Here is a 56,834-nt window from a genome sequence, read left to right as displayed (position 1 = left end):
GCGGCTGGCATAGGCGATCAGTTCGCTGATGGCGAAGAGACCGGTGACGAATGTCACCAGCGGCAGCCCATCCCACAGGTAGTCGCTGCCATAGGTGAACCGGAAGCTACCGGTCATATCGTCATATCCGACCAGCGAGATCATTATGCCGATGCCACCGCCGGCGAGCCCCTTGATCATGTTGCCCCGCGCCGCAAATGCGATCATCACCATACCGAAAGCGACCAGCCAGAAGAACTCGGGTGGGCCGAAGGCGTAGACGATTGGCTTGACGACGGGAAGCAGCGCCAGGGTAACAATCACGCCTCCAAGCGACCCTGCAAAACAGGACGCGGACGAAATGGCCAGGGCACGTGCCCCCTCCCCTCGGCGCGCCATCGGGTAACCGTCGAAACAGGTAGCGGCATTCGGTGGCGTCCCCGGCGTATTGAGCAGGATGGCGGGAACCGAGCCGCCAAAGGTGACGCTCGACATGATGCCGGCGTAGAGCAGCATGGCCAGCATCGGATCCATACCGAAGGTAAAGGGAAGAACCAGTGCCAGTGCAATCACGCTGCCCAGCCCGGGCAACGCGCCAAAGGTCACACCGATCATGGTTCCGATGAGGATAGTGCTGACGGCATCAAGAGCCGCAAGCCGCGCCAGGGCGGCCGTCATTGCTTCCAGCATGTGGGCCTGTTTTCCGTTTTGCTACCCGAATGCACAGTCGGGATCTGCCGGATTATTCCTTACCCGGCAGATCGGCTTGTCAGAGCGCCTACCCCTCGACGTCGAGGTCCAAGCCCTTGTAAAGGCTACAGATCGCATCGGCCTGCTCATAGGCATCCGCAGGCTCGCCAGGTGTGATCTGAGTGGTATTGGCCTTCGCCCACTCCTTGAAACCGTCATCCTCGACGGCCGCACGGAACGCCTCTCGCAAGGTTTCCAGTTTGGCTTCGTCCGTTCCGGGAGGAGCCGAGAAAATGTGGATGCCGCCCAGGAGCGCCGTGTCTGGATAACCAAGCTCCGCCGCCGTCGGCACGTCCGGGTATTCCGGGTTCCGCTCGCCGCCGAGATAGACCAGGGGGCGGACATCGTCACGCATTCCGCCGAAGTGCGGGATTCCCCCTATGGATGCATCAACATCGCCACGAGCCACGGCCAGGTTCGCCTCGCCCAACGTTTTGTATCCGCCAACAAAGGCCGGCTCGAAGCCGGTCAGAGAACCGAGCACATTGCCGCCGACCCAGGCCGATGACCCGATACCGGTGGTCGAGAACCGTACCGGCCCGTCCGAACCGGCCATGCCTTCAAGCGTTTCGATATCGCTGTCCGCCTTGACGATAAGAAAGTGCGAGTCGTGCGTCGTGCGGTAGATCACGTCGAACTCGTGGATATCGATGGCGGGTTCCTTACTCAGCACACATTCATCGGTGAGGAATGGAACGAAGTAGCTGAGACCGATGGTATAACCATCATTGTCGGATCGCATGAGTTCTATCGACCCCCTGCGCCCCCCTGCGCCGGGCGTATTGCGTATCGCCAGCGGTACCCCGAGCTTCTCTTCCAGAACGGGTTGCAAAGCACGTACCATCTGGTCAAAGCCACCGCCGGCCCCGAATGGTACGATCACGTTGATTGCTTTCGTCGGATAGTCTTCCTGCGCCGCCGCAGGGATTGCCGCCAATGCGCCAAGCCCCAAGGACGCCGCAAGAACAGTCCTGCGTACGAGTTTCATGATTTCCTCCCTTTTGACGTCCGTCCGCTTTGGTTCCGCTATTTTGACAGACGAATTGCGCCGGCCGGATCACCGCGACGCATGATTGAACGGTAATGATGGAGCGATGTTGCAGCTAATGCTTTTTGGGCATCATCGTTAGCAGCCGTCATCTTATCGATAGAGCCTCCGCGAAGCAGGTGATGACGAAACGGTATCGCTTTTGTCCCGGTTTTTCCTTGCCGCCCCGATGTGCTTGTTGAAGTCTTTGGCGCAACAACAAGCGTCCGCCCTGCTGGCAAGGACGCTATGACTTCGGGTCGTTCGGGTATCCGCCCTACGGACGGGGTGACAGCTAGGGAGGATTCAAATGGCTGAAATTGTCATGGGTATCGGTGCGTCGCACAGCCCGCTTCTGAACAGCCCGGCGGAAGATTACGCCAAGCATGCCGAAAAAGATGTGGACCGGCCATTGCTGGACAAAGAGGGCAACAAGTCCACCTATGCCGAACTCCTGACAAAGGCGGATCCATCGATCAAGGATCAGATCACTCCCGAGGTCTTGGAGGAACGCGCCGCGGCTTGTACCCGCGATATCGAGTACCTGGACGAGGCAATCCATGCGGCAAAGCTCGATGCGCTGATCATCATCGGAGACGATCAGAACGAGCAGTACAGCGACGACAACATGCCGGCGATCCTGATTTATCGTGGCGAAACCATCGTGAACAATCCGCTGAACCTGCCGGACGCTCCGGAGTTCTGGAAACGGGCAAGATCCCAGTTCCATACCAAGGATGGCCCCATCGAGTATCCCGTCGCGCATGAACTTGCCGCGCACATGATCGACACTCTGATGGATGCGGAGTTCGACATCGCCCAGGCTAACCGTCTGTCCGACCCCCACGGCGAAGGGCACGCGTTCGGATATGTTCACCAGCGCCTTATGACCAAAAGCATCGTTCCGATCGTACCGGTGGCGCTGAACACATATTTCCCTCCGAACCAGCCGCGCCCAGCCCGATGCTACAAGCTCGGCCAGGAAATAGCCAAGGCCGTCCGGTCTTGGAACAGCGATGCGAGGGTCGGCATTTTGGGTTCCGGCGGACTAACGCATTTCGTCGTCGACGAACAACTCGACCGTATGGTGATGGACGCCTGCAAGAACAAGGATGCGGCGGCACTGAGTTCTATTGATCCAAACCTGATCAACTCCGGAACGTCGGAGATACGTAACTGGATCGTTGTCGCCGGCGCGTGCGAGCATCTCGAAACAGAATGGCAGGACTACATTCCCTGCTACCGCTCGGAGGCGGGAACGGGCTGCGGCATGGGTTTCGCGATCTGGAACTGATGCAAGTGTCGTTCCGACCGTGCGGCGGCGGGCAAGTGCAGCTCTCTGTCTTCGCCCAATTAGGCTATCATGGTGCCATCGGGACCGGGGACGGTCAGTAAGCCAAGATGGGACGCATGAAGCTTGATCATCTCGAAGGATTCGTCGGAGTTGCCAATGCCGGTACGTTCCGGAAGGCGGCCAAGGATTTGTGCATCGGTCAGCCGGCGCTCAGCCGAAAGATCCAGGCACTTGAATTCGAACTTGGCGTCCCACTGTTTCGGCGCAGCCCGGTTGGAGCCGAACTGACGCCAGCCGGGCAGTTCCTGCTGACCAGAACACACTCGCTTCTTACAGATCTGGAACGGGTCAAGCGAGACATGCGCATTTTTCGGGAAGACACCGGCTACGAACCGCAGGTGACCATCGCGATTGGCACGACCTACGCACTTGCCCAGGACCTGTTTCCGGTTGTTGCCCGGCGCCTCAAACAAATCGGTAGCACCAGTATCGACGTTCGCTTCCACGAACAGACGACCGAGCAGCTGAAGCGCCACGTAGATTCCGGCGCCCTGGACATTGCGTTGATGGGTGACTTCAAAGCGACATCGGATCACGACGTGATCTCTCTCGGCCAAGACCATCTGTGTCTGGTCTCGCCTGCTGAAGATCCTAACGACACGCAAGGCAGTATCGACATCGCGTCCCTCGCGAAGGTGCCGATCGTGACCTACTATCCGGGCCACGGACCGCGAATTGCGATGGATGCAGCGTTTCGCCGCGCAGATCTGATTCCGAGCATCGAAGCCGAGGCCGGCACGCTTTCGACGATCCTTTCGCACATTCGGCTCGGCACCGGCTACGGCATCGTACCGATGTCCTCGATGGCCGCTGCCGACCGTCGAGAGGGGTTTCGGATCACACCCGTAACTGCAATGTCCATCGACAGAAACCTCGTGATCCGCCGGAACCGCGCACCCGTGGAATGCGGGTTGGTCAAGCAAGTGGTACTCGAGGAAGCACAGAGGTTTCTTTACGGCACGCAACTGGCGGCAGAGTAAGTGTAGCCGCGCTGGACTGGCGGCAACGATACTGAAAACCGCTGCTATCCGGAGATAGACACATGGCGCACAACCCGCTGGCAGCTGGCGCGTTTCTTGAGGCACTCAGTGACAATGGCATTGACTATGTTTTCGGGAATGCCGGCACTGACTTCGCGCCGCTGATCGAGGCCTTCGCCCAGGCCGAGATCAGCGGGGCAACCGTGCCGATGCCTGTAACTGTTCCGCATGAGAACGTCGCGATCTGCATGGCGCAGGGTGTCTACCAGGCAAGTGGTCGGCCACAGGCGGTCATCCTTCACGTGAATGTCGGTACAGCCAACGCAATCTGCGGTCTCATCGATGCGTCACGCGAGCGGATCCCTGTGTTGCTCGCCGCCGGGCGCACACCGATCCTCGAGGAAGGGGAGCCTGGCAGCCGAACAGCATTTATCCATTGGGGGCAGGAAATGTTCGACCAGGCGGGGATGCTGCGCGAAATCGTCAAGTGGGACTATGAACTGCGCCACCCCGCACAGGCCGCACTCGCCGTGGATCGGGCGATGACGGTCGCCATGGCGGACCCGAAGGGCCCGGTTTACCTGACGCTTCCGCGCGAAGTTCTGGCCGCCGGGGCTCGCCCGGATGCACGCCGTGCCCCTCGTAGCGCAGCGGCGCCCGCGGCGCCGAATACCGCAGCAATGGAGCGCGTCAAAGAAAGGCTTGCCAAGGCGGAGCGCCCGATTCTCGTCTGCTCCAGCCTGGGCCGGACCGTGGCGGAATGGGACGCACTACAATCCTTCGCTGAAAGCCAGCAGGTCGGCGTCGTTAGTTATCGCACCCGTTATGCCGCGTTACCGACAGCACATCCCGCCAATCTCGGAGTCGAGGTCGGCCCATACCTGAAAGATGCCGACCTCGTTCTCGCCGTCGAATGTGATGTGCCTTGGATCCCTGCCAACCATGTGGTTTCCGAAGACACCTCAATCATCCACCTTGGAATCGAGCCGACTTTTGGCCGTTACCCAATGCGCAATTTCCGTGCCGAAGAGACGATTGCGGGGGATCCGGCAGTGGCGCTCAATGACCTGTCCGGCTCCGTCACCCCCGACGGCGTTCTTGTCAGGCGCCGGGAACGCCTGGAAAATGCACGTTCAAGGGCCGATGGCGCGCTGTGCGATTTCACCCACCCTGCCCCCGACGGTCCATCGAACCCGATCTGGGTAGCCCGCTGCCTGCGCTCAGTTCAAAGACCCGATGACCGGGTCGTGGTAGAGATACCCTTTCCCATCCAGCACATGGATTTCACCCGTCAGGGTAGCTTCTTCGCCACGCCGTCCGCGGGCGGGCTCGGCTGGGCACTTGGAGCGTCGCTCGGCGTCAAGCTTGCGGATCAGACACGCCGGGTAATCGCAGTTGTTGGCGACGGCAGCTACATGTTCGGCAATCCCACGCCCGCGCACCAGGTTGCCCGCGCGATGGATCTCCCGACACTGACCATCATACTGAACAACGCGATGTGGGCCGCAGTCAGACGGGCTACACTGGGCCTGTATCCCGATGGAGCAGCGGCAGCCAGCAATCGGGCGCCGCTGACCTACATCGATCCGTCGCCGGATTATGCACGCATCGTCGAGGCGTCCGGCGGGTATGGAGAACGCGTGGAACGCTCAGCTGACCTGCCGGAGGCCCTGGAAAGGGCGTTGAATATCGTCGACGAGGAGCGACGGCCCGCCGTTTTGGATGTCGCTACGGCTTATTCCGACCAGCAGGCCCGGACGGACGCCCGGACCTAAGCTACGAATTGGCTACTGATCCGACGCGACCATCCGGCTCGCGCCAGACAAGTCGCCGAGTTTTTCCCCTGCAACGATCCTGGGCCGGTTCCGTCCCATGCGGGACTGCACGGTTGTCGCGCGCTCCAACAGCGCATCAATTTCATCGGGCGGCACAACCAACACTCCGCAATTGTCGAGCAATACGAGGTCGCCGGGAAGGACAGGCACATTCCCGCAGGACACCGGCTTGTTCAGCGCGCCGCCCAGATCGTTGAGCCGTGACGTGATCGGAGAGATACCGCGGCAGAAGACCGGTAGGCCGACCTCGATAATCTCCTCGGCATCGGTGCACGGCCCGTCGAGTACGACCGCGATCGCGCCGGCGGTCTTGGCTGCAAAGGCTACTCCACCCCCAACACAGGCATGCCGGTCATCGCCTAACCGGTCAATGACCACCACATCGCCGGGCCGAACCACGGAAAGCGAATGATGAAGCATAGTAGAATCCGTGCCCGGGATCGCGACAGTGATTGCAGTCCCAGCAATCGTGCCTTCGACAGATGCAATGGGTCGAAGCGACTTGTTGACAAAGCCACGGTGACGAAAATGCCCGATTGTTGCGATCTCGATCCCCGTAAACCCCTCGATAATCGCGGGATCGATCCGTTCTGGCTCTTCGCCGATCTGATACTTCTGCATGATGTCTTCCTATCCGTTTTCCGCCCTGGCGACATGCTGCCAATCCCGACCGGGAACCGCTGCCAGCAATTCCTTCGTGTAATCCTGCTGCGGATCGACGAAGAGACGCGCAGGTTCCCCCTCCTCGACGATCTTTCCCTGACGCATCACCGCGATCCGGTCGCAGATCCGGCTGGCGACACGAAGATCGTGTGTGATGAACAGCATTCCGAACTGGTGGCGTTTTTGCATGTCCGCCAGCAGGTCGAGGATCTGAGCCTGTACCGAAACATCCAGAGCCGAAACGGACTCGTCGGCAATCAGAAGTTGAGGCTCCAAGGCAAGGGCGCGCGCGATGCAAATCCGTTGACGCTGACCGCCTGAAAACTCATGCGGGAAACGATCCGCCGCGGACGGTTCAAGCCCGACGGCGGCCAGAAGGTTCCGCGCCGTTGTCATAGCTTCCGACTTTTTTTTCCCATGAATTACTGGGCCTTCCGCGATTGCGTCACCGACCGATTGTCGTGGATCCAGGGCGGTGTAAGGATCCTGAAACACGATCTGCACGCGCCGGCGCGCTTCTCTCAGCGCATTGCCTTTCAATCCGCCGAAATTGCCGCCGGCGATGGTTATCGCGCCATCATCCGGATCGATCAACCGGATCACGCACTGGGCAAGGGTCGACTTCCCCGAACCGCTTTCGCCCACAAGACCCAAGGTCTCTCCACGCCGTAGCGTGACATCCACCTGATCAACAGCGTTGACCACCCGCTTTTTGCCAAGGAAACCCTGCCCCCGGAAAATCTTGCGTATTCCGCGCGCTTCCAGCACCGGTTCACCCAGGCCTTCACGTGAAGCGTGCGGGTCCAGTTTAGGAACCGCCGCCAGCAATTCTCGCGTGTAATCCGCCTGAGGATGGTTCAGCACCTGCTCTGCCGGCCCGATCTCGACCAGCCGACCATGACGCATCACCGCGACCCGGTCAGCGATCTCGGCCACGACACCGAAATCATGGGTGATGAACAGGATACCGGTATCGCGGTTCTCGCGAAGGTCCAGCATCAGCCGCAGGATCTGCGCCTGTGTGGTGACGTCCAGTGCGGTAGTCGGCTCGTCCGCGATGAGAATTGCCGGTTCCAGCGCCAGGGCCGTTGCGATCATCACCCGCTGGCATTGTCCACCGGACAATTGATGCGGGTAGGCACGAAGAATTTCCTCTGGGTTCGGAAGGCGAACCTCCCGGAACAGCGCGGTGACCTTTTCCCGGATCTCGGCCTTGCTGAGCCCGGTGTGGAGCTGGAAGGTTTCTCCAACCTGCTCGCCGATCCTGTAGACCGGATTCAGCACGGCCGCCGGTTCCTGAAAGATCATTGCTAACCGGCTGCCCGCCAGTTTCCGTCGCTCAGACGGCGGAAGCGCCAGCAGATTCCGACCTTCGAAGACTACCTCGCCGGTCGGCTTGGGCAGGTTTGTCGGCAAGAGGCCCATGGTCGCGAATGCGGACAGCGACTTGCCGGAGCCGGTTTCGCCGACGACGCAGAGGATTTCGCCTTTTTCGAGCGTCAGCGACAGATCCTCGACCGCGAATGGCCGGTCAGAGCCTGCGGGCAGCCCGACAGACAGATTCCGGATGGCGAGTAATGGCTCTGTCATGGCGGCGGGGCCTTGTCGATGTCGCGCGGATCGCATGTGCGGAAGTGTTCGATAAACCGCGCGCAGTAAGTCGTCAGATGATCGAAGATTGCCATGCCGATTTCGGGCGAAGACAGCTCCGGGTCGCCACCAAGCATGCCGTCGGCGTTCACTTCGTCAGCATCGACGGGCAGTTGCACGGGCATCTCTTCGAAAGTCACACCTGCTGTTCCCGCAATCGGCAATCCGAACGCATTGCCCCGAACGGAAGGCTTCGCCAGATCGGGTCTCATCGCGTCGGGCTTCAAATAGGCATAGACAGATGTAATCGGATCGCCACCATGACCACGCGCCTTGCCAGCATTTTCGCCATGCAGGTCTCGCCAAAGGCTGTCAGGGATCGCGCGCCAGAGGTTGATCGTTGGCACGGCCACTCCGCGCTCGCGGCGAATCTTGCGCAGTACCTGATCGATCAGTGCAGCATTCGTGGAGTGGCCGTTCAGGACGATCAGCCGCTCGACGCCATGGTCAAGGAATGCGCCTACGAAATCTTCAACCACCGCGCAGAAAGTTGAAGCTCGAAACTGGACACCGCCGGGAAATGGCCGAAAAAATTCGGCATAGCCGAATGGAACGCAAGGCGCGCTGATTGCGCCCGAAAGCTCGGCAGCCTTCAGCGCAATGGCATCGGTCAAGACATAATCGCCCATCGGCGCATGCGGCCCCTGCTCTTCCTGGCTGCCGAATGGCAATAGGATCACCGGCTCTTCGGAAAGACGGTCGCGGAACTCCGCGACCGTCATGTCTGCCAACGCGTGCTTCACGCCGGCAAAGTCAGGTATTCGCCGAACATCCGCATCTCTCCATCCGGGCGCGGGACCCAGGTGACGTCTGCGCGGTGCGCCCAGTTGTAAACCGACTTCCACAGGTACATGCACGGCGTGACTTCCTGCCAGGCGGCAGAAAGCTCGAGATAGGCTTCCTTGCGCTCCTCGAATTCGACCGCATTCAGGAATTTCTCGCCGGCGGCGAGGTACTCCGGCGTCGGCTCCCACGTTCTGGTGCGGGAATCTTCCCGTGCCCGGCCAGAGGCAGGACCCCAGTCTAGCCAGAGCGGCCGGTACGGGTCGCCCGGAATGAACGCCGTGGAGTTGGAGAAGTTCTGCATGTGCCAAGGGCGCTCGTAAACGAGCTGGAAGTTGTCCAGCACGTTTGCCTTCACGTTAAGCCCGACCTCGCGCCACATCTCGACCATGATCTCGGCCGCTGCTTCGTAGTTCGGGTAGAACTGCCGGGTGATGTGCCAGTCAAGCTCTTCTCCGTCATAGTCGGTCTCGGCGATGAGTGCCTTGGCCGCTTCCGGGTCGTACGGCAGCGGATTCGGCATGTCCGGATCGTAGAAAGGGCCGTATTCCGTCCAGTTGAACGGCACTTCCGGGTGATAGGTCAGTTCGCCGAACAGCGCGGTAACGATCGCATCCATATCGACGGACTGAACCAGCGCCTTACGAAGCCGAACATCGACAAGCGGGTTGTCTTCCGGATCGGGCAGGCAGTTGAAGCCAACCGCCGGGTAGTTGCCTGCCAGCGCATAGGCCACCGTTACGTTGTCGTAGCTTTCGAGCTGCGACATCTGGTCGGTCGGGATGTTGTACATGAAGTCGAACTCGCCCGAGACGACGCCCGCCATCCTCGCGGCGAATTCCGGTACGATCTTCCAGATCACCTTGGCCGCCGGCGGTGGGCCATCCCAGTATTCGTCGAAGGCTTCGATTTCCAGAACCTCGCCTGAGTCGAACTTGGTCACCTTGTAGGGGCCGGTGCCGATTGGCATCTGACCAAAAGCATCGACGCCCATCTCGAGATAAGCCGCCTTCGGCACGACAAAGCCGATATAACCGGTCAGTTTCCCGGGAATGTACGGATCGACCTTGTCAGTCTCGATCTCGACGGTCAGGTCATCGACAGCCTCGACGCGCACGAACCCCTCGGTAAAGGTCTTGCCGCGCGGTTCGAAGGGTTCGTCGCCCCACAGCCGTTCCGGCCCGAGGGTAAATGCGACGTCTTCCGCAGTCATGGTCGTTCCGTCGTGGAACTTCACGCCTTCACGCAGCTTGATGGTCCACACCTTGCCGTCACGCGACCACTCGGTCGCAAGGCCCGGCTTCAGCTGCACGCCGTTCGGATCGTTGATGTAATCCTGTTCGACCAGCAGGCTGTAAATGTTCGGGAAGAACCGCCTTGTCGAGGTGGAGATCCCGTTGATCGTGTTGATGTTGGCCCAAAGGTTATCCACAGCGATGGTCAGGGTCGGACGATCCTGCGCATAAAGCGGCTTCGCCCCGGCGGCCAGCGTCAGCGCGCCCGCTCCGGCCGAGTACTTGCCGAAATCGCGTCTGGTAATCATGGTCTGTCTCCTTGTTGGTTACAGGTTTCGTTCGTAGTCGCGGCCGTTGGGTCGAGCCGTCAGGTATTCCTTTGTTTTAGCATGGGATCGAGCCGGTCGCGCAGGGTGTCGCCGAGGATCGACATCGACAGGGTGATGATGAAGATCAGCATCCCGGGAAAGACCGAGATCCACCAGGCGGTCGACAGGTAGTCGCGACCGCTACCGAGGATCTGTCCCAGGCTCGTATTTGGCGACTGAATGCCCAGACCGAGGAAAGACAGCGACGTTTCGAGCAGGATGATCTGCGGAAAGGTCAGCGTCAGCTGGACGATCAGAGCCGAAGCCACGTTCGGCAGAATATGCTTCGTATAGAGGCGTATTGGGCGGGCCCCCAGGGCCACCACCGCCTTGGCATAGGGCTGCGCCGCCGCGGACAGCACGACACCACGTGCCAAGCGGGCATAGGTTTCCCATCCGAACAGCCCCATCAGGATGATGAACAGCGTCATGGAGTTGCCGAAGAAGGCCAGTAGCGTCAGCGCGATCAGGATGAACGGAAGCGACGCCTGGAAATCGACGATCATCATCAGGATCTCTTCCACAGCGCCGCGGAAATGCGCCGCGATGAAACCGATGGTGGTCCCAAAGATCGCCCCGATAGCCGTCCCGGCAAGAGCAACCAACAGTGACATCCTCAGCCCCGCGACCAGACGCGCAACCATGTCCCGCCCGATCCTGTCCGTGCCAAGCGGATACTCCTCGGGCCCGCCAAGAAACGCGGGAGGTTTCAGCCGTGCCAGCAGGTTCTGCTCGGTCACGCCATAGGGCGTGAAGACGTTGCCGATGATCGCGATGAAGATGATCACGCCAAGTACGGTGGCCGCGATGATCACGCTGACAGGCAGACGTTTTTTCATCGGGCGCCTCCCCGTATGCGCGGGTCGAGCAGGCCATAGACCAGATCGACGATCAGGTTCGCCATGACCATCGTGAACGCGATGACCAGCACCAGCCCCTGCACCACCGCAAGATCCCTTGATGACACCGCCGAAACCAGCAGCCTGCCGATCCCAGGCCAGGCAAAGACGGTCTCCACCACGATGGAACCGGCGATCAGCTGACCAAGGTTCAGGCCGATCACCGTCACGATCGGGATGGCAGCGTTGGGAAAGGCGTGCAGGTAGATGCGCTTCCACGCCGGTACACCCTTGGCCATCGCCGCGCGCATATACGGTTTCTCCAGTTGCTCCAGCATCGCGGATCTTGTGAACCGGGCAAGCGTACCCGCTGTCGCGGTCCCGAGCGTCAATACCGGCATGATCAGATGCCAGAAGGTCCCTGTTCCCGAGGAAGGAAGAACCTGCAGCATCAACGAAAATAACAGGATCAGACAGATCCCGAGAAAGAAGTTCGGCACAGCGAAACCAAACACCGCAAGCGCCATCAGCAGCCTGTCGACGGCTCCCCCGCGGCGCACCGCGGCAACTACGCCCGCAGGGATCCCGATTATGGCCGCCAGAGCGAATGACAAAAGACCTAGCAGGAGCGTCGCCGGCAGGCGGTCGAGTATGATCTCGATGACCGGCTGATGGGTTCGCAGCGACTCACCGAAGTTCCCGGTGAACATCTGGCCGACATAGCGCAGGTATTGAACGAACAGCGGCTGATCGAGCCCCCACTGCCGTCGGAACTGCTCGATTTCGTCGGGCAGTGCATCCGGGCTGAGCAATGCCATCATCGGATCGCCCGACGTGCGGAGAACGACGAAGGTGAAAGTGACGACGAACCACAACGTCAGAACGGTGCGCAGCACCTTAATGGACCAGAAACGTAGCATGAAGAGCGAGGCAAGCTCAGAGAGAGAGTGGGTTGGAACGATAAAACAAGGGCTTTTCCCCGCCCTCGCGGTATCATCTTGTAATCGTTACGCTATTCTAAGGGACGGTAGTGTAAATCCGACCGGCTGGCAAACAGCGCCAAGCGAGCGGCTAAGCCTGTTTTTTCACCATATATTCTGCAGCATGTCCGATTGCCGGGCGAAGAGCGAAAGGGCATTATCAGTGCCCTCGCGTCAGGCAACGACGTCCATTTCCGGTGGTTCGCGACCGTCAGCCACGGATTTGAAGTTCGTCATCATCCGGGTCACCGAAGGTGCGAATCCGTCTGTCGAAACAGCGGCAATATGCGGTGTCATGATCATATTGGGCAACGCCAGCAGCGGGTTGTCGCGAGCGATCGGCTCCATCGCGAATACGTCCGCAGCCGCGCCTAGCAGACGTCCTTCACGTAGCGCGGCAGCTAGATCCTCCTCAATCACAACGCCACCACGCGACGCGTTCACCAGCACAGCTGTCGGCTTCATTAGCGCAAGTGTATGTTTGTTGATTATACCGCGCGTCTGGTCGTTCAACTCGCAGTTCAGAGTCACCACGTCCGAATTCGCCAGTAATTCCTCGAGCGGTACGAAACGGGCATTCAGCGCCGCTTCTTCTTCTGCCGAAAGGGGTGTGCGTTTCGTGTAGAGGATGGGGCTGTCAAATCCGCTCAACAACTTGGCCAGTGCCTTGCCGATGTAGCCGAGTCCAATAATGCCCACAGTCTTGCCCGTCAGCCTGAACGACGTCTGCCCGAGCGTCCCTTTCAGCCATTCGCCATTCAGGACACCGGCATGACCGCGCGCGATGTTCCGGCTCACCGACAGGATCAGACCCAGGGTCGTTTCCGCTACGGCGATCGCGTTCGATCCGGTGGTCCGCATCACGCGGACCCCATTCGCCTTTGCGGCTACGCAGTCAATGTTGTCATAACCGACGCCCCATTTGTGCACTGCTTTCAGGCCGGGCACGGCCATCATCAGGGCCGACACGGGCACATCGCCGGTCACGGCAAAATCCGCTCCCTGGAGAGCCGCCAGCTGATCCTCTGGCGCGCGCGATGCTGCTACCCCAATTTCCCATCCGTCCGGCAGAAAGGGTCGAATGCGCTCCACCCGTTCAGGCCGCAACGGGTCCAGCATTACCACGCGCGTCATAGTCTTCTCCTTCAGATCTGGAACCGTGCGCCCTTGCGGGCAAGCCCGCCGCCAATGGCCATGACGGTGCCATCGGCCCGCCAGCAGGCCGCCCCGGTCATCACCCCGTCGTCGCCGAAGCCGATTGCATTCATCCCGCCACCGACCTGGCGCGCGGCGCGCACTTCATGACCCATCGCCTCCAGAGCCCCGGTCAACTCGGCATAGCCAGGCTCGAGGTCGATATGGTGTCCGCCGGTCCAAAGCCTTGGCGCTTCCACCGCTTCCTGCAGCGACATGCCGTGATCGATCAAATTTACGATTGCCTGCATCGCAGATGGGAAGATGCGTACACCGCCGGGAAGTCCAAGCGCAAAAGCAGGCTGCCCGTCCTTCAGGACAATCATCGGCGCCATCGATGTTGGCACCCGTTTGCCCGGAGCGACAGACCGCGCCTTACCCGGCCGGGGATCGTAATTCAGCATATAGTTATTCGGGATGATTCCGGTCCCCGGCACCATGAACCGCGCGCCGAAAAGACCGTTGATCGTGTGCGTGGCAGAGACGATGCCGCCATCCCGGTCGGCCACCGTCACATGGGTCGTATCCTGGCTTTCGTAGAGTTGTTCCGGCAGCGGCAATGCGCCTCCGACGTCTCGCATCCGGCTCCGCGCTTCGGCGGCGTAGGATTTAGATGTGTAAAGGTCCACCGGAACGTCTATGAAATCCGGATCGCCCGAGGCTGCGTTCCGGTCTTCGAAGGCAATGCGAATGACTTCGGACAGTAGATGCAGCGTCTCCGGTGTCCCGTAACGCATTCCACGGATGTCGTAGCCCTCGAGAATGTTCAGCATCTCGGTCACGTGCACGCCAGACGAGGCCGGCGGCGGTGGGCCGACAATGGTGTAGCCACGATAGGGCCCGAAGATGGCCTCGCGCTCGATAGCTCGATAGCCCTGTAGATCCTCAATAGACAGGAAACCCGCATCTTTACCGCCCGTCGCAATGCGATCCACCAGCGCCTGTCCGAGCGCGCCGCCGTAAAGGGCTTTCGGTCCGTCTTTCTGAAAAAGCCGTAGGCTCTCGGCGTAGTCGCCCCGCACCATCCGGCTGCCTACAGCGGCAGGTTCTCCATCCTGGAAAAGAAGGCTCGCAATTTCCGTATCTTTCCGCAGGTCGTCCGCATGTTCCCGGATCGTCCCGAACAGGTAGGGCGTCACGGTGAAACCGCGCTCGGCGATGCGGATCGCCGGATCGATGACGTCGGCAAACGGCAACCGCCCGTATTTCTCCTGCATCAGGCACCAGCCAGCCAGGTTACCCGGAACCGCCACCGCGGAGGGCCCGACCTCGTTGCGACGGTCGCGGGTATCCATGTAGTGATCGGGATCGTCGGAAACGGGCTCGAAGGTTTCCGGACCGGTCGCCGCGGGTGCGGTGGACAGCGCATCCACCACGACGTGCCGGCCATCGGGCAGCCGGAGATGCGATACGCCGCCGCCCGCGATGCCGACCATCATCGGTTCCGCCACGGTCAGCGCCAGCAGGGCCGCGACGGCGGCGTCCACCGCGTTTCCGCCCGCCGCGAGGATCTCGGCGCCGGCCGCGGTGCCGTTCGGGTTGTTGGTGACCACGACGCCTTCGGTGCCGCTGGCGGGGCGCTTGTCGCAGGTGAACTGGACGGCTGGGCCGGATTTCGGCATGGGGCACCTCGGTTGTGGCCTGGTATCTGACTGGCGCATCGCGGACAGCCGGGCGGATCGACGCCGGCGGCGAATGGCCTTTGCCCGCCAAGGGCTAGCCAACAAGGGTACGGAACGAAAGCTAAAATCGACCGGCAACGCGACGGCAGGCGGCGCGGTGCTTTGAATTTGGGCAGCGGCTGCGAAGCTCTGGGCGGCGGGGAATTCCGGGAGATCCGCAGTGGCGGCGGCAGGTTTGACTTGCCTGCCGCCTTGCCGGAGGGCAAGGGAATGGCATGGTTCAGACGCCCTGCCCCCCGCTATCCGATGCCGATTGGCCCGTTGAAATCGAAGACCTGAGGGAGGGCTTTGCCGGGGCGCTGAATGTCTACAGGACGATGGCGCATCATCCGGCGCTGGTGCGGGCGTGGGCGCCGCTGCGGCAGCATGTGGTGAAGGACAGCGCGCTGGGGGCTGAGCGGTCGGAGGTGGTGATCCTGCGGGTCGGGCACCGGATGGGGTCGGCCTATGAGTGGGCGCATCATGTGAGCCGGGCGCGGGCGCTGGGGTTTTCGGACGAGAGGATCCGGGCGATCGCGGGGGAGCCGGAGGGGGAGGACGGGCTCATCGCGGGGGCGGTGGATGCCCTGCTGGACCGGCGGCGGCTGAGCCTGGAGGAGGAGGCGGAGCTGGCGGCGGCGATCGGGCGGCTGGGGGTGATCGACCTGATGGCTACGGTGGGGTTCTATTCGACCCTGGGGTACCTTCTGATGACCTATGAGACGCCGGTGGATGAGGGGGTCGCGGCGGAGCTGGAGAGCCGCCCGATCTGAGCGTCCCCATGGGGACGGGGGGTCAAGTCATTGATTTCAGGCGTGTTAGCGCTAACCTATATTTGGGGACGGTCACGCAAACATCGCTTCCAATGAGACCGGCCGGCACCACTTTGACACGCCGAGGCCTACCCGTCCTCACTTCAGACAACAGGCACCGAGCCGGTCTGCCGTACTACTCCGCCGCGCGGGACACAGGCTGCGGCAGGAGATCCTGCCAGGCGTCGTAATGCGAGAGGTAGACCTTGCCGTTCAGCTCGGACAGGAAGTGTGAGGTCTTCAGCCGGTCCATCACCGGGCCCTTCACTTCTGACAGGTGGAAGCCGATGCCGAAATCCTTCAGGCGGTGGTTGATCGCCTCGAGGCTTTCCAGCGCGGAATAATCCACCTCGTTCACGGCCGGGCACATCAGGACCACGTTCTTCACCGCGCAGCCTTCGGCGATGCGGTCCTGTATCAGATCCTCGAGGAACCGCGCGTTGACGAAATAGAGGCTCTCGTCGATCCGGATCGACAGCAGCGACGGATCGGTTTCGACCTTGTGCCGGTTGATGTTGCGGAAATGGTGGGTTCCGGGAACGAGCCCGACCTCTGCCACATGCGGGCGCGACGTCTTGTAGAGATGCAGCCCGATGGACAGAAGCACGCCGGAAGCGACGCCGATCTCCACCCCCTGCCACAGCGTGAGGACGATGGTGGCCGCGACGGCGGCGAAGTCGGATTTAGAGTAGCCCCAGGTCTTTTTCAGGATCGAGAAGTCGACCAGCGACAGCACGGCGACGATGATCGTCGCCGCCAGTGTCGCCTTGGGCAGGAAGTAGACCAGCGGCGTCAGCGCGACGGCGGCGATGGCGAGGCCCACGGCAGTAAACGCGCCGGCGGCGGGCGTTTCCGCCCCCGCATCGAAGTTCACGACGGACCGGGCGAAGCCGCCGGTCACCGGGTAGCCGCCAGTGAAGGCGGCGCCGATATTGGCGGCGCCGAGGCCGATCAGTTCCTGATCGGGGTCTATGCGCTGCCGTTTCTTCGCGGCGAGGGTCTGCGCGACCGAGACGGATTCCACGAAGCCGATGATCGAGATCAGGATTGCCGGGATGGCCAGCTGGCGCAGCAGGTCAGGCGCGAGACCGGGCATGGTCAGGGGCGGCAGGCTTTGCGGCACGCTGCCGACGATCTTGACGCCCTGCCCGTCCAGGCCGAAGCCCCAGGTCAGGAGGGTCGTGACGACGACGGCGGCGACTGGGCCGGCCTTGGTCAGCACGTCGGCCATGCGTGGGCCAAGCCCGGCCCGGCGCAGAAGCGGTTTCAGCCCCTTGCGGACCCAGAACAGGAAGCCGGTGGCAGCGGCCCCGATGATCAGGGTGATCCAGTTGGTCTGGTTCAGGTGCGACAGGATGGAGCCGACCATTTCGACCAGTGTGTGCCCCTCTGCCTCTACCCCCAGCACGTGCTTGAGCTGGCTGGTGGCGATCAGGATCCCCGAAGCCGTGATGAAACCGGCGATGACCGGGTGGCTGAGGAAGTTCGCCAGAAAGCCGAGCCGGAACAGGCCAAGCGCCATCAGGAAACCGCCCGACATCAGCGCCAGCGTCAGGGCGGCCACGGCATAGCCCGCCGTCCCCTGTTCCGCCACCTGCCCCACGGCCGACGCGGTCAGCAGCGAGACCACCGCCACCGGGCCGACCGCCAGCGCCCGCGACGTGCCGAAGACCGCATAAAGCATGATCGGCACGATCGAGGCGTAGATACCGGCCTCTGGCGGCAGGCCTGCCAGCAGCGCGTAGGCGAGCGATTGCGGGATCAGCATGATTGTGACGATCACCGCCGCGATCAGGTCGTTCGACAGCGCATTGCGGTCGTAGGTCCGGCCCCAGTCGAGGATCGGCAGGTACTGGCGTAACAGGCGGGTCATCTCGGTACTCTCAAATAACGGATCGGGCAAAGCGGGACCCTTGCCCGATCCAAGTGCGCCCTGAGACAGGGAAGAGACAGAAGCGCACTTATTGCGTCTTGGCAGTCAGCGGTTCGGGCCGCGCGAGCCATTCGTGACCGCGCAGCATGGCTTTCCAGTAGATCGGCGGCAGCATCTTTTCCTTCAGCAGCCAGGCGGCGCGGGTAGGCTTGGTGCCGTCGATCAGGAATTTCGGGAAACTTGGCAGCAGCGTGCCGCCATAGCCGAATTCCGCTAGGACGATCTTGCCCTTTTCCACTGTCAGCGGACAGGAGCCGTAGCCATCGTATTGTGCCACGGGCGCCTTGCAGGCGATGTCGGCGGCGATGTTTTCGGCCACGACGGGCGCCTGCTTGCGCGCGGCTGCGGCGGTTTTCGCGTTCGGCGCGTTCATCACGTCGCCCAGCGACCAGATATTGTCGAAGGTCTTGTGGCGCAGCGTGGCCTGGTCGACATCGACCCAGCCCGTGGCGTCGGCGAGCGGCGACACGCGGATGAAGTCCGGCGCGGTCTGTGGCGGAACGACATGGATCATGTCGAATTCCATCTCGACCGTGGTCGGCTCGGTATCGGGTTTGCTGACCTTGAAGGTGGCCTTCTTCCCCGGACCGTCGATGGCGGTCAGGTTGTGGAAGAAGTTCAGCGTGACGCCGTACTTGTCGATGTATTTCTCGAGCGCGGGCACGTAGTCCTTGACGCCGAACAGCACGCCGCCGGCATTGTTGAACCGGATGTCGATGTCCTTGAGCACGCCCTGCCGGAACCAGTGGTCGCCGGAGAGGTACATCGCCTTCTGCGGCGCGCCGGCGCATTTGATCGGCATCGGCGGCTGCGTGAAGATGGCGCGGCCCTGCTTCATGTCTTGCACGAGCTGCCAGGTGTAAGGCGCGAGATCGTAACGGTAATTCGAGGTCACGCCGTTGCGGCCAAGGGTTTCCTCGAGCCCTTCGATGCCTTCCCAGTTCAGCTTGAGACCGGGCGTGACGACGAGGCGGTCGTATTTCACGACACGGCAGCCGTCGAGGATGATGGCGTTGTTCTTTGGCTCGAAGGCGGCGACTGCGGCCTTGATCCAGTGGACGCCGCGCGGAATGAGCGAGCCCATCGTCCGGGCGGTTTCCTGCGCCTCGAACACGCCGCCGCCGACCATTGTCCAGCCGGGCTGGTAATAATGGATATCGGCGGGGTCGATGAGCGCGATGGAGGCGTTGGTGCGCGACTGCAGGCTGGCGGCGACGGAGATGCCGCCGGCGCCCGCGCCGACGATGACGATGTCGAATTTCGCATCGCCGGTATCGGTGGGCGTCTTGCCGCCGTTTGCGATGCGCCTGGCGACGCCGTGCATGTCGTAGCCGGCCGCCTGGGAGGCGGCGAGGATTTCCGGCATGGCTTTCGTTCCGGCCTGTGACAGCGACCACAGCGTGGCGGAGCGCATGCCGGAGCGGCAATAGGCGAAGGTGGGTCCGGGGAGTTCGCGGAGGGCGGCGCCGAAGGTTTCGGCGTCGCTGTCCTCGACCTTGCCGGAGGTGACGGGGATGTAGCGGAATTCGAGGCCGTTCTCGGCCGCGGCACGCAGCATCTCTTCCGAGCTGGGCTGGTCGGCGCCTTCGCCGTCGGGACGGTTGCAGATCAGCGAGCGGAAGCCCTTGGCCTTCAGCTCTGCCACGTCAGCGGGCAGGATCTGCCCGCTGACTGCAAGTTCCGGCGATATGTGCCTGATTTCCATGCGCGTTTCCTTTTGAACCTAAGTACGGGTTACAGGCCGTTGACCGGCACCTTGAGCATCGGGTTGCCGTCGCGGTCCTTCGGCACTTCGCCCGCGCGCATGTTCACCTGCAGCGAGGGGATGATCAGCTTGGGCATGTCGAGAGTCGCGTCGCGCTCGGTGCGGAACTTGACGAATTCCTCGCGGGTCTTGCCCTGGCCGACATGGATGTTGTTGGCCTTTTCCTCGCCCACGGTGGTTTCCCACTGGATGTCGCGGCCGTTGGGACCGTAGTCGTGGCACATGAACAGGCGCATGTCGTCGGGGAGCTGCAGGAGCTTCTGGATCGAGTCGTAGAGGGTCGCTGCATCGCCGCCGGGGAAGTCGGCGCGGGCGGAGCCGCCATCGGGCATGAACAGGGTGTCGCCGACGAAGGTGGCGTCGCCGATGACGTGGGACATGCAGGCGGGGGTGTGGCCCGGCGTGTAGATCGCGAAGGCCTGCATGTTGCCGATGGTGTAGGTGTCGCCGTCCTCGAACAGCGCGTCGAACTGCGAGCCGTCGCGCTGGAATTCCGTGCCTTCGTTGAAGATCTTCCCGAAGGTGTTCTGCACGGTCATGATGTTGGCGCCGATGCCGATCTTGCCGCCCAGCTTGTCCTGGATGTAGGGCGCGGCGGAGAGGTGGTCGGCGTGGACGTGGGTCTCGATGATCCATTCGAGCTTGAGGCCGCGGTCCTGCACGTTCCTGATCAGGGTGTCGGCGTGATCGTAGGTGATGCGGCCGGCGGCGTAGTCGATGTCCATGACGCTGTCGACGATGGCGCAGGCGTTGGAGTCGGGGTCCTTCACGATGTAGCTGATCGTGTTGGTCGCCTCGTCGAAGAAGGCGTCGACCTCGGGTTTGACGGCCATGTTGACGGGATAGTCGGTCATTGCGGGGTCCTCCTCAGGAGCCGTTTTATCGTTTCACATTCCAATATAGGAATGTTTCTGCAAATTCCAGATGGCCGCATGAAAGATTCTCGCGGCAGGATGCCGCAGAGCCAAGCATAGCAGGTTTTAAGGAAGCCCTGTCAGTCGGGGAAAACGAGCTGACGGCCCTTCACTTCCGTTGTCTGGAACGGGGTATCGAAGAGCGAAGACAGGTTTTCGGCGGTCAACACCTCGGCTTTCGGGCCGGCCAGAAACAGGTGGCCGAACTTCAGCGCGATGACGTGGTCCGCGAAACCGGCGGCGGTGTTCAGGTCGTGCAGGACCACGACGACGGAGCGGCCATCGCCGCCGGGCGCGGACAGGTCGCGAAGCCGGGTCATAAGGTCCCGCGCATGGCGCGGGTCCAGCGCGTTCAGCGGCTCGTCGAGGAACAGCCATGGTGTCGACTGTGCCCAGGCCATGGCGACAAAGGCGCGCTGCCGCTGCCCGCCGGACAGCGTGTCGAGCAGGCGATCCGACAGGTCGGTCAGCGCGAATTCGGCGAGCGCTTCGGCGACGATGGCCGTGTCTTCCGGGCGCGGTCGGCCACGGTGATGCGGCCAGCGGCCGAAACTGACGAGGTCTTCAACGGTCAGCCGCCCGAGCATCGGCTGGTTCTGGGTGAGAATGGCGACAAGCCTGGCCCGGTCCTGCGGGCGGGCGCGCGCGATATCTGTCCCGTCGATGGTGACGGTACCGGACGCCGCGGATTGCAGACCTGCGATGGTGTGAAGCAGAGTGGACTTCCCTGCCCCGTTCGGTCCGATCACGGCGGTGATGCCACCCTTCGGGATCGTCACCGAGATGCCGTGGATGAGTTCTGACTGGGCGATGCTGACGCGGAGGTCTTTGGTCTCGATCATGCCGGACGCCTTTTGAGAACGAGGGCGAGGAACAGGAAGCCGCCGAAGAATTCGACGAGGACCGCGAGGGTCGATTGCAGGCCCAGCACACGCTCGAAGACGAACTGGCCCGCCACAAGGATCAGCGCGCCGATCAGGCCGGCGGCCGGGATCAGCACGGCGTGCCGGTGACTTTTCATCAGGCCGTGGGCGATGGATGCGGCCAGCAGGCCGAGGAAGGTGATCGGGCCGACAAGTGCGGTGGAAACCGCCACCATCGCGGCGACGAGGGCGAGCGCCGACAGGACGAGGCGGTCATGGTCGAGGCCCAGCGACCGTGCGCGGGTGCGGCCGAGCGCGGCGACATCCAACGACGCGGACATACGCCAGGCTAGGAATACGGCGACTGCGAGGACCGGCGCGGCGATCCAGAGCGCTTCTTTCTTCACGGCGCCGAAGCTGACGAACATGGCGCCCTGGACGACCGCGAATTCCGAAGGATCGAGAAGACGCTGGATCATCTCGGCCAGTCCGCGCAGCAGGACGCCGAGGATCACGCCGGTCAGGATCATTCGCGTGACATCCGTGGCGCCCTTGCGCAGCAGCGTGCCGAACAGCAGCATGGCGCAGGCCATCAGGATCACCGTCTCGATGCCGAAGGTCAGCATCCTGGGTAGCTGGGTATAGCCGGCGCCACCGAGCGTGAAGACCAGCAATGTCTGCAGGAAGATGAAGAGTGCATCGAAGCCGACGATGCCGGGCGTCAGCAGCCGGTTCATCGCGACGGTCTGGAACAGCACGGTGGCCGCTCCGGTCGCGATGCCGACGAGCACCAGCGCGGCGAGCTTGGTGGTGCGCAGGCCGAGGATGAATCCCACAGGCTGCCGCAGGTTCCAAAGCAGGAAAGCGGCGCAGGCCAGCAGCAGTGCCACCGCCAGCAGCAGCAGACGGCGTTCAGCCATGCACCCTGCCCTGTTTCGGTGCAGCATAAAGCAGCCAGAGGAAGATGCCCGCGCCAGCGACGGAAAAGACCGTGGCGGCGGGCACCTCGTAAGGGAAGCGGATGACCCGGCCGATCACATCTGCGGCCAGTACCATCGCCGCGCCGGAGAGCGCAATGAAGGGCAGATTGGCGCGCAGGTTGTCGCCGCGCCAGCGCGACACGATGTTGGGCACGACGAGGCCGACAAAGGGCATCGCACCGACCGTGACGACCACGACGGCCGAGATCGTGGCGACGACCCCGAGGCCGAGCGCCAGCGTCTGGCCGTAGTTCAGGCCGAGGGAACGCGCATAATCCTCTCCCAGTCCGAGGATAGTGATGCGGTCGGCGGCGGCATAGAGCAGCGCCGCGAGGGCGGCGATCAGCCACAGCATCTCGTACCGGCCCTGCAGGACACCAGAGAATTCCCCCAGCCGCCATATGCCGAGATATTGCACCAGGTCGGTGGTCCAGGCGATCCAGAGCCCCGCAGCACCGAGGATGCCACCGTAGATCAGGCCGACCAGCGGCAGCAGCATCGGGTCCTGCCGTGGCACGTGGCGGGACAGGAGAAGGAAACCCGCGGTTCCGATCAGCGCCGCGACGGCAGCGGCGGCCATTTTCCAGCCGATGGCAGCGCCGGGAGCGAGGAGCGTGATTGCGAGAAGGCCGAGCATGGCGGCTTCGGGTGTCCCGGTCAGGCCGGGCTCGACGAAGCGGTTGCGGACGGTGAGCTGGATGACGGTGCCCGCCAGAGCCAGCCCTGCCCCCGCCAGCATGGCGGCGGCGGTGCGGGGCATCCGGCTGACCATCATCAGCCAGCCGGCGCTGAAATCACCGTTCCAGAGGCTGGCCGCGCCGATGGAGAGGCTCGCCGCGATCAGCAGCACAAGGCCGATGGGCCAGGTGGCCCGCCAGATCGCGGCGCGCGTGGTCAAGGGTCAGCCGTTGAAGGCGGCGATGATCTCGTCGAGCGTGGTCGTCATCGAGGTGACGCCGCCGCCCGCGATGTAGATCGGGCCGGGGCTGAGATAGACGATCTGGCCCTGCTGTCCGGCGGTGGTGCCGGCGACGAGCGGATTGTCGAGGGTGGCTGCCGCCGCCTCGCCCGCCTGACCGATGGCGGCACCGCGGTCTATGACGAGGAGCCAGTCGGGGTTCACCTCGGCGATGAACTCGAACGAAATCGCCTCGCCATGGGTTTCGGCGGTGAGATCGGGGAAGGCCTCTGGCAGGCCGGTCGCCTGATGGATCCAGCCGAAGCGGCTGTCATCGCCATAGGCGGAGATCTTACCGCCGTTGGTGAGGACGATCATGCCGTTGCCCTTGCCGGAGACGGCGGCCCTGGCTTCCTCGATCTTGGCGTCGAGGGCTGCGTCGAGCTCGGCTGCCTTGTCCTCCAGCCCGAAGATGGCACCGTAGGCGTCGATGCGGTCCCTGGTCTGGTCGATCATGTTCTCGCCCCAGATCGTCATGTCGATTGTGGGCGCGATGGCGGAGAGCGCTTCGACCTGGGCCGACGACCGGCCGCCGGCGACGATCAGGCCGGGGGCCATGGTGGCGAGTTTTTCGAAATCGGGTTCGAAGAGGGTGCCGACGGTTTCGGCATTTGCGGCGACGTCGGCGAGGTAGTCGACGTAGTAAGGGTCAGGCAGACCGTCGATATTGGCGCCGAGGGCGGTGAGCGTGTCGGCCGCGGCAATGTCGAAGACGACGACTTTTTCCGGGTTGGCCGGCGCGGCGACCTCTCCGGCATAGCTGGAAACCGAAACGTCCTGGGAAAAGGCGGGGGCAGCAAGCGCGGCGGCCAGCGCGGCGCCGTAAAGAATGGGCTTCATGGCTGTCTCCTGACAATGGCGCTGGCTGTGGCTGGCTTGCGCGTATGGTCAGGTTCTATGCATGCCGGCAGGGGCGGCACAAGTGAAAAGCCGAGTGAAAAAGTCGGAAAACGGGGATGTGATGGAGCGGGTTCAATCGATCCGGACGGATGCGGCTGAGTTGCTGTTCTCGGACGAGAAATCGAGGGCTTCGAGGACGAAGTGTGCGCCGATTGCGATCACCACGATGGCGGCGAAGCCTGTGAGCATGGCTTTCATCTGCGTCATTCCTCCCGCGCGGTGGCGCTTTTCAGATAGGCGATCAGGTCGGCACGGTCACTGGCGCCGGCGATCACCTGCATCGGCATCTTTGAACCGGGAATATAGTGGTCGGGACCCTGTTCGAACAGGTCGTTGATGGTGCCTTCGGACCAGACGATGTCGGATCCGTCGAGGCGGGGGGAGTAGCGGTAGTCGGTTACCGTCCCTGCCCTTCGGCCGAAGACGCCATTGAGCGTGGGGCCGGCCTTGCGGGAAGGGCCCGGTTCGAGGGAGTGGCAGATCGAGCATTTCCGCATGAACTGGCGTTCGCCGTTGGGCATGGTTTCGGCGTCGCGGAGAAAGCTGCGTTCGTTGCCCATGGCGGGGTCGAACTGGTCGAGGGCGTCGACGGGCCAGGCGTAGGCGACGTCGTCGATGCCGCCGGCGTAGAGGGTGCGGCCGTCGGGGGAGAAGGCCAGCGCCCAGACGGGGCCTTCGCGGGCGGCACGGAAATCGCGGGTGATGGACCATTCTCCGGTATCGACGACCATGATGTAGCCCTGCCCGTCGCCGACCGCGAGCTGATCGGTGGTTTCGTGCCAGACCATCGCGAGGATCGGCCGGCGGTCGAGGGTGAAGTCGGCGATCTGTTCGGCTGTGACGGGGTCGATAATGCGGGTGCCACCGTCGACGGCGCCATAGGCAAGCCAGCCGGGGCCGACGACGATCTCGTTCACGCCGAAGCCGTGTTCGGTGAGGATGTCTGGATCGGTGCCTTCATCCAGGTCGTAGACGAGAAGCGTTCCGGCGGTGGTGCCGGTGTAGAGACGGCTTCCGTCCTCAGAGTAAGCTACCGTGTTTACACCGGCGCGCGGCGGTGGGAGCTGCCTTGGCTCGCCGTCGCCGAGCGGCCAGAGCATGACAGTGCCGTCCCAGCTGCCGCTGGCGACCCATTCGCCGTCTGGTGACACGGCGAGCGCGGTCACCTTGCCCTGATGCGTGCCGAGGGTCCGGGACGCGCCGTCGTTCCAGAGGCGCACGGAAAAATCGTCGCCGCCGGACAGGACCGTGCCGCCCGGACCGAAAGTCACGACGGTGACGGCGGCGGCGTGGCCTTCGAGCCAGGCCGGCTCGCGTCCGTCCCAGAGTCCGACGGAGTTGTCGAAGCTCGCGGTCGCGACCTGACCGCCAGCAGACACCGCCAGCCCCATGATCGGGCCGCCATGTCCCTTGAGCGTAGTAAAATCCTGCGCCTCTGCCACTGACAGTATCAGCGCGAGAACCGCCGCTGCGAGGCCGAGACGCATTTGCTCACTCGGCCGGAGTGACTTTCGGATCGGTGTCCGGATCGGGCGGCGCTTCGCCCTTTTCCTTCAGCTCTTCCAGCCAGATCGAATGGTGCTGATGCGCCCATGCCTCGTCCACCTCACCGTTGCCCATGGCGTCGAATGCACCTTCCATGCCGACGGAGCCGATGTAGATGTGGGCGAGAATGATCGCCATCAGCACGAAGGCGACGATCGCATGCCAAAGCTGCGCAAGCTGCATCTCTTCCTGCGGCGCGAGGTACTCTGGCAGTGGTGCGATATCGAACCAGCCGAGGACGCCCGTCCAGTTTATGAAGGCAAATGTCTTGCCGAAGAGCTGGATTTCGAACGGAAAGAGCAGTGCCAGGCCGGAGACGGAGATCGACGCGCCAAGAAGGATAACGGACCAGAAGATGATCTTCTGACCGGCATTGAACTTCTTTGCGGGAGGGTGCTTGTTTCCGATGATACCGCCGGCCTGCGCGAACCATTTCAGGTCCGTCCGGTTCGGGATGTTATGCGCGACCCACATCACGAAAACCATCACCAGCGCGACGATGAAGGCCCAGGCGACGTTGTTGTGGATCAGCTTGGAATAAATCAGCAAGGTCGAGTTGAACTCCTTGCCGAGATAAGGCGCGATCAGCGGACGCCCGAACAGGCTGAACAGGCCGGTAATTCCTAACAGGATAAATGAACCCGCCAGCAGCCAATGTGAGGCGCGTTCGATGAATTCGAACCGGGTAACCGTGCGACCGATCTTGCCGCCGTCGATCTTGATCCTGCCGCGTACAAGGAAAAACACCGCCAGGGCTATCAGCGTGCCAATGAGCAGCCAGCCGCCATAGGTACGCAGAGGGCCCTGGCGAAACTCGTACCAACGCATGCCGCCGTCCTGCACAAGAACGGTTGCGACATCTCCTCCGGCGGAGACGGTCACATTCGCCTCGCCATATCTCAGTGCGCGCCACAGCTCCGCGTCAGACACGCCGCCGAGCGTGCCGAGCTGCCCGGTCATGCTGGCGGCGTTGTCCGGGTTGCCAATGGCCTCCCGGCGGAAACTGTCGTCAATCTCTTCACCGCGCTGGCGCGCGAGTATGTCCTCGAGCGTCTGGGCACCGCCGGTGGCGTCGTGACCGATTTCACCCTCGACGGGCGGATTCCCGGGCGGAACGACCTGTTGTGCCGCAATCGGCGCGGAACAGAACAGGACAGTGGCCACGACAGCGAGGATCGTGCGGAGCATTCTATTCCCCTTCGCGCTCGGGGTTCTTCGGGACGTGCCGCGGCCCGGTCTGCGGGCCGCGGAGTTTCAGTGGCGGACGGTCTCAGCCGCCCTTCTGATCATAGGCCGTGCCCCAGCCCCAGGCGCCGGAGCCGAAGCCGCGGGCAACGACGCGCTCGCGGTAGATCCCCGAGACCACATCGCCGTCGCCGGCGAGCAGCGCCTTGGTCGAACACATCTCGGCGCAGATCGGCAGTTTGCCTTCGGCGATCCGGTTACGGCCGTACTTCTGGAACTCGACGGTGGAGTTGTTCTCTTCCGGGCCGCCGGCGCAGAAGGTGCACTTGTCCATCTTGCCGCGTGAGCCGAAGTTGCCGGCCTGCGGGTATTGCGGCGCGCCGAAGGGGCACGCGTAGAAGCAGTAACCGCAGCCGATGCAGAGATCCTTGGAGTGCAGGACCACGCCATCGTCGGTCTGGTAGAAGCAATCCACCGGGCAGACGGCCATGCAGGGCGCATCCGAGCAGTGCATGCAGGCGACCGAGATCGAGCGTTCGCCGGGTGAGCCGTCATTGATGGTGACGACCCGGCGACGGTTGATGCCCCAGGGCACCTCGTGCTCGTTCTTGCAGGCGGTGACGCAGGCGTTGCATTCGATGCAGCGTTCGGCGTCGCAGAGGAATTTCGCGCGTGCCATATCCGTATCTCCTTACGCCGGCATGATCTTGCAGAGGGTGGCCTTGGTCTCCTGCATCTGGGTGACCGAGTCGTAGCCGTATGTCTGCGCTGTGTTACTGGATTCGCCGAGCACGTATGGGTCGGCGCCGTCGGGATACTTGGACCTTCGGTCCTCTCCCTCGTAATAGCCGCCGAAGTGGAACGGCATGAAGGCGACGCCGGGGGCGACGCGGGGCGTCACCATCGCCATGACCTTCACCTTGCCGCCTTCCGGCCCTTCGAGCCAGACATCGGCCCCGTTCCGCACGCCCAGATCGTTGGCGTCGCGCGGGTTGATCTCGACGAACATGTGCTGCTGCAGTTCCGCCAGCCACGGGTTCGAGCGGGTCTCGTCGCCGCCGCCTTCGTACTCCACGAGCCGCCCCGAGGTGAGGATGATCGGGAATTCTTCCGAGAAGTCGTTCTTCTGGATCGACTCGTACATCGTGGGCACGCGCCAGAACTTCTTGTCGGCATAGGTCGGGTAATCGGCCACGAGGTCGCGGCGGTTGGAGTAGAGCGGTTCGCGGTGCAGCGGCACCGGATCCGGGAAGGTCCAGACCACGGCGCGGGCCTTGGCGTTGCCGTAGGGGGCGCAGCCGTGGGCGATCGCGACGCGCTGGATGCCGCCGGAGAGGTCGGTCTTCCAGTTCACGCCGCCGACCTGTTCCGCGTAGTCCGACGGGATCTCGCCGGTCTGGGAGGTTTCGCCGACTTCGGTGTCGGTTTCAGGACGCTCCTCGATGTAGCCGGCGACCCATTCGATCATCTGACGCTCGTAGGGGGTCAGGTCGCCGTCCCAGCCGAGGTCGATGAGCATCTGCATGGTGAATTCCGGGTATCCGTCCTGGATCTCGGAGCCCACCGGCGCGATGCCTTCCGCCAGCAGGTTGTCGCCGTTCCGCTCCACCCCGTAGCGGGCGCGGAAGCCGAGGCCGCCCTCGGCCACCGGCAGCGAGACGTCGTAGAGGTTGGCGGAGCCGGGGTGGTTGAGTTCCGGCGTGCCCCAGCTTGGCCACGGCAGGCCGTAGAAGTCGCCATCGGCCGGGCCGCCGATCGCACGCAGCGTGGTGCGGTCGAAGGTGTGCTGGTTCTCCATGTGCATCTTCAGCCGTTCCGGCGACTGGCCGGTATAGCCGACGGTCCACATGCCGCGGTTGAACTCGCGGGTCAGGTCCTCGACTGACGGTTCCTCGCCGTTCACCTCGATGTTGCGGAAGATGCGGTCGGCGAAGCCGAACTTGGTCGCGAACTTGTGCATGATGACGTGGTCGGGAAGCGACTCGAAGAGCGGTTCGACGACCTTTTCGCGCCATTGCAGCGAGCGGTTGGAGGCGGTGACGGAGCCGTAGGTTTCGAACTGCGTCGCGGCCGGGAGCAGGTACACGCCGTCGGTGCGGTCGTGCAGGATCGCCGAGATCGTCGGATAGGGGTCGACCACGACGAGGAGGTCGAGTTTCTCCATCGCCGTCTTCATCTCGGGCAGACGGGTCTGCGAGTTCGGCGCGTGGCCCCAGAAGACCATGGCGCGGGTGTTCGCGGGCTGGTCGATGTTTTCCGGGTCTTCCAGAACGCCGTCGATCCAGCGGCTGACCGGGATGCCGTTCAGGTTCATGATTGGCGTGTCGTCGAAGGTGGCGTCGGAGAAGCGGGATTTCAGCCAGTCGAGGTCTTCGTCCCATACGCGGGCCCAATGTGCCCAGGACCCGTCGCTGAGGCCGTAGTAGCCGGGCAGCGTATCGGCCAGAACGCCGAGGTCGGTCGCGCCCTGCACGTTGTCATGGCCGCGGAAGATGTTGGTGCCGCCACCGGCGGTGCCCATGTTGCCGAGGGCAAGCTGAAGCACACAGTAGGCACGGGTGTTGTTGTTGCCGTTGGTGTGCTGGGTGCCGCCCATGCACCAGATCACGGTGCCGGGACGGTTGTTCGCCAGCGTCCGCGCGACGCGGTTCATCTGGCTTTCCGGCACGCCGGTCACGCGCTCGACCTCTTCGGGGTTCCATTTCGCGACCTCGTCGCGGATCTGGTCCATGCCCCAGACGCGGGTGCGGATGAATTCCTTGTCCTCCCACCCGTTCTCGAAGATGTGCCAGAGCAGGCCCCAGATCAGCGCCACGTCCGAACCCGGGCGGAAGCGGACGTATTCGTCGGCGTGCGCTGCCGTGCGGGTGAAACGCGGATCGCAGACGATCAGCGGCGCGTTGTTCTGCTCCTTGGCGCGCAGCACGTGCAGCAGCGAGACGGGATGCGCCTCTGCCGGGTTGCCGCCGATGATGAAGATCGCCTTGGAGTTATGGATGTCGTTGTAGCTGTTCGTCATGGCGCCGTAGCCCCATGTGTTCGCAACCCCGGCGACGGTGGTGGAGTGGCAGATCCGCGCCTGGTGGTCGACGTTGTTGGTGCCCCAGTAGGCCGCAAACTTGCGGAACAGGTAAGCCTGTTCGTTGGAATGCTTGGCCGAACCCAACCAGTAGACGCTGTCAGGGCCGCTTTCCTCGCGGATCGCCAGCATCTGGTCGCCGATCTCGTTGATCGCCTCTTCCCAGCTGACGCGGGTCCATTCGCCGCCGACCAGCTTCATCGGGTATTTCAGGCGGCGTTCGCCGTGGGCGTGCTCGCGCACCGAGGCACCCTTGGCGCAGTGCGAGCCGAGGTTGAAGGGGCTGTCCCAGCCGGGCTCCTGCCCGATCCAGACACCGTTCTGGACCTCGGCCATGACAGTGCAGCCGACGGAGCAATGGGTGCAGACCGATTTCTTGAGAGAGACGCTCTGCGGCGCGGTCTGCGCCTGCGCCCTGGTGACTGTTCCGCCCGTCGCGCCGATAGCCGCGAGGCCACCGATTGCCAGTCCGGAGCCGCGCAGGAAGGCGCGGCGATCGACGGAGGAATTGGCGACTTCGGACAGGATGCCTGTTCTCCGGGGGCGGCGCGCGGTCCCGTTTGTTTTTTTCCTAAGCATTTATCTCTCCCTTGGCTCGCTGTCCCCGTGGGGCGCTTGCTCGCTTGGTACTCGCTTCGGCGCCCGGTACTGCGAACCGGATGCCGTGGCCGTCGTCACATTACCCGGATCAGAACCGGGCGCTGTCGTAGTAGGCGCGGGTGTGCAGCGTGTCCTGCATCCGCTCGGAGGAAAGGTCCGGCTCGGCCGCTTCGGCAGGCGCGGCGCCTGCGGCGACCGCGGCAACGGCGGCCGGGGCGGTGGTGCCTGCGAGCTTCAGGAATTCGCGGCGGCTGGCGCCCTGCCCTTCGTCCTTCTTGGTCATTTTCGCTCTCCTCTTATTGTACGGATCAGCTGGCGCTCATCCGGAATGCTTCGTTCTCTACATCGATGAAGGCACGGCCCACCGCACCAACCGCGGCGTAGAAAACCGAGTTCTTCGCGCCTTCCAGGTCGGCGTAGAAATGGCCGGCCCACGGCCGGATGTGCCGGTTGTAGAAGGTCTTCTGTTCGGCCAGAGCGACCGGGACGCCGAACCGGCCCACGATCATTGCGCCCATCATTTCCATCAGCGACGCGATGTTATCCTCGGGCTCGAACACGCTGTCGGAGCGGGCAAGCCCGCGCGCGGCCATATCACTGCGCAGGGCCGCCAGCGGCTTTTCGTTCAGGAAACCGGTCAGGTAGTAGCTTGCATATGGCAGCAGCTCGCCACGTCCCAGACCGATGAACAGCCTGTTGAATTCGCCTTCGACCGCCATAGGTTTCGAGGCCTTCGCGACATGGGCCAGCGTGGCCACGGATTTGCCAAGCGGTGTATCGTTGCCGGACAGGCCCGCGGTCTGTTTCAGCAAAACCTCATTGGGCGGCGCCGCGAGTAGCACTCCCAGGAAATCATACAGGTCGGCGCGGAGCACATCCTCCTCCGCGACCGTGGGCACATCGTTCATCGTCATTCCTTGGCTCATGCGGCGTCCTCCTCGAAGGAAAAACGCATCCGCCGCGGCGGACTGGCTGGGGAATCCGGGCTCGGGTCGTGGGTGACTTCGACCTTTACCGGTGCGACTGCAGGAGCGTCGGTGGTAACGCTTTCCTGCGGAGAGTTGTCTTCGGCTTCGGCGACGAGAACTGGCTGTTCGCCCGCTTTTTCGTCCTCCATCAGCGTTTCCACGTGTCGCGCCAGGCCCTTGCCGACACGATAGGTGGTCTGGACAATGCCGCTTCCGCCGGCATCGGTGAAATCGCCGTCGTAGTCGTTCAGCCCGTCGAGATTGGCGAGGACCGGATTGCTGCGCCAGAGGCTGCGCAGGGCGCGGTTGCGCAGACGGGCGGGTACATGTTCGGCGAGGAAGGCGCGGATATCGTCGCCGGAGCCGAGCGTGTCGGGGTCCGGCAGGCCGAGTTCATCGAGCAGATCTTCGTCGCTGCGCTGTTCGATCTCGCGGTCTCGTGCTGCCTGTGCTTCGGCTTCGGCGGCGCGGACCTCTGCCTGCGCCTCGGCCGCGACGGCCGCTTTGCGGGCGGACCAGAAGCCGGTCATTGCAGCCGTCCCTGCCGCGCGGATCGCGGCGAGCGGTAGACGTCGGTCGTCTGCACGATGCGGGCATCGCCGATGCCGTCTTCGACCAGGCTGGTATCCTTGCGGTCACGGCGGCGCTTGCGGAATTCCTCGTCGACATGATGCGCGTCGGTGAAGTCGCGGATCCAGGCGATCAGCCCCTCGGGCATCGGCACCTTCTCGACGATCTCTTCGCCGCTGTCGCAGTAATCCTGCGCCTCGTAGGCGGAGGCGGTGACCAGTACGAGTTTCAACGGGCGATCGTCGCGTCCGGTGCGGCGCATCACGACGTAGAGGCTGGGGATACGGCCGGAGATGGCCGTCAGGTACGCCTCGGTTTCGCCGGCGAAAAGCTCCAGCGTGCCGGTGGTGGCGTGATAGTCGATGGTGTCATCGTCTTCTCGCAGGACGCGCCATTCGGCGGGGCCCGCACCGGGCAGAATTCCGGTCACAGTCCATGCCCATTTCGCCCATCGGGTTGCCCCCGGCGAACGGCGCACGACAACGCCCAGCGGCATGGCTTGGTACCGATCAGATGCGGTCATGTGTTACCCGTCTGTCCTCCCTGCCGGAATTTTAATCTCAATGGGAACTGGTAAGGGAAGGAAATTCTTTGGAAAACGCTGCCCGCCGGAAAAAACGGAACAGAATGCAACGGAAGGACAAAGAGCCGTCGCGGCAGTTTGGACCGCGCAGATCATGAGTGATTTTGTCAGGTTTTTGCGGGCGCGTTTCACTGAGTGATTCCATTCGCAACCTGCCCTTTACGGCGAACGGCTTTCGCGCCTACGGTACGCGGCAACCCAGCCGATCCGCCCTTTATTCGAAGGGGCGAGCCAGGGAGGTAGAATGGTTAAGCGATTGATTCTTTGCGACTGTGAAGGATTGCAGCAGATCGACTCGGCCGGTCTGGCAGAGGCGACGGGGCTGGACGTTTCACCGGTCTGCACGGCGCTTTGCACGAAAGAGATCGGACGCGCGGCGGAGGCGATTTCCGCTGGAAATGCCGTGGTTTGCTGCGGTCAGGAGCAGCGGATTTTCGAGGCTTTGAGCGAGGAAATCGGCGCAGAGGTGCCGAGGTTCCTGGATCTGCGCGACCGCGCGGGGTGGACGGAGGATACGCGGCCCACGCTGCCGAAGATGGCGGCGCTGGCGGCGGAGGCGATGCTGCCTGCGCCTGCGGCCAAGTCTGTGGACGTGGTGTCGGAGGGGCTGTGCCTTGTGCTGGGCGCGGAGGACGTGGCGTTGGCCGCGGCGGAGAAGCTGAAGGGCTATCTGGGCGTGACGGTGCTACTAGACGAGGTGTCCGAAGTGCCGGACACGCGGGAGTTTGACGTGATCGCGGGACGGCTGCGGTCAGCGACGGGGGCGCTGGGCGGATTTCGGGTCGTGATCGACGGGCTGCGGCAGGTGGAGCCGGGCGGGCGCGGCGGCTTTTCGTTCGGCCCGGCGAGGGATGGCGGCGTGTCGGAGTGCGACATCATCCTGGACCTGCGCGGTGGTGCGCCGCTGTTCCCGGCGCCGGAGAAGCGTGAGGGGTATCTGAAGGCCGATCCGGGGCGGCCGGAGGCGGTGGCGGATGCGGTGCTGGAGGCGTCGCATCTGGTGGGGACGTTCGAGAAACCGCTTTACGTGAAGACCGAGCCGCTGCTCTGCGCGCATTCGCGGGCGGGGCAGACGGGGTGCACGCGCTGCCTCGATCTGTGTCCGACCGGGGCGATTTCGCCGGATGGCGATCACGTCAGCGTCGATCCGATGATCTGCGCGGGTTGCGGGGCGTGTTCGGCGGTCTGTCCGTCGGGGGCGATCAGTTATGACGCGCCACCTGTGGACCTGGTGATGCGGCGGGTACAAACGCTCGCGAAGGGGTATCTGGATGCGGGCGGAGAGGCGCCGCGGTTGCTGGTCGTCGGCGACTGGGGCGCGGAGATGATCCGGCTGACGGCGCGGTATGGACGTGGGCTGCCGGCGGATGTGGTGCCGCTTGAAGTTGACGCGGTAAACGCCTTTGGGCATGCAGAAATTCTGGCCGGGCTTGCGGCGGGGTTTGCTGAGGTTACGGTGGTGCCGTCTCCGGGGACGGATCGCGATGCATTGGCGCTTGAGGTTGGGCTGGCGGTCGCCATTGGCGGCGAGGCTGCGGTGCGGGTGATCGACACAAACGATCCGGATGCGATGTCGGATGCGTTGTATGGTGTCGAAGTCCCCGCCCCGATTGCCGCGCCGGTGCGGCCGATGGGTAGCCGCCGGCAGATTGCGCGTTCCGCCGCCAGGGCCCTGCAGCCGGAGGCGGAGGTGTTTGCCCTGCCGGAAGGTGCGCCATACGGGGCGGTTCTGGTGAATACGGATGCCTGCACGCTGTGCCTGTCCTGCGTGTCGCTGTGCCCGTCCGGCGCGCTGGGCGACAACCCGGATCTGCCGCAGCTGCGGTTCCAGGAAGATGCCTGCCTGCAATGCGGGATCTGCGAGACGATTTGTCCCGAAAATGCAATAGGCTACGAGCCGAGGCTCAACCTGACCGACAGTGCCCTTGAGCAGGTCGTTCTGCACGAGGAAGAGCCGTTCTGCTGCATCGAGTGCGGCAAGCCGTTCGGGGTGACTTCTACCGTGGAGCGCATCCTTGAAAAGCTCGCCGGCAAGCATGGCATGTTCCGGAACGAACAGGCGGCGCGGATGATCCAGATGTGTGATGATTGCCGGGTAAACGCCCAGTACCACATGGAAAACTCACCATTCCGCATGGGCGACCGGCCCCGCGTCCGGACCACGGACGATTACCTCAGCAAGCGCCGCGATCACTGATGCTGCAGGGGAGCGCCCAGATCGGCGGGTTTCAGGCCGGCGACATAGGCCGCGACGGCCTCCACCTCTTCCAGCGTCATCTCGACGGGGACCATGTTGGGCGGCCGATCCTCGGGGAACGGTTCGGTCAGGTCGTCGATCTGGGTGAACGCGGGATGCGGGTTCAGCACATAAAAGATGAGGAACCGCTGCTCCCAGTCGGGGAAAGTCCGCAGCAGGAAGAAGGACGGCGTGGAGCCGGTGGAAGTAAACCGCGTATCCTCGGACACGACGTGGCAGCGGCGGCAATGCTCCTTGGAGATTTCAAGGCCGAGACGCTGTTCATCACTGTCGAGTTCGACGATTTCGGGTTCCTCGGCGACCGTTGGCGGCGCATGGAAGATCGCCTTTCCGTCCGGCGCGAAACTGGTGACCGTGTTGAGACCGATTTCGGACGTGATCCAGTCGGAGAACCTGCGCGCCCCGTCGTTGTCGGGTGCGCGAAGGTCGAACTTCCACGTCTGCGTGGGGCCAGCGAATACGGTCTTTCCGGTGTCGCCGAACGCGGCCTCGGCCTCCTCGCCAGGCGGCACGACCTCGACCTTCACCTGGGTCTTGAGGGAAAAGCGCGGCAGGATGTAGTTCAGAAGGCCGGTTTCAGACAGACTGGCAGGCGCCGCGAGACGGATGTTCCGCTCGTCGGCGGCGGCCCCGGCTGCAAGGCTGGCCGCCAGCAGGATAATCGCAACCCGGACACCTCCCATACGGAATGTTAGGAACGGGTCCGGCAAAGCGTCAAGCTTTGGATCATCTCGGGAAAGGATCAGCGGATGAGTGACGATTTCAACATGTCGATGCGGAAATTCCTGAAGCAGGTCGGCGTGACCTCGCAGCAGGCCATCGAGGAAGCGATGCGCGAGGCGGGAACCTCGGGCAAGGAATTCCAGGCGAAGGCGGTGATCACCATCGAGGAACTGGGACTGGAACACGTGGTGACCGGCACGATCAAGGGGCAGAGCTGACCTTGACCCTGACGCGAGACACGGTGCTGGAGGTCCTGAAGGGGATCGAGGCGCCGGACGGAAGTGATATCGTTTCGGCCGGCGTGGTGCGCGCGCTGGACGTGACGGATGGTGCGGTGCGTTTCGTGCTGGAGATCGCGGCGACGCAGGCAAAGGCCTATGAGGCAGTGCAGGCGGAAGCAGAAACGCGGTTAGCCGACGCAGGGGCATCGAAGGTCTCTGTCGTGATGACGAGCCCGACCCCTGCCCCGCCGGATCTGAAACCGCGCCGGTCGGAACCGTCCGGGCCGCAGAAGATCCCCGGTGTGGCGCATATCCTGGCGATTGCTTCGGGCAAGGGTGGCGTGGGTAAATCCACCGTCGCCGCGAACCTAGCCTGTGCGCTGGCGGCGCAGGGCCGGCGCGTGGGGCTACTGGACGCGGATGTCTACGGGCCGAGCCAGCCGCGCATGCTGGGCGTTTCCGGGCGTCCGGCGAGCCCGGACGGCAAAACGATCCTGCCCCTGCGCAATCACGGCGTGACGCTGATGTCGATCGGGCTTCTGACCAATGACGATCAGGCGGTGGTCTGGCGCGGGCCGATGCTGATGGGGGCGCTGCAGCAGATGATGATGCAGGTCCAGTGGGGCGCGCTGGATGTGCTGATCGTCGACCTGCCGCCCGGGACCGGCGACGTGCAGATGACCCTGAGCCAGAAGGCGCAGGTGGACGGGGCGGTCATCGTCTCGACCCCGCAGGATGTGGCGCTGCTGGACGCGCGCAAGGGGATCGACATGTTCAAGCAGCTGAACGTGCCGATCACCGGGATGATCGAGAACATGTCGACGCATATCTGTTCGCAGTGCGGGCACGAGGAGCATGTGTTCGGGCATGGCGGCGTGGCGGCGGAGGCCGAGAAGCTAGGCGTGCCGCTGCTGGCGGAGGTGCCGCTGCATCTGGATATCCGGCTTGCTTCCGATGGGGGCGCACCGATTGTCGTGTCGAAACCGGACAGCCCGCAGGCGAAGGCGTTTCACGAGGTGGCGTCACGGCTGGTGGCGGAGGGGGTTGCGTGAGCGACCTGAGCTTTCCGCCGCTGATGCAGGGGGAAGCGGTGAGTTCCGATCCTTTCGCGGCCGCCTGCGCGCGGGCCGCGGAGGGATGCGACGCGGGGCTGGTGCTGTACCGGATCGGGGCGGACGCGCTGGCGGCCGCTTTGGTGTTCGCGCCGGAGGTGCCGCTGGCCGACGCGGTGGCGATGCTGCCGGTCTGCGGGATCGGATTTCAGAATGCGTTAGGCGCCCTCGCCCCGCCGGAGGTGGCGGTGCATCTGGACTGGGACGGCGGGATACGTGTGAATGGCGGGCTGTGCGGACGGCTACGGATGGTGGCGTCTTCGGATGAGCCGGAGGCGGTGCCGGACTGGCTGATCGTCGGGCTGGAGGTGACGCTGATCGATCCGTCGGAGCGGCCCGGAGATGCGCGCGACCGGACGGCCCTTTATGCGGAGGGTTGCGGGGAGGTGTCGCCGGAGCTTCTGGTAGAGGCGTGGGCGCGTCACACGCTAGTCTGGATCGGACGCTGGGAAGACGACGGCATGAAGCCCGTGCATGACGAATGGAGCGGGCTGGCGTATCGGATGGGAGAGCCGGTGCAGGTTTGCGGGCGGGACGGTACATTCGTCGGGGTCGACGAACGGCTGGGGATGCTGATGCGCGAGAATGACGAGACCATTCTGCTGCCGTTGACGGACTTGCTGGAGGAACGGGGATGAAGCTGGCGCGCGCGATCCATTTCGACGAGAGCGACAGCCGCGTGTTTCATTCGCCGGCACGGACCGGGGAATGGTGCATTTCCGGCGGGTTCGAATTCTCTAACTGGACGGAAGGCGATCTTACCGGCAAGGCACGGCAGGCCTTCGCGAATGGCTGGATGGGGCTGGAGACGTTCGGGCGGGTGACCTTCGTGGCGGTCACGCAGATCGAGCCGGACGAGTATGCGGCTCTGGAAAGCATGCTGGCCGGGCATTTCGTGACCTTTTACGGCGCGCCGGACGAGGCGGCCGCGTTGCCGGTCGCGCGGGAGGAACTGGCACAGATGGCCGGGCTTTGCACGGATCACCATGCGAATACGGTGCTGACGGTCTCGCGTGAGCTTACTGAGGCAGGGGTCAGGGAAGCCTACCGGGTGATCGAGGCGCGCGCGGCGGGGCTGGATCAGTTCGCGATCCACGGAAGCCTGGACGAGGACGGGTGAAAGCAGACTCTCGCGCGGTGCGGTCTCTTTTGTAGCGTCGACGCAATTCCTCAATAAAACAAGGGCTCCGCTGTACAAGAGCTGCAGCGCGATGCCCGATCCAATGCCAAAAATTCCACGAATTGACCCGGCGGCAGTGAAAATACCACGGTCGCTACCCCGCTCGCATCCACCGGCACCCTGCAAAACACAGTCATTCCGCAGGGAAGCGGAGCAAATCAATTTGGTTAAGCAAAGGATAGAACCATGACGATGTTTGAAAGCAAGACCGCCGGCTTTTCGATGGCGAACCCGATGATGTCTCTGGCGGAACGTTTCCGTCAGCGCCGGATGGAGCGGCAGACGCGTGCTGCTCTGAACAAACTGCCGGACGATATCCTGAAGGATATCGGGCTGAGTCGGTCGGATATTTCGCGGGTCGCGCGCCAGACCTCGCATACACCTTACTTTTGACCAGACGGGCGGCCATCGAGCCGCCCGTTCATTTTCCAAAACGAGTTCACGCAAGGGGCAAACACATGACACGCTACAATTCCATTCTTGAAACCGTCGGCCGGACTCCCGTGGTACGGCTGAACCGCCTTGCGCCCGAGGGCGTGGAGATCTTTGCCAAGGTTGAATCCTTCAATCCGCTGGGATCGGTGAAAGACCGCCTGGCGCTTGCCGCTATCGAGGCCGCCGAGGCCGATGGCAGCCTGAAGCCCGGACAGACCGTGGTCGAGGCGACCAGCGGCAATACCGGGATCGGGCTGGCGATGGTCTGCGCCGCGAAAGGCTATCCGCTGGTGATCGTGATGGCCGAAAGCTTTTCGGTCGAGCGCCGCAAGCTGATGCGGTTCCTGGGCGCACGCGTGGTGCTGACGCCCGCCTCTGAAAAGGGGACGGGCATGGTGGAAAAGGTGCGCGAGCTTGCCGAGACGCACGGCTGGTACTGGACGCGGCAGTTCGAGAACGAGGCGAACGCGGATATGCATTCGCGGACCACGGCGCAGGAGATACTTGAGGATTTCGGCGCGGACGGGCTGGACTATTTCGTCACCGGAGCCGGGACCGGCGGGACGCTGAAGGGCGTGGCGCGGGTGCTGCGCGCCGAAAGCCCGAAGACGAAGATCATCGTCGCCGAACCGGACAACTCGCCGATGCTGTCGAGCGGTATCCCGCAAGGCTACAACGCCGACCGGTCCGCCAAGGAAAGCCATCCGAAATTCCGCCCGCACCCGGTGCAGGGCTGGGCGCCGGACTTTATCCCGGCCCTGACCTGTGATGCGGTGGCATCCGGATACACCGACGCGATCCAGCCGGTGGACGGCGGCGAGGCAATGCGGCTTTCGCAGGAACTGGCGCGGCAGGAAGGTATCTTTTGCGGCATATCCTCTGGCGCGACCCTTGCGGCCGCTTTAGAGGCCGCCAAAACGGCCCCGAAGGGCAGCCGGATCCTGTGCATGCTGCCGGACACCGGAGAACGGTACCTGTCGACACCGCTGTTCGATGGCATCGAACAGGAAATGAATGCCGAGGAGCGCGAGATTTCCAATTCCACGCCGATATGCCGCTTTGGTGTTCCGGCGCCGCAGGCAGCCCCTGCCTCTGCGCAGGTCGAGACGGAAGTCGAAGAGGTCCCTGCCCGCGCGACCGAATATGTCGAAGAAGCGCTGGGCGACAAGGATCAGCCGCTGGTCATGTTCGCGCTGGAATGGTGCGAGTTCTGCTGGGCGGTTCGTAACTGCATGGGCGCGATGGGTGTCCCGCTGCGCGTCGTGGCGCTGGATACACCCTGGATGCATGAAACCGGTATGGGTGGCGATATCCGCAAGGACCTGAATGCCCGCACCGGCGGGCCGACGATCCCTCAGGTCTTCATCGGCGGCGAGAACATCGGCGGCGCAATGGACATCCTTGCGATGCAGGATCGCGGCGAACTCGTGGACCGGCTTGCTGCCGTGGGCCTGGCGGTCGAGGGCGACGCAACCGTTTCCGGTACCGGGTTCCTGCCGAAATGGGTGGCGCGCCGCTCTGCCGCCTGACCCTAACTACGCATGGGCGGCCAGCCGGGCGCCCATGTCCTTGCGAAGCCGTTCGGCTTCTCCACTTAACTGCGACGCCTTTTCGGCGTCGCTTTTTTTCAGGCGCAGTGCCTGTGCGTCGAGACAACGGGCAAGGTCCGGGCGGTATCCGGCATCGCGGGATATGTCGGCGGCTGTCGCAAGAAACCCGACGGCCGTCACGTCGTCGTCTTCGGTCGCGGCCAGTGCCGAGAGGATGCGGACCTTGAGCCAGATGGGCATTTCCTTGTCCGCCAGTTCCATCAGTTCGTCGCGCGCTTCGACATTTCCACCGCGCGCCTGCGCGCAGGCCAGCAGCCGGCCCGCCAGCAGGGCGATGCCCCTCATGTTACCGACATGCGCCGCTTCGTAGGCGCGTTCGAGGACGCTTTCCGCGGCTTCCCGGCGGCCCATCTGCAAGAGCGCGTCGCCGAGCGAGGTCAAAAGCCACGGACCGGCGGGGAAAAGGTACTCGTCGAGCGACTCGGCGAGGACCAATTGCACTTCGGCCAGAGCATGGTCGGTGACGCCTTCGGCGATTGCCACCTGCAGTGCGAATTGCAGCGAGCAGTGATTGTCCTGCGGCCTGCCCGTCTCGCGCGCCACGGCACGGGAGATGGCGATACATTCGCGGGCCAGATCGAGCTCGCCGAGCAAGGCGGCGACATGGGCAAGGTTGCCGTTCAGCCAGACCGAGCGCGTGTTGACCATCTTGAAGCGTTCATGCCGCAGATCGCCGGTAAAGCGCGACCTGTGTCTGGCGAGATGGCGCATCGCCGCGCGCGCATCGCCCTTCATCGTTAGAGCGAACGCGGCGGCCAGGTCCGCCTCGCAGGCATAGAAGTCGAGATCCTGCTTGCTGGCATGCTCGGCCAAGCGGGCGGCGGCGGCGATGCCGTCCTCCAGCTGGCCGCAGGTGCCGGCGGTATAGGCCATTTTCAGCAGCGCCTGCGCGAGCCGGTCGGATTCGCCGGCTTCTTCCGCCAGATCGCAGGCTTCCGCGATACGCATCGTCGCAGAATCGAAATTGCCAAGCGAGGCGTAGGCAGGCTGCATCGCCAGGCGGATGTCGATCGCCTTGAGGGTGTTCTCGGGATCGGGCGGCAACGCGGCAAGGGCGCTGTCGGCGCGTTCGAGGCAAGCGACGGCGCGGTCATAGGCGCTGCGTTCCACCGCACGGGCGGCGGCCGCGATGAGCCAGTCGACGGCCTCGGCCCACAGACCGCCCTGATAGGCATGGTGCGCCAGCGGCTCCGTATTGCCGGGGCCACCCGCATCGCGGAACGCGGCGAACAGGTCGCGGTGAAGCGCCTTGCGATCCTCGTCGGTGAGCGAGCCGTAGGCCACCTCGGAGATCAGGGCGTGCTTGAACACATAAGCGCCGCTGCCGCCGATAAGTTCGAACAGGAATTCGCTCCTTTCGAGTTCCTGCAAGGTCTGCGAAAACACTTCCGGAGCCAGACCGGCGACGCGGCGCAGGATCGCAAGCGGACCTTCGCGGCCGATGGCCGCGGCGATCTGCAGAACCCGGCGCGGGGTTTCGTCAAGCTGTGCGATCCTGGCGGCGATCACCGGCATGACCGATGCTTTCGGCTCGATCTCGATGATCGGAGCGCGCGCGACATAGGCACCGGGCGCCCCCGCGATGCGGCCGTCCTGGACAAGCGCGCTGACCGTTTCCTCTATCATCAGCGGCATGCCATCGGTGCGCGTACGCAGCAGGCGGCGCAGGACACCGAGGCTGGAATGCGGACCGACGAGATTGCGGACGAATTCCGCCGTGGCGTTTTCGGTCAGCGGGTCGAGCGGCAGCGGAAGCACGCCACCGCGGATCAGCCAGGGCGGCCGGAAACTGGGACGGGCGGTCATGATCAGCAGGAGCAGCAGGCGTGCAACGCCCTGGATCAGCCCCTCGAGCGCGGCAAGCGAGACGTCGTCTGCCCAGTGAAGATCCTCGATCAGGATTACCAGCGGAGTGCGGGCCGTCTTGATTGCGATCAGGCGTCGAAGCGCGTCACGGACACGGTGCTGCCGCTGGATCGTCGACAGGGATTCGAAGATGAGGTCTTCGCAGGGCAAGTCCATCGCGAACAGAACCGGCGCCAGAAGATCGTCCAGCCCGTAGGCCGCCAGAGCGGTTCGTACGGCGTAACCAACCTCTTCGCTGTCCGCTGCGATGTCGACCTGCAGCAGAACCTCGAAGACCCGAGCCAGCAGGCTCATCGGCGTGTTGTCGTCGAGTTCCAGCGCGCCGGCTTCGACGGTCGAGAGGCCGGCATGACGGCACTTGGCAAGGTATTCCTGCGTCAGGCGGGATTTACCTACCCCGGGTTCGCCGGAGATGAAGACGGCCTTGCCGCGGCCCGCGCGCGCGTCTGCCTGTGCCCGGTCGAGAGCCGCGGTTTCCAGTTCGCGTCCGACAAAGGCCGAGAGCCGCCGTTCCAGCCGCAGATGCCACCGCGATGGCGCAGAGCGTATCTCCTTCAGTTCGAAAATCCGCCTGCCACGGGACCCGGCAAGATCGACGGAACGGATCGCGGAAAAGCTGCAATAGGCGCCGGCCTCGTATGTGGCCTCGTCGGACAGCGCGACACGGGAACTGCGCAGCGCCTCGGTAATCTGGCGTGCTCGGCGAATGACGACGCCGGTGGCGTCGAGCCCGGCAGCAGACTCCCGCACGACCAAAGGTCCGGCATCTATTCCCTGGCGAACACGCACGGCCCCGTCTGAGCGTTCCTCGACCATCTCCCGAATTTCCAACGCGGCACGGCAGGCCTGGACCGCATGCACCTCGGACGGTGAGGCAATTCCGAAAGCGACAACGGCACGCCCTTGCCCGGACGACAAAAGCGTGCCGCCGTTCCGGTCCGCGATCTCGGCTATGCCTTCTGCGAGGAGGGTCTGTTCTTCGGCTGCGGCCTCGGACCCGGGGCCATCCAGCATCAGCAGCGGTGACAGCATTTCCACGTCGAGGATCGTACACTGCACCCGGTTCGAACCGGTTCCGCGCCAGGCGCTGGCTTCGGGTTCCGGGGACTGCGGAGCTTTTCGCAAAAAGCCGCGTATCTCATCGTTGCAAATGTGGAATGCCGGCTCATGCTCCAGCAGCAGGTGGTTGTTGCTCTGCAGTTCGACGAAACGGGCGCCGGGGATGCCGCGCGCCAGTGCGCGGCCGACATCGATGGATGCCAGCTGATCGCCGGTGCTGTGCATGACGAGGGTCGGCACACGGATGTCGGCAAGGCGGTCGCTGAGATCGACCTCGGCAAAGACGCGCTGGGTGCGGACGGCATTGCGTGGCGACAGGGTGCTGCGCTGCATCTCGCCGAATTCCTCGACGATCTCGCGCGGGGCGTCCGGCATGAACAGGGCCGAGAAAAGATCCCGGAACATGCTGTTTTTCGAGCCCCAGCCCTGATCCATGAGGACCAGAAGCGCCTCTCTCCTCGCGATTTCCTCGGCGTCGCCGCGTGCGCGCCAGCCTTTCGCATAGCCGCCATAGAGGATCAGCCCGTTGAGCCGGTCGGGATGACGCAGAGCGTATTCGATCGCGACCGTGCTGCCCTGGGAGGGCCCGAACAGGGTGAACCTGTCGATGCCGGCAGCGTCCACGACCGCTTCGAGGTCGCCGACGACAGTGTCGAGCGACAAGTCCTCGGGATCCCGGTCGGACATGCCGTTGCACCTTGCGTCGTACCGGACATAACGCGCATCCCGCGACAGCTCCCGTACCCACGGTCCCCAGACGCTGCTGCTGAAGTCCCGGCCGAGATGCGTCATCCAGTGACCGGCGCGGACAAGCACCGGCCCCTCGCCGATCTCCGTCCAGGCGATCCGGGTCCCGTCGCGGGCGGTGACAAAGCGGATGTCCGTGCTTTCATGCTCGAGTGTCTCAACGGACGGCGGCTCGGCCACCTGCGCCGCCGGCTCGACCGGTCGTGCGGTTCTGGCGGTCATCGCGTTCCGCACAGCGTCGCGCAGACTGCCGACGAGTTCGGTCGCCGCACCGTCGTCGGGGGTCAACGCGGCCAGCGCCTCGGCATGCGGCAGCGCGCGTGCCGGGTCGCCTGCCAGACGATCTATCAGGTGCTTCAGAACCCGGACGCGGGTGGTTTCCGCCTCGAACGACATGGCAGTGCGCCACGCCTCGAATTCGGGGCAGCGGTCAAGCTGCAGGTCTTCCAGAAACGCGCCGCGATAGGACAGCGCGATTTCTTCCAGAACCTCTGTCGCAAGGTCTGCAAGATCGGAGTCGCGCAGTCCGAAGACATTCGCGGCGTCGACGTCCAGCCCTTCGGCATCGAAGTCGACAGCTGCGCGGTCGGATTTCAGCCGCGGCGCTTCGGCGTCGCCGACGATACGGCGGATTTTCGACAGGCTCCAGCGCAGCGCGCCCTTGGGGTCGTCCGGGATGTCCCAGAACATCTCGCACAATCTTTCGCGCCGTTGCGCGCGCGGCGACAGAACGAGATAGGCCAGCAGCGCCCTCGTTTTTCGCGACGGCGGCATCGCCACCGGCACGCCGCCAGCGACGACTTCGAATGGCCCAAGCATCCGAAGTTGCAGATTATTGTCGGTTTCCCTCGTCATTTGCGGTCTTGGCGCCGAAATATTCCGCGCATTGTTGCAGCATTCGGCATTATTGCCTCTGGCTCTGTAGCGTCAAAGAGAATTCGTTGACCAAGCGGAAAGCGCATGGCCAAATTGCTGAAAGGGGGTGCGAGTTGTGCAGGAACCCAATCTAGAACGGCTCGGCGGCCCGCGAGGACTGTCGCGGATTGTCTTCCGTTTCTATGATCTTATTCTCGAATCGCCTCGGCTGGGTCGGTTCTTTGACGGGGTCGATATGGCGCGGCTGATCGAGCACCAGACGAATGTGGTGGTCGGGGTGGTTCGCGGAGCACCGGCCTATTCCCGGGGGGAACTGGTGGCGGTGCATGCCGAGATGGACATCCAGCCCGATGACTTCGACGAGCTTGTCGCGCTATTGCGCCAGGCGCTGGCCGAGCACGGGGTGCCCGACGACAGCGCGGCGCCGATCCTGCAGTATTTCGACTCCTTCCGTGCCGATATGGTCCATCCGCGCGGGGAACCCGCGCCCGCCTGACCTCAGGCGGCGACGCGCGGCGCGGCCGCGGCGGGCATCATTTCGGCCATCTCTGTGACTTCGTGATTCATTATGCGGTTCAGTTCCTTATGCAGGCTTTGCAGCTCCGGCATGGTCCAATCGCAGGCGGCGATCCGGTCCGTTATCCGCAGGAGCGGCAGCGAGAGCTCGTCGCGCACGACCTCGTAGACCTGCATCGCGCCCTCTGTGCCATGCGCCACGGCGCGGGCCAGAAGTTCGGCGTCACGGAAGGCATCGGTGATGCCGTGGGCCGTCAGCGGGTCCTTGAAATAGCCCGCATCGCCGACCAGTGCCCAGCCGGGCCCGTGGGCCTTGCGGAGATAGCCGCGAATTCCGCCGAAGCGCACGATCTTGTCCGCGGTCGCGGAGGCCGCATCGGCGATTTCGGGCATCATCATGCGGAGCATGACCCGGTAGACGGACTGCACACCCCCCGTCATCACACGCTTGCGCATGTCGGTCGGGATCGAGGTGAAGACGCAGTGCATTCCGTCATTCGTCGGAATCGCCCCTGCCCCCGCGCCCAGGGTGTAGGCCCAGCGGTAGCCTTCGTTGTCGAGACCGGGGACATAGCCGTAGAGCGACGCGGTCGCATGCTTCATGCTGTGCGTGGTTTCGGCCCCGACCATCCGGGCAACGCTGGAACCGGTGCCGTCGGCACCGATGACCAGATCGGCCGTGATCTCCATCGTGTCGCTGCCGTGGACCAGGACGGCCCCCGTCACGCGGTCGCCGGTGAATTTCAGCTCTGTCAGCGAGGTGAAGTGCATCACCTCCGCCCCGGCGTCGCGGGCAGCCTCGACAAGAATGCTGTCGAGCACGTAGCGGCGCGGCGCATAGAGCGCGTCGACTCCGTCGCGCGATTTCAGCGCAAGCGTGATGTCCTCGTTGCCATAGCGGAAGCTGGTCTGGCGAATGGCCGGCGTGCCGCAGTTCGCGACCGTGTCGAGCAGGCCCCAGCGATGCAGCGACATGACAGCGCCGCGCATCAGGGCATGGGTCGACATGGTGTCGGTTCCCGCCATCGCCCGGTCGATCAGAAGCACGCGCGCACCTTGCCGGGCGAGCAGCATTGCGGTCGCAGCGCCGGCGCAGCGCGCGCCGACGATCAGGGCGTCGTAATGAGACGTTTCAATGTACTTGTTCATGGTAACTTCCTTTTTTTGTTATGCGGCCATGCGGCCGGAGCCCAGGTGTTCAAGAATTCGGGGCAGCAAGGCGTGTGCGTCGCCACCCACCCCGTCGATGAAGGTCGATTTGCGGCAGCGCTGGAACGGCATGCCGAGCGTGTAAAAGCCGCGGACGGCGGTGTTACCGCCGAGGGTGACGATGTCTCCGTCCGGGGAGAGGACCGGCAGGTGCAGCCACGGATAGGAGCGTCGGAAACCGGTGGCCCAGATGACTGTGCCGATGCGTTCCGCGTGAAGGTCGAGCGCAGTGTCGTGCGCGGACAGCACCGAAGACAGCCGTGCCGCGGGATCGGCGGCCAGGCCGAGCGCGTCGGCGACGGGATCGAGCCGGTCGAGCAGCCGGGCGCGCTTGACCTGCGCAAGGCGGGTCCGCTCGGCCAGGTCGTCGGCGAAGCGGAGCTTTGCGCCGTCGGCATCCGCCAGGCGGCCCAGGACCCGGACGCCGAGGCCGCGCAGGCTGGCGAGGTCGAGCGGTTCGGTGTCGCCGACCAGTTGCAGCGACGGCTGGTGACGGGACCGTTCCGGATCGTGCGCGTCGCGGATCTTGTCGTCGAATACGCCGGCGCGATCCATCAGGTCGATGATGTCGAGCCCGCGATAGCGGCGCGGCACGCTGTTGTGACGGCCGACGGCCACGGTCACCCGGCGGCCGGCCCGGGCCAGTTCGCGGGCGATTTGCAGGCCGGACGCGGAGGCGCCTACGACCAGAACACCGCCCGGAGCAAGAGCGTTCGGGCTGCGGTAGTCGCGGCTGTGGATCTGCGCCACAGACGGCGTGATGCGTTTGCCGCAATCCGGGATCACGGGCTGGTCGCAGGCGCCGGTGGCAAGGATGACCGTGCGGGACTCGATCCTGCCGGCATGGGTTTCGGATTCGAAGCCACCATCGATCTGGCGCAAGGACGTGACCGGCGCGAATTCGATGACAGGCGCGGACGAGACCCGCGCATAGCCGGTGAGGTAGTCCGTCATCTCGGCCATGCTCATGTAGCCGTGCGGCATGTCGCCGGCATAGCGGTAGCCCGGCAGGCGCGCGAACCAGTTGGGTGTCAGAAGTTTCAGCGAGTCCCAGCGTTCGCTGCGCCAGCGCTCGGCGATGCGGAAACGCTCGAGCACGACGTGGTCCAGGCCGGCACTGCTAAGTAAATGACTCATGGCAAGGCCGGCCTGGCCCGCACCGATAATGATCGCATCAAGGCGTTTCATACTGAAATCTCCGAGTAAAATGGCGCGCGGCCCGAAGGCCGCGCACTGTCCTGCCGTCCCCCGAAATGCGGGGGGCGGAAGCTACTTCAGTCGCGCCGCTGGCCGGTAAACCAGTTCAGAAAGCGCGAGTGGGTGGACCGGGCGTCCTGCGGCGTAACGCCGAAACGGGCCGGATCCAGGCGTTTGGGCTGTTGCGACATCATTCTCTGACGCTTTCATGCCGCCACGCTGACGTTCACGGGCACGCCGTTTGTCAGCACGTCGAAGACTGCCGAGCGCGCACGCGACTGTTCCACGATCGCTTCGAGTTTCTCGCGCGGGGCGTCGCCCTCGATCGAGATCTTCACGTCGATCGACTGGTAGCCGTTGCGAACCTCGTCGCTGATGCCTAGAAGGCCCTGCAGGTCGAGGTCGCCCTCGATCTTCGCGATGACCTTGCTCAGCTTCACGCCACGAGCGGCGGAGATGTTGCCGATACCGGCCAGCAGGCAGCCGCCGAGGGCGTGCAGCAGGTGTTCGACCGGGGTCACACCGTTATCTTCGCCGCAGAGAACGGCCGGGTGGTCGCTGTCGAAGGTGTAGGCCTTCTTGTGCTCGTGATCGCCGCCGGCACCGTAGAAGCTGGAAATGGTGCTCTTGGCGTAGGTGCCGGTCTGCCACTCGGTCACCGAGCGGAACTTGAACTTGGCGAGATCGGGTGCGCCTGCGACCACGTTGATGGTGCCGAGGAGCGAGGGCGTGTCCACACCGTTAAGCGGCGGACGCGGGGGTTTGGCTTGGGTGTTCATCGAAATGTTTCCTTTCAATCCATGAAACCGGCTGGACTGCCCGGCCGGTGATGAAAGGTTTGAGCGCAAAACGTGGAAGCGAGGGTGGACGCTTGCGTGGAATTTTCGATGTCAGAGCGTGGAAGACGGGATTTATTGTACCGATACAGACAGGATTCCCTGCCCCTACGACAGGTCGGGAATCGCCGCATGGCCTATTAGAAGCATTGATAATATGTGTTTAAGGGTGGAAGTTGAGACGTAAAGGGTGCGACTGGGGACATGGTGCAACAAGGCGGCGGCGGACAGCCGGTATATCTGACGACCAAGGAGGTCGCGGAGCTTTTGCGGGTGAAGGAGCGGAAGGTTTATGATCTGGCCGCGGCCGACGAGATTCCGCATCGGCGGATCACCGGGAAGCTATTGTTCCCGACGGCGGAGATCGTGGCCTGGATCGAGGGACGGCCCCTGAACGCGTCGGAGGAGCGGCCGGCAGTCCTGACCGGGTCGCACGATCCGTTGCTGGACTGGGCAGTACGCGAGCTTGGGTCGGACCTGGCGATCATGCTGAACGGAAGCCTCGCGGGACTAGATACCTTCGCCGATGGCAAGGCGGCACTGGCGGGGATGCATGTCCCCGGGCCTGAAGGCTGGAACATCAGCGCGGTGGAAGCGCGGAACCTGCAAGGCTGCGTTCTGATCGGCTGGGCGAAGCGGGCGCGCGGCGTGCTGCTGTCGCCCGAACTGGCGGGCAAGGTTTCACGGCTGGAGGATCTGAAAGGCAAGCGGATCGCCCTGCGGCAGCCGGGTGCGGGCGCGGCGGTGCTGTTCGAGAAACTGCTGGCGGAAACCGGGCTGGCACCCGGCGATTTCGAGCTGTCGGAAGGCTTTGCGCGGACCGAGAGCGAGGCGGCCACGGCGGTTGCCGGGGGCGAAGCCGACGCCGCGCTGGGCATCGAGGCGATGGCGGCGCCATATCATCTGTCGTTCCTGCCGCTGATCGAAGAGCGGTTCGATCTGCTGATAGACCGGCGCAGCTATTTCACCACGCCGGTACAGAAGCTGCTGGCCTTCGCGCATTCGCCTGCCTTCCGGAAGAAGGCGGAGACGATGGGCGGCTACGATGTAACGGAGTTGGGCGGCGTGCGCTGGCTATCGCCGTAGGGCGAAGGCGGCGCGCCCTGCTGGGCGCACCGCAGTTCATTCATTCGGCGTTCGGGAAGAAGAGCTGCTGGCCGTCGACCTTGTAGCCGGCAATGGCTTCCTGCCCTTCCTCGGACAGCACCCAGTTGACGAATTTCTCGCCGAGGTCCGCCTTCACGTTGGGGTGCTTTTCCGGGTTCACGAGGATGATGCCGTACTGGTTGAACATCTTCGGGTCGCCCTCGACCGCGATTCCGTAGTCGCCCTTGTTGCCGAAGGAGATCCAGGTGGCGCGGTCGGTCATGATGTAGGCGCCCATGCCGGTGCCGGTGTTCAGCGTCGCGCCCATGCCGGAGCCGGTTTCACGGTACCAGTCGCCGGAGGCTGACGACACGTCTATGCCGGCCTCTCTCCAGAGGTTCAGTTCAGCCTTGTGGGTACCGCTGTCGTCGCCGCGAGATGCGAAGGGCGCTGCGGCTTCAGCGATCTTTGTCAGGGCGGCGGTGACATCGGACATGCCGTTCACGCCAGCCGGATCGTCGGGAGGACCGACGATGACAAAGTCGTTGTACATCACGTCGTAGCGCGCCACGCCGTCGCCATCGGCGACGAATTTTTCCTCGGCCGGCTTCGCGTGAACGAAGAGTACGTCACCGTCGCCGTTCGCCGCGTTCTTGATCGCCTGCCCTGTGCCAACGGCGACCACGCGGACCTCTATCCCGGTCTTGTCCTGGAACATCGGCAGCAGGTAGTCGAAGAGACCCGAGTTTTGCGTGGAAGTAGTCGACTGGACGACGATGAACTTGTCCTGTGCCTGGCCCTGTCCTGCCAGGCCGAGGGCCAGCAAAGAGGCAGCGGCGAGACCGAAGAGTCTGCGTGTGAACATGGGTCTTCTCCCTTGGTTTAGCGAATTTTCCTGAGCGGGTCCGGCGCGATGTAGAGCCGGCCCTCGAGCCACGCCTGCGCGGCGCTGGACTGCGGGGTGTCTAGGACCCGGGCGACCGGGCCGGTTTCGGTGACGCTGCCGCGATCCATGAAGATCACATCGTCGCCCATGCGGCGCGCCTGGCCGACATCGTGGGTGATCAGGACGATTGTGACGCCTGACGCGTGCGCGTCGGCCACCATTTCCTCGATGGCGTGGGTCGAGGCCGGGTCGAGGCTGGCCGTGGGTTCGTCGAGAAGCAGGAGGTCCGGCTTGCAGGCGAGAGCGCGGGCGACGGCGAGGCGCTGCTGTTCGCCGCCGGAAAGCACGCGTGCCGGGCGGCTGGCGAGTTCGGTGAGGCGGGCGCGTTCCATCGCCTCCTGCTCGCGGGCAGCGCGGTCGGCGCCACGCAGGCCTTTTACGGTGAGGGCGAAGCGGAGGTTTGCGAGCACCGAGCGGCGCAGCATGACCGGGCGCTGGAAGACCATGGCCTGCGCGTCGAAGGCAGCGCGGGTGGCGGAGTGGCCCTGCCACAGGATGTCGCCGGATGACGGGCGGATCAGGCCGTGCAGCAGGCGCAGGAGCAGGCTTTTGCCCGCACCGTTCGCGCCCATTACGACGGTGCGGCGGCCGGGCAGGATGGTGGCATCGACGTTGTCGATCAGGCGCTTGCCGCCGGCATCGAAGCAGAGGCTCTTCGACTGCAGGAGCGGCATCACCTCTTGCGCCGGACGTGCGGGGAACGGAATGGGGCCGTCATGCATAGGCGGACCTCACGGCGGAGGCACGGACGCCCATGACGGCGGCGTTCACCGCGACCGCAATGGTCAGCAGGACGACTCCGAGGGCGAGTGCGAGCTGCAGATTGCCCTTGGAGGTCTCCAGCGCGATGGTCGTGGTCATGACGCGGGTGACATGGTTGATGTTGCCGCCGACGATGATGACCGCTCCGACCTCGGCCACGGCGCGGCCGAAGCCCGCAAGTGCCACTGTCAGCAGACTGTAGCGCGCATCCCACAGCAGGGCAGTAATCCGGTCGACGGGACGAACGCCGAAGGAACGGAATTGTTCGGCATACTCGGCGTGCAAATCCTCGACCACCTGCTTGGTCAGTGCGGCGACGATGGGAGTCACGAGAATCGTCTGGGCGATGATCATCGCGGTGGGCGTGTAGAGCAGGCCCAGCACGCCCAATGGGCCGGAAGCGGAGAGGAGCAGGTAGACGACGAGGCCGACGACGACCGGCGGCAGGCCCATCAGGGCGTTCAGGATGACGGTCACGACCGCACGCCCCGGAAACCGGAACGCACCGACGATGGCACCAAGCGGCAGGCCGATCAGGCAGGCGAAGCCTACGGCGGTGAGCGTCACGCGCAGCGACAGGCCGATGATTTCGATAAGATCGGGATCCCAGGACAGGATAAGGCCGAAAGCCTCTGCCAGGATGCTCCCGAAACTGTCCATTAATGCGTTTCCTCCCACTTGAGGGAGAAAATACATCAAAACGCAAAACAATCCAGCCCCTGATCTGCGTGCGCTGGACAAGAATTTTGTTTGGCGCAAAAGGGTTTGCGGGGGATCATTGCGCGGTTCTTGCTTTGCCGGCCGCCGGACTCGCCGTATCATGACGGGAGAAAATGCGGGAAGACAACACGCCTCCGGGGCCGCAGCGAGATCGCGGCGACCTGATCGAACGCCTTCGGACCCTGTCCGGTGAGGTGTCGGGGGCGTTCGGCGACCTCGGCACTCTGCTGCCCTATGCGGTGGCCGCCATCGGCGCCGGTCTTCTGGCACCCGGGCCGGTCTTTCTGGGATTCGCCGCCGGATACCTGATGGTCGCCATCGTCTATCGCTGCCCAGTCTCGGTACAGCCAATGAAGGCGCTCGGCGCGGTGATCATCGCGGGCGGACTATCGGGCCCCGAGATCGCCTGGGCCGGGGTGGTGATTGGCGCGGTGCTTATGGCGCTGTCGATGACATCGGTGCTGCAGAAGGCGGCGCGGGCGGTGCCGCAATCGGTAGTGACCGGCCTGCAGGCGGGGCTTGGGCTGATGCTGGCCGCGGTGGCATTCGGGCTGATGGGACAAAACTGGCCACTTGCCCTGCCCGTCGTCGCGGTCTTGAGCCTGTCCTATGTCTGGCCGCGCGGGCCATGGGCGTTGCTGGTGGTCGTGGGCGGCGCGCTGTTCCTGCCGGCAACCGGTGGCATGGGATTGCTCGAAACCTCCTCGATTGGCCGTGCGGATGACATGCGGCATGTGTTTTCAGGAGTTCTGGCGCAACTCCCTTTGACCCTGTTGAACGCCGTGGTGGTCGCGGCGGCGGTGGCGCGCGCCTCGTTCCCGGTGGCGGCGCGCACGGTGAGCGAGCAGAAGCTGGCGGCGACGAGCGGCCTGCTGAACATGGTCTGCGCGCCGCTCGGCGCGATGCCGATGTGCCATGGTGCGGGCGGGATCGCGGCGCATCACCGGTTCGGCGCGCGCGGCATGGGCGCGCCGCTGCTGCTGGCGGCGGGATGTCTGGCGGCGGCTGTTGCCGGGCCGCGCATGATCGACGTGCTGGCGGCGATCCCTGCCCCGGTTGTCGGCGCGCTGCTGGCATATGCGGCGGCTGACCTGATCTTCAGCAAGCGGATGTTCGACGCGCGCTGGGACTGCCGGCCGGTGATCGGCGCGGCGGCGATCGGGACGTTCATGGCCGGAGCGCTGGTCGGACTGATTGCGGGTCTGGCGGCGGAGACACTGCGGGTGCAGATCGTGCGGCGCGCGCGGGCTGGCCGCGATGGGCGCGCGGGCTAGCTATCCGCCCTGACAGAGGGAGGATGCCATGAAGATCAGCGCGCGGAATGTCCTGCAGGGCAAGGTGCTCGACATCAAGGAAGGGCCGGTGAACAGCCAGATCCGGGTGGATGTGGGCGCCGGCAACGTCATCACCTCGATGATCACCACTGATGCAGCGCGCGATCTGGGGATCACGGTGGGCAGGCAGGTTCACGTAATCATCAAGGCGTCGGAAGTGATGCTGGGGACGGACTAGGCCCCTAGTCCAGCGTCCGGCGGAAGCGCATGAGCGCGATCACCGCGAAGACGATGACGAAGAGCGTGAGCGCGGCCATCGGCTGCCGCACTCCGCTGAGGTCGGAACCCTTTAGCATCACGGCGCGGATCATGCGGAGGAAGTGGGTGAGCGGCAGGATTTCTCCCAGCGCCTGCGCCCAGACCGGCATGCCCCGGAACGGGAACATGAAGCCCGAGAGCAGGATCGACGGCAGGAAGTAGAAGAAGGTGAGCTGCATCGCCTGCATCTGGGTGCGGGCGATGGTGGAGATGGTGTAGCCCATCAGAACCAGTGCCAACACGAAGATGAGGACGCCGAGCAGCAGCAGCCAAAGGTCGCCGACGAAGGGGACGTGGAACAGGAGCCGCGCGGCGATGAGCACGACGGCTACCTGCACGCCGCCGACCACGAGATAGGGCAGCACCTTGCCCAGCATGATCTCAAGCGCGGTGGCGGGCATGGCGAGGAGGTTTTCCATCGTGCCGCGTTCGGTCTCGCGGGTGAGCGCCATGGAGGTCATCATCACCATGGTCATCTGCAGGATGACGCCGAGCAGACCGGGGACGATGTTGTATTGCGTGATGCCTTCGGGGTTGTAGCGGCGGTGGACGATGACCTGGAGCTGTTCGCGGGCCTCCTCCGCTGCCTGGGCGGCGATGCCTTTTTCATGCAGCAGCGCCTGGGACGCGACCGTTCCCAGCGTGGAGATGGCGCCGGAGGCGACGGCTGGGTCAGTGGCATCGGCCTCGATCAGAAGTTCGGGCTGGTCGCCCCGGTCGACGCGGCGGCCGAAATCCGACGGGATGGTGACGACGAAAGAGACGGTGCCGTTCTCGATCAGGTCCTCCGCCTCCTGCGCGGAGGCGGTGACGTGGTCGAAGCGGTAATAGCCGGTCAGTTCCAGCGCCGTGACGATGGCGCGGGTATAACGGTCCTGTGTCGGGGCGACGAGGGCGGCGGGAAGGCCCTTGGGGTCGCTGTTAATGGCAAAGCCGAACAGGACAAGCTGCATCAGCGGTACGCCGAGCATCATCGCGAAGGTGATGCGGTCGCGGCGCATCTGGATGATTTCCTTCTTCCAGAGCGATGCGAGGCGGCGGATTGAGAAAAGGTCCCTCATGCCATGTTATCCTGCGACTCTGTCATGAAGCGGATGAAGGCGTCTTCGAGACTGGTCGGGACGATCTCGGCGCGGACGTCGTGGGACTCTATGGCGGCGTCGACACTTTGCTTGAGGGCGCCGGTGTCACGGCCAACGATGTGGAGCGCATTACCGAAATGGGTAACCTCGTCGACGCCAGGCTTGCCCTGCAGCGTCCTGGCCGCGGCGACGGTGTCCGGGCCGTCGAGGAGATAAGTGGTCAGTCCCGCCTCGGCGATCACCTCGTCCACCGTGCCGCTGGCCATCAGCTTGCCGTAAGCGAGGTAGTTGATGCGGTGGCAGCGCTCTGCCTCATCCATGTAGTGAGTGGAGACCAGCACGGTCAGCCCGCCCTCGGCGCGTTCGTGGATCTCGTCCCAGAATTCGCGGCGGGCCTTGGGGTCAACGCCGGCGGTGGGCTCGTCGAGCAGAAGGAGCTTCGGCTCGTGCATGACGCAGGCGGCGAGTGCCAGCCGCTGTTTCCAGCCGCCGGAAAGGGTGCCAGCAAGCTGGCCGCGGCGGGACGTCAGCCCAAGGTCTGCGAGCGTGTCGTTCACGTAGCGCCGGACCGGTCGGAGGCCATAGAGACCGGCGACGAAGGCGAGGTTTTCGGCGATGGTCAGGTCCTCGTAGAGCGAGAACTTCTGGGTCATGTAGCCGATTTCCCGCTTGATCTTCGTGCCTTGAGTGAGGTCGTAGCCCAGCACCGTGCCGTGGCCGGCATCGGGCGTCAGCAGACCGCACATGACCCGGATCGTCGTGGTCTTGCCGGAACCGTTCGGGCCGAGAAAGCCCGCGATCTCGCCGCGCTGGACGGTCATCGACACGTTGTCGACAACGGTCTTGTCGCCGAACCTCTTGACGAGATCGTGCACCTCGATGGCAGGTTCGGTCATTGCCCGGACTCTTCCAGCACCGCATCCACGATCTGACCGGGTTTCAGGCGGCTGGTGTCGCCGGACGGGTGCGCCTCTACCATGAAGACGAGCTTTTGGCGGTTCTCGAGGGAGTAGATGACCGGCGGGGTGAATTCGGGCTCGTCGGCGACATAGGTGACGGTAGCCCGGGCACCGTCGCCGCAGCCGTCGCAATTGACGCGCAGGACCGTGCCTACCTCGATCCCGGAGACGGCGGTTTCGGGGACGTAGAGTCGGATGAAGACCGCGCCGTCGGGCAGCAGTGACAGGACCGGCGCCTGCGGACCGGCGAGTTCGCCGGTATTGCGGAGGACCTCGTGGATCTGTCCGTCGGCGGAGGCGTAGAGCGTGCGCTGGTCTAGCTGCCAGGCGGCAGCCTCTACTCCGGCCTTTGCCTGCGAGAGTTCGGCCTCCGCCGCCGCGATCTCGTAGGCACGCGCAGGGAGCTTTGCCACGGACAGGTTGGCCTCTACTTCGGCGACCTTGGCGTTGGCGACGTCGAGCTGGGTCTGAACCTCGTCGAGCTGGGCCTGCGGAGATACGCCGCGGGTTACAAGGTTCTGGACCCGCGCAACTTCTTTCTCCAGTTCATTGGCCTGAGCATGGGCGGAGGCGAGGTTCGCCTCGATCACGCGGATTTCCTCGTCGCGCATGCCTTCCTGGAGGTTCGCGAGCCGTGCCTCTGCGGCCTTGAGCGCGGCTTCGGCCTCTGCCAGCGCGATGCCGGCGTCGCGGCGTTCCATCTGTACGAGGATGTCGCCCTGCCTGACGTGGTCACCACGACGAAGGGTCATTTTTTCAATCTGCGAAGTGGCGACAGGGGCGACGAGTACAAACTCACCCTCGACATACCCGGTGGCGAGCGGAGGTTCCGGGAGACAGGCGGAGAAAAGGGCCGATATGAGGGGAACGGCGCAGATGAAACCGGTCAT

The 56,834-nt window shown here is 64.0% G+C and carries 53 protein-coding genes and 1 pseudogene (2 of these 54 running past the window's edge); 16 read left to right on the top strand and 38 right to left on the bottom strand.

Translation table 11 applies throughout. The annotated features are described in order from the left end of the window. On the bottom strand, positions 1–669 hold the 5' portion of the coding sequence (locus HCO70_RS08120; protein ID WP_172294781.1) for a tripartite tricarboxylate transporter permease. Its footprint begins 879 nt before the window's first position; the window shows 669 of its 1,548 coding nt (coding positions 1–669); its start codon is at positions 667–669; its stop codon lies beyond the left edge, outside the window. An 88-nt stretch (positions 670–757) separates the two neighbouring features. Then, complete coding sequence (locus HCO70_RS08115; RefSeq protein ID WP_172294779.1) at positions 758–1,717, bottom strand: tripartite tricarboxylate transporter substrate binding protein; 960 nt, start codon at positions 1,715–1,717, stop codon at positions 758–760. A 349-nt stretch (positions 1,718–2,066) separates the two neighbouring features. On the opposite strand from HCO70_RS08115, the gene HCO70_RS08110 reads away from it, so the two are divergent. From HCO70_RS08110 to HCO70_RS08100, 3 genes are all read left to right on the top strand, one after another. Beyond that, positions 2,067–3,050 (top strand): extradiol ring-cleavage dioxygenase, encoded by a 984-nt coding sequence (locus HCO70_RS08110; RefSeq protein WP_172294777.1) that lies wholly within the window; start codon positions 2,067–2,069, stop codon positions 3,048–3,050. 116 nt (positions 3,051–3,166) lie between these two features. Next, positions 3,167–4,090 (top strand): LysR family transcriptional regulator, encoded by a 924-nt coding sequence (locus HCO70_RS08105; RefSeq protein WP_172294775.1) that lies wholly within the window; start codon positions 3,167–3,169, stop codon positions 4,088–4,090. 62 nt (positions 4,091–4,152) lie between these two features. Further along, a complete protein-coding gene (locus HCO70_RS08100; RefSeq protein ID WP_172294773.1) occupies positions 4,153–5,865 on the top strand; it encodes a thiamine pyrophosphate-requiring protein in 1,713 nt (570 codons plus the stop codon). A 12-nt stretch (positions 5,866–5,877) separates the two neighbouring features. Here HCO70_RS08100 and HCO70_RS08095 read toward each other — a convergent pair whose 3' ends face one another. The 8 genes from HCO70_RS08095 to ggt all read right to left on the bottom strand — a co-directional run bounded on the left by HCO70_RS08095 (position 5,878) and on the right by ggt (position 15,259). Beyond that, positions 5,878–6,546, bottom strand: a complete 669-nt coding sequence (locus tag HCO70_RS08095; protein ID WP_172294771.1) for an RraA family protein — start codon at positions 6,544–6,546, stop codon at positions 5,878–5,880. Positions 6,547–6,555: 9 nt separating this feature from the next. Further along, a complete protein-coding gene (locus tag HCO70_RS08090) occupies positions 6,556–8,178 on the bottom strand; it encodes an ABC transporter ATP-binding protein (RefSeq protein ID WP_172294769.1) in 1,623 nt (540 codons plus the stop codon). Further along, a complete protein-coding gene (locus HCO70_RS08085; protein WP_172296219.1) occupies positions 8,175–8,960 on the bottom strand; it encodes a creatininase family protein in 786 nt (261 codons plus the stop codon). Before HCO70_RS08085 ends, HCO70_RS08090 begins: the two co-directional genes overlap by 4 nt. A gap of 17 nt (positions 8,961–8,977) precedes the next feature. Next, a complete protein-coding gene (locus HCO70_RS08080) occupies positions 8,978–10,564 on the bottom strand; it encodes an ABC transporter substrate-binding protein (protein WP_172294767.1) in 1,587 nt (528 codons plus the stop codon). A gap of 59 nt (positions 10,565–10,623) precedes the next feature. Beyond that, positions 10,624–11,463 carry an ABC transporter permease gene (locus tag HCO70_RS08075; protein WP_172294765.1) on the bottom strand — a complete coding sequence of 280 codons (840 nt, stop codon included), beginning with the start codon at positions 11,461–11,463 and terminating at the stop codon, positions 10,624–10,626. Then, a complete protein-coding gene (locus tag HCO70_RS08070; RefSeq protein ID WP_172294763.1) occupies positions 11,460–12,383 on the bottom strand; it encodes an ABC transporter permease in 924 nt (307 codons plus the stop codon). Before HCO70_RS08070 ends, HCO70_RS08075 begins: the two co-directional genes overlap by 4 nt. Before the next feature lie 234 nt (positions 12,384–12,617). Continuing rightward, positions 12,618–13,577 carry a 2-hydroxyacid dehydrogenase gene (locus HCO70_RS08065; protein WP_216665300.1) on the bottom strand — a complete coding sequence of 320 codons (960 nt, stop codon included), beginning with the start codon at positions 13,575–13,577 and terminating at the stop codon, positions 12,618–12,620. Between the two features lie 11 nt (positions 13,578–13,588). Then, entirely contained in the window at positions 13,589–15,259 is a 1,671-nt protein-coding gene (gene ggt, locus HCO70_RS08060; protein ID WP_172294761.1) for a gamma-glutamyltransferase, read from the bottom strand. Between the two features lie 275 nt (positions 15,260–15,534). Between ggt and HCO70_RS08055 the strand changes: the two genes are divergently transcribed. Continuing rightward, complete coding sequence (locus tag HCO70_RS08055) at positions 15,535–16,071, top strand: carboxymuconolactone decarboxylase family protein (protein WP_172294759.1); 537 nt, start codon at positions 15,535–15,537, stop codon at positions 16,069–16,071. A 175-nt stretch (positions 16,072–16,246) separates the two neighbouring features. On the opposite strand, the gene HCO70_RS08050 is transcribed toward HCO70_RS08055, so the two are convergent. The 16 genes from HCO70_RS08050 to HCO70_RS07980 form a co-directional block, all read right to left on the bottom strand. After that, complete coding sequence (locus HCO70_RS08050; RefSeq protein ID WP_172294757.1) at positions 16,247–17,983, bottom strand: SulP family inorganic anion transporter; 1,737 nt, start codon at positions 17,981–17,983, stop codon at positions 16,247–16,249. An 88-nt stretch (positions 17,984–18,071) separates the two neighbouring features. Next, a complete protein-coding gene (locus HCO70_RS08045; protein WP_172294755.1) occupies positions 18,072–19,748 on the bottom strand; it encodes a bifunctional protein tyrosine phosphatase family protein/NAD(P)/FAD-dependent oxidoreductase in 1,677 nt (558 codons plus the stop codon). A gap of 29 nt (positions 19,749–19,777) precedes the next feature. Then, entirely contained in the window at positions 19,778–20,662 is an 885-nt protein-coding gene (locus tag HCO70_RS08040) for an MBL fold metallo-hydrolase (protein WP_172294753.1), read from the bottom strand. Between the two features lie 140 nt (positions 20,663–20,802). Then, on the bottom strand, positions 20,803–21,564 hold the full coding sequence (locus HCO70_RS08035) for an ATP-binding cassette domain-containing protein (protein WP_172294751.1): 762 nt from the start codon (positions 21,562–21,564) through the stop codon (positions 20,803–20,805). Further along, entirely contained in the window at positions 21,561–22,505 is a 945-nt protein-coding gene (locus tag HCO70_RS08030; protein WP_172294749.1) for an iron chelate uptake ABC transporter family permease subunit, read from the bottom strand. Before HCO70_RS08030 ends, HCO70_RS08035 begins: the two co-directional genes overlap by 4 nt. Further along, on the bottom strand, positions 22,498–23,463 hold the full coding sequence (locus tag HCO70_RS08025; protein WP_216665299.1) for an ABC transporter permease: 966 nt from the start codon (positions 23,461–23,463) through the stop codon (positions 22,498–22,500). The genes HCO70_RS08030 and HCO70_RS08025 overlap by 8 nt, the downstream gene beginning before the upstream one ends. Before the next feature lie 3 nt (positions 23,464–23,466). Then, a complete protein-coding gene (locus HCO70_RS08020; RefSeq protein ID WP_172294747.1) occupies positions 23,467–24,363 on the bottom strand; it encodes a siderophore ABC transporter substrate-binding protein in 897 nt (298 codons plus the stop codon). Between the two features lie 132 nt (positions 24,364–24,495). Continuing rightward, a complete protein-coding gene (locus HCO70_RS24975) occupies positions 24,496–24,621 on the bottom strand; it encodes a hypothetical protein (protein ID WP_256372956.1) in 126 nt (41 codons plus the stop codon). A gap of 5 nt (positions 24,622–24,626) precedes the next feature. After that, a complete protein-coding gene (locus HCO70_RS08015; protein ID WP_172294745.1) occupies positions 24,627–25,910 on the bottom strand; it encodes a c-type cytochrome in 1,284 nt (427 codons plus the stop codon). A 4-nt stretch (positions 25,911–25,914) separates the two neighbouring features. After that, entirely contained in the window at positions 25,915–27,156 is a 1,242-nt protein-coding gene (locus HCO70_RS08010; RefSeq protein ID WP_172294743.1) for a formate dehydrogenase subunit gamma, read from the bottom strand. Between the two features lie 82 nt (positions 27,157–27,238). Beyond that, complete coding sequence (gene fdh3B, locus HCO70_RS08005) at positions 27,239–27,832, bottom strand: formate dehydrogenase FDH3 subunit beta (protein WP_172294741.1); 594 nt, start codon at positions 27,830–27,832, stop codon at positions 27,239–27,241. A gap of 12 nt (positions 27,833–27,844) precedes the next feature. After that, entirely contained in the window at positions 27,845–30,811 is a 2,967-nt protein-coding gene (locus HCO70_RS08000; RefSeq protein ID WP_172294739.1) for a formate dehydrogenase subunit alpha, read from the bottom strand. A 109-nt stretch (positions 30,812–30,920) separates the two neighbouring features. Beyond that, positions 30,921–31,115 (bottom strand): twin-arginine translocation pathway signal protein, encoded by a 195-nt coding sequence (locus HCO70_RS07995; RefSeq protein ID WP_172294737.1) that lies wholly within the window; start codon positions 31,113–31,115, stop codon positions 30,921–30,923. Between the two features lie 25 nt (positions 31,116–31,140). Further along, positions 31,141–31,758, bottom strand: coding sequence for a molecular chaperone (locus HCO70_RS07990; RefSeq protein WP_253913139.1), 618 nt, complete (start codon positions 31,756–31,758; stop codon positions 31,141–31,143). Further along, positions 31,755–32,330, bottom strand: a complete 576-nt coding sequence (locus HCO70_RS07985; RefSeq protein WP_172294735.1) for a DUF3306 domain-containing protein — start codon at positions 32,328–32,330, stop codon at positions 31,755–31,757. Before HCO70_RS07985 ends, HCO70_RS07990 begins: the two co-directional genes overlap by 4 nt. Continuing rightward, positions 32,327–32,893, bottom strand: a complete 567-nt coding sequence (locus tag HCO70_RS07980) for a DUF3305 domain-containing protein (protein WP_253913138.1) — start codon at positions 32,891–32,893, stop codon at positions 32,327–32,329. The genes HCO70_RS07985 and HCO70_RS07980 overlap by 4 nt, the downstream gene beginning before the upstream one ends. Positions 32,894–33,197: 304 nt before the next feature. Here HCO70_RS07980 and HCO70_RS07975 point away from each other — a divergent pair, with 304 nt between their 5' ends. Further along, entirely contained in the window at positions 33,198–35,150 is a 1,953-nt protein-coding gene (locus HCO70_RS07975) for a 4Fe-4S binding protein (protein WP_172294733.1), read from the top strand. Here the strand turns inward: HCO70_RS07975 and HCO70_RS07970 are convergent. After that, on the bottom strand, positions 35,144–35,893 hold the full coding sequence (locus HCO70_RS07970; RefSeq protein ID WP_216665298.1) for a cytochrome c: 750 nt from the start codon (positions 35,891–35,893) through the stop codon (positions 35,144–35,146). The genes HCO70_RS07975 and HCO70_RS07970 overlap by 7 nt on opposite strands. 66 nt (positions 35,894–35,959) lie before the next feature. On the opposite strand from HCO70_RS07970, the gene HCO70_RS07965 reads away from it, so the two are divergent. From HCO70_RS07965 to HCO70_RS24805, 7 genes and pseudogenes are all read left to right on the top strand, one after another. Beyond that, positions 35,960–36,151, top strand: a complete 192-nt coding sequence (locus HCO70_RS07965) for a DUF6494 family protein (RefSeq protein WP_172294731.1) — start codon at positions 35,960–35,962, stop codon at positions 36,149–36,151. 2 nt (positions 36,152–36,153) lie between these two features. Beyond that, on the top strand, positions 36,154–37,206 hold the full coding sequence (locus HCO70_RS07960) for an Mrp/NBP35 family ATP-binding protein (RefSeq protein ID WP_172294729.1): 1,053 nt from the start codon (positions 36,154–36,156) through the stop codon (positions 37,204–37,206). Beyond that, positions 37,203–37,904, top strand: a complete 702-nt coding sequence (locus tag HCO70_RS07955; protein ID WP_172294727.1) for a DUF4444 domain-containing protein — start codon at positions 37,203–37,205, stop codon at positions 37,902–37,904. The genes HCO70_RS07960 and HCO70_RS07955 overlap by 4 nt, the downstream gene beginning before the upstream one ends. Continuing rightward, positions 37,901–38,386 carry a DUF6505 family protein gene (locus HCO70_RS07950; RefSeq protein WP_172294725.1) on the top strand — a complete coding sequence of 162 codons (486 nt, stop codon included), beginning with the start codon at positions 37,901–37,903 and terminating at the stop codon, positions 38,384–38,386. The genes HCO70_RS07955 and HCO70_RS07950 overlap by 4 nt, the downstream gene beginning before the upstream one ends. A gap of 246 nt (positions 38,387–38,632) precedes the next feature. Next, positions 38,633–38,839 carry a DUF1127 domain-containing protein gene (locus HCO70_RS07945; protein ID WP_172294723.1) on the top strand — a complete coding sequence of 69 codons (207 nt, stop codon included), beginning with the start codon at positions 38,633–38,635 and terminating at the stop codon, positions 38,837–38,839. 65 nt (positions 38,840–38,904) lie between these two features. Then, positions 38,905–39,930 (top strand): annotated as a pseudogene (gene cysK / locus HCO70_RS07940) (cysteine synthase A); the annotation flags it as partial. 135 nt (positions 39,931–40,065) lie between these two features. Beyond that, a complete protein-coding gene (locus HCO70_RS24805) occupies positions 40,066–40,410 on the top strand; it encodes a glutaredoxin domain-containing protein (RefSeq protein WP_256372984.1) in 345 nt (114 codons plus the stop codon). Positions 40,411–40,416: 6 nt separating this feature from the next. Here the strand turns inward: HCO70_RS24805 and HCO70_RS07935 are convergent, their stop codons facing one another. Continuing rightward, positions 40,417–44,982 carry an alpha/beta fold hydrolase gene (locus tag HCO70_RS07935; protein WP_216665297.1) on the bottom strand — a complete coding sequence of 1,522 codons (4,566 nt, stop codon included), beginning with the start codon at positions 44,980–44,982 and terminating at the stop codon, positions 40,417–40,419. Between the two features lie 172 nt (positions 44,983–45,154). Between HCO70_RS07935 and HCO70_RS07930 the strand changes: the two genes are divergently transcribed. Beyond that, a complete protein-coding gene (locus HCO70_RS07930; RefSeq protein WP_172294717.1) occupies positions 45,155–45,535 on the top strand; it encodes a group 1 truncated hemoglobin in 381 nt (126 codons plus the stop codon). Positions 45,536–45,537: 2 nt separating this feature from the next. On the opposite strand, the gene HCO70_RS07925 is transcribed toward HCO70_RS07930, so the two are convergent. From HCO70_RS07925 to HCO70_RS07915, 3 genes are all read right to left on the bottom strand, one after another. Beyond that, entirely contained in the window at positions 45,538–46,704 is a 1,167-nt protein-coding gene (locus tag HCO70_RS07925; protein WP_172294715.1) for an NAD(P)/FAD-dependent oxidoreductase, read from the bottom strand. Positions 46,705–46,722: 18 nt separating this feature from the next. After that, entirely contained in the window at positions 46,723–47,952 is a 1,230-nt protein-coding gene (locus tag HCO70_RS07920) for an NAD(P)-binding domain-containing protein (protein ID WP_172294713.1), read from the bottom strand. Between the two features lie 215 nt (positions 47,953–48,167). Continuing rightward, positions 48,168–48,740, bottom strand: a complete 573-nt coding sequence (locus HCO70_RS07915; protein ID WP_172294711.1) for an OsmC family protein — start codon at positions 48,738–48,740, stop codon at positions 48,168–48,170. Between the two features lie 261 nt (positions 48,741–49,001). Here HCO70_RS07915 and HCO70_RS07910 point away from each other — a divergent pair, with 261 nt between their 5' ends. Beyond that, complete coding sequence (locus tag HCO70_RS07910) at positions 49,002–49,883, top strand: helix-turn-helix transcriptional regulator (protein ID WP_172294709.1); 882 nt, start codon at positions 49,002–49,004, stop codon at positions 49,881–49,883. 40 nt (positions 49,884–49,923) lie between these two features. Here the strand turns inward: HCO70_RS07910 and HCO70_RS07905 are convergent, their stop codons facing one another. The 3 genes from HCO70_RS07905 to HCO70_RS07895 are packed head-to-tail and all read right to left on the bottom strand — an operon-like array spanning position 49,924 to position 52,251. Then, entirely contained in the window at positions 49,924–50,748 is an 825-nt protein-coding gene (locus tag HCO70_RS07905; protein WP_172294707.1) for an extracellular solute-binding protein, read from the bottom strand. 17 nt (positions 50,749–50,765) lie between these two features. Next, a complete protein-coding gene (locus HCO70_RS07900; protein ID WP_172294705.1) occupies positions 50,766–51,551 on the bottom strand; it encodes an ATP-binding cassette domain-containing protein in 786 nt (261 codons plus the stop codon). Continuing rightward, positions 51,544–52,251: an ABC transporter permease gene (locus HCO70_RS07895; protein WP_172294703.1), complete on the bottom strand. Its 708-nt coding sequence runs from the start codon at positions 52,249–52,251 to the stop codon at positions 51,544–51,546. Before HCO70_RS07895 ends, HCO70_RS07900 begins: the two co-directional genes overlap by 8 nt. 173 nt (positions 52,252–52,424) lie before the next feature. On the opposite strand from HCO70_RS07895, the gene HCO70_RS07890 reads away from it, so the two are divergent. Together HCO70_RS07890 and HCO70_RS07885 are read left to right on the top strand one after the other, a co-directional pair. Further along, entirely contained in the window at positions 52,425–53,585 is a 1,161-nt protein-coding gene (locus HCO70_RS07890; RefSeq protein WP_172294701.1) for a molybdate transporter family protein, read from the top strand. Between the two features lie 28 nt (positions 53,586–53,613). After that, on the top strand, positions 53,614–53,823 hold the full coding sequence (locus HCO70_RS07885; RefSeq protein ID WP_172294699.1) for a molybdopterin-binding protein: 210 nt from the start codon (positions 53,614–53,616) through the stop codon (positions 53,821–53,823). Between the two features lie 4 nt (positions 53,824–53,827). On the opposite strand, the gene HCO70_RS07880 is transcribed toward HCO70_RS07885, so the two are convergent. Next, a complete protein-coding gene (locus tag HCO70_RS07880) occupies positions 53,828–54,964 on the bottom strand; it encodes an ABC transporter permease (protein ID WP_172294697.1) in 1,137 nt (378 codons plus the stop codon). Next, positions 54,961–55,881, bottom strand: a complete 921-nt coding sequence (locus HCO70_RS07875; RefSeq protein WP_172294695.1) for an ABC transporter ATP-binding protein — start codon at positions 55,879–55,881, stop codon at positions 54,961–54,963. The genes HCO70_RS07880 and HCO70_RS07875 overlap by 4 nt, the downstream gene beginning before the upstream one ends. After that, positions 55,878–56,834 (bottom strand): HlyD family secretion protein, encoded by a 957-nt coding sequence (locus HCO70_RS07870; protein WP_172294693.1) that lies wholly within the window; start codon positions 56,832–56,834, stop codon positions 55,878–55,880. Before HCO70_RS07870 ends, HCO70_RS07875 begins: the two co-directional genes overlap by 4 nt. After that, positions 56,831–56,834, bottom strand: the 3' portion of a protein-coding gene (locus HCO70_RS07865) for a CerR family C-terminal domain-containing protein (RefSeq protein WP_172294691.1). Its footprint extends 647 nt past the window's final position; 4 of the gene's 651 nt are visible here — the last part of the coding sequence; the start codon falls outside the window, past its right edge — the gene reads right to left on this strand; its stop codon occupies positions 56,831–56,833. Before HCO70_RS07865 ends, HCO70_RS07870 begins: the two co-directional genes overlap by 4 nt.

Source organism: Pseudoruegeria sp. HB172150 (genome assembly GCF_013184805.1).
Taxonomy (GTDB): Bacteria; Pseudomonadota; Alphaproteobacteria; order Rhodobacterales; family Rhodobacteraceae; genus Psychromarinibacter.
Note: the sequence above shows the minus strand (reverse complement) of the source record. Positions and strands in the feature narration are given on the sequence as shown.

Bases quoted from the DNA above. Each gene is read 5' to 3' on its own strand.
- HCO70_RS08115 (WP_172294779.1), bottom strand. From the start codon at position 1,717: ATGAAACTCGTACGCAGGACTGTTCTTGCGGCGTCCTTGGGGCTTGGC.
- HCO70_RS08110 (WP_172294777.1), top strand. From the start codon at position 2,067: ATGGCTGAAATTGTCATGGGTATCGGTGCGTCGCACAGCCCGCTTCTG.
- HCO70_RS08105 (WP_172294775.1), top strand. From the start codon at position 3,167: ATGAAGCTTGATCATCTCGAAGGATTCGTCGGAGTTGCCAATGCCGGT.
- HCO70_RS08100 (WP_172294773.1), top strand. From the start codon at position 4,153: ATGGCGCACAACCCGCTGGCAGCTGGCGCGTTTCTTGAGGCACTCAGT.
- HCO70_RS08095 (WP_172294771.1), bottom strand. From the start codon at position 6,546: ATGCAGAAGTATCAGATCGGCGAAGAGCCAGAACGGATCGATCCCGCG.
- HCO70_RS08090 (WP_172294769.1), bottom strand. From the start codon at position 8,178: ATGACAGAGCCATTACTCGCCATCCGGAATCTGTCTGTCGGGCTGCCC.
- HCO70_RS08085 (WP_172296219.1), bottom strand. From the start codon at position 8,960: ATGACGGTCGCGGAGTTCCGCGACCGTCTTTCCGAAGAGCCGGTGATC.
- HCO70_RS08080 (WP_172294767.1), bottom strand. From the start codon at position 10,564: ATGATTACCAGACGCGATTTCGGCAAGTACTCGGCCGGAGCGGGCGCG.
- HCO70_RS08075 (WP_172294765.1), bottom strand. From the start codon at position 11,463: ATGAAAAAACGTCTGCCTGTCAGCGTGATCATCGCGGCCACCGTACTT.
- HCO70_RS08070 (WP_172294763.1), bottom strand. From the start codon at position 12,383: ATGCTACGTTTCTGGTCCATTAAGGTGCTGCGCACCGTTCTGACGTTG.
- HCO70_RS08065 (WP_216665300.1), bottom strand. From the start codon at position 13,577: ATGACGCGCGTGGTAATGCTGGACCCGTTGCGGCCTGAACGGGTGGAG.
- ggt (WP_172294761.1), bottom strand. From the start codon at position 15,259: ATGCCGAAATCCGGCCCAGCCGTCCAGTTCACCTGCGACAAGCGCCCC.
- HCO70_RS08055 (WP_172294759.1), top strand. From the start codon at position 15,535: ATGGTTCAGACGCCCTGCCCCCCGCTATCCGATGCCGATTGGCCCGTT.
- HCO70_RS08050 (WP_172294757.1), bottom strand. From the start codon at position 17,983: ATGACCCGCCTGTTACGCCAGTACCTGCCGATCCTCGACTGGGGCCGG.
- HCO70_RS08045 (WP_172294755.1), bottom strand. From the start codon at position 19,748: ATGGAAATCAGGCACATATCGCCGGAACTTGCAGTCAGCGGGCAGATC.
- HCO70_RS08040 (WP_172294753.1), bottom strand. From the start codon at position 20,662: ATGACCGACTATCCCGTCAACATGGCCGTCAAACCCGAGGTCGACGCC.
- HCO70_RS08035 (WP_172294751.1), bottom strand. From the start codon at position 21,564: ATGATCGAGACCAAAGACCTCCGCGTCAGCATCGCCCAGTCAGAACTC.
- HCO70_RS08030 (WP_172294749.1), bottom strand. From the start codon at position 22,505: ATGGCTGAACGCCGTCTGCTGCTGCTGGCGGTGGCACTGCTGCTGGCC.
- HCO70_RS08020 (WP_172294747.1), bottom strand. From the start codon at position 24,363: ATGAAGCCCATTCTTTACGGCGCCGCGCTGGCCGCCGCGCTTGCTGCC.
- HCO70_RS24975 (WP_256372956.1), bottom strand. From the start codon at position 24,621: ATGAAAGCCATGCTCACAGGCTTCGCCGCCATCGTGGTGATCGCAATC.
- HCO70_RS08015 (WP_172294745.1), bottom strand. From the start codon at position 25,910: ATGCGTCTCGGCCTCGCAGCGGCGGTTCTCGCGCTGATACTGTCAGTG.
- HCO70_RS08010 (WP_172294743.1), bottom strand. From the start codon at position 27,156: ATGCTCCGCACGATCCTCGCTGTCGTGGCCACTGTCCTGTTCTGTTCC.
- fdh3B (WP_172294741.1), bottom strand. From the start codon at position 27,832: ATGGCACGCGCGAAATTCCTCTGCGACGCCGAACGCTGCATCGAATGC.
- HCO70_RS08000 (WP_172294739.1), bottom strand. From the start codon at position 30,811: ATGCTTAGGAAAAAAACAAACGGGACCGCGCGCCGCCCCCGGAGAACA.
- HCO70_RS07995 (WP_172294737.1), bottom strand. From the start codon at position 31,115: ATGACCAAGAAGGACGAAGGGCAGGGCGCCAGCCGCCGCGAATTCCTG.
- HCO70_RS07990 (WP_253913139.1), bottom strand. From the start codon at position 31,758: ATGAGCCAAGGAATGACGATGAACGATGTGCCCACGGTCGCGGAGGAG.
- HCO70_RS07985 (WP_172294735.1), bottom strand. From the start codon at position 32,330: ATGACCGGCTTCTGGTCCGCCCGCAAAGCGGCCGTCGCGGCCGAGGCG.
- HCO70_RS07980 (WP_253913138.1), bottom strand. From the start codon at position 32,893: ATGACCGCATCTGATCGGTACCAAGCCATGCCGCTGGGCGTTGTCGTG.
- HCO70_RS07975 (WP_172294733.1), top strand. From the start codon at position 33,198: ATGGTTAAGCGATTGATTCTTTGCGACTGTGAAGGATTGCAGCAGATC.
- HCO70_RS07970 (WP_216665298.1), bottom strand. From the start codon at position 35,893: ATGGGAGGTGTCCGGGTTGCGATTATCCTGCTGGCGGCCAGCCTTGCA.
- HCO70_RS07965 (WP_172294731.1), top strand. From the start codon at position 35,960: ATGAGTGACGATTTCAACATGTCGATGCGGAAATTCCTGAAGCAGGTC.
- HCO70_RS07950 (WP_172294725.1), top strand. From the start codon at position 37,901: ATGAAGCTGGCGCGCGCGATCCATTTCGACGAGAGCGACAGCCGCGTG.
- HCO70_RS07945 (WP_172294723.1), top strand. From the start codon at position 38,633: ATGACGATGTTTGAAAGCAAGACCGCCGGCTTTTCGATGGCGAACCCG.
- HCO70_RS24805 (WP_256372984.1), top strand. From the start codon at position 40,066: ATGTTCGCGCTGGAATGGTGCGAGTTCTGCTGGGCGGTTCGTAACTGC.
- HCO70_RS07935 (WP_216665297.1), bottom strand. From the start codon at position 44,982: ATGCTTGGGCCATTCGAAGTCGTCGCTGGCGGCGTGCCGGTGGCGATG.
- HCO70_RS07925 (WP_172294715.1), bottom strand. From the start codon at position 46,704: ATGAACAAGTACATTGAAACGTCTCATTACGACGCCCTGATCGTCGGC.
- HCO70_RS07920 (WP_172294713.1), bottom strand. From the start codon at position 47,952: ATGAAACGCCTTGATGCGATCATTATCGGTGCGGGCCAGGCCGGCCTT.
- HCO70_RS07915 (WP_172294711.1), bottom strand. From the start codon at position 48,740: ATGAACACCCAAGCCAAACCCCCGCGTCCGCCGCTTAACGGTGTGGAC.
- HCO70_RS07910 (WP_172294709.1), top strand. From the start codon at position 49,002: ATGGTGCAACAAGGCGGCGGCGGACAGCCGGTATATCTGACGACCAAG.
- HCO70_RS07905 (WP_172294707.1), bottom strand. From the start codon at position 50,748: ATGTTCACACGCAGACTCTTCGGTCTCGCCGCTGCCTCTTTGCTGGCC.
- HCO70_RS07900 (WP_172294705.1), bottom strand. From the start codon at position 51,551: ATGCATGACGGCCCCATTCCGTTCCCCGCACGTCCGGCGCAAGAGGTG.
- HCO70_RS07895 (WP_172294703.1), bottom strand. From the start codon at position 52,251: ATGGACAGTTTCGGGAGCATCCTGGCAGAGGCTTTCGGCCTTATCCTG.
- HCO70_RS07890 (WP_172294701.1), top strand. From the start codon at position 52,425: ATGCGGGAAGACAACACGCCTCCGGGGCCGCAGCGAGATCGCGGCGAC.
- HCO70_RS07885 (WP_172294699.1), top strand. From the start codon at position 53,614: ATGAAGATCAGCGCGCGGAATGTCCTGCAGGGCAAGGTGCTCGACATC.
- HCO70_RS07880 (WP_172294697.1), bottom strand. From the start codon at position 54,964: ATGAGGGACCTTTTCTCAATCCGCCGCCTCGCATCGCTCTGGAAGAAG.
- HCO70_RS07875 (WP_172294695.1), bottom strand. From the start codon at position 55,881: ATGACCGAACCTGCCATCGAGGTGCACGATCTCGTCAAGAGGTTCGGC.
- HCO70_RS07870 (WP_172294693.1), bottom strand. From the start codon at position 56,834: ATGACCGGTTTCATCTGCGCCGTTCCCCTCATATCGGCCCTTTTCTCC.